Origin of the sequence: Mesorhizobium sp. M0410 (assembly GCF_040321435.1) — a bacterium.
Classification (GTDB): Bacteria; Pseudomonadota; Alphaproteobacteria; order Rhizobiales; family Rhizobiaceae; genus Mesorhizobium.
Window position 1 is genome coordinate 1 of sequence record NZ_JAMYRN010000001.1, and the last position, 57,671, is coordinate 57,671.

Sequence of the window (57,671 nt, forward strand, 5' to 3'; positions counted from 1 at the left end):
CTCGTATGCCGGCTATGAAGGCGAAGTAATGCGTGGCGCCTTCGCCGGGGTACCGCTTGGCCAACTCGAAGCGGCCCGCGCTTTCGGCATGAGCCGTTGGAAAATCTTCAGGCGCATATGGCTCCCGCAGGCGATCAGCCGGGCACTGCCGACGCTGGCGGGTGAAACTGTTCTCCAGCTGAAAGCGACACCGCTGGTGGCAACGATAACTATGGTCGACATCTATGCCGTAGCTTCGCGGGTGCGCCAGGATCTATTCATCACCTACGAACCCTTGCTGCTTCTGGCGTTGGTCTATATGTCCATCACCGGTATCCTGGTGTTCGGTTTCCGCAGGCTCGAGGCGCGGATCCCGAGCAAGCTAGGCTAAAGCTGTTAAAGTCGCGAATTCAGGGCAGCTGCCATGCAACTCAGTCTCGACCAGGCGACAGGGCTGTGCCGGATGGCCGCACTTGGCGCCGGCGCCAACGAAGAGGCGGCGCAGTCGCTGGCTGCCTCGATCGTCGCGGCCGAGGCTGAAGGACTGTCGACAGTCGGACTGTCGCACTTCATCGATTATCTCGAAGCACTGGAAGCCGGCCGTATTGACGGCAACGCCGATCCGGTGATCACCAGGCCGGCGCTCGCGGTCTATCTTTCCGATGCGCGCGGCGGCTTAGCGCATACCGGTTTCGACCGCACGATCGATGACCTCGCCAAGGCGGCGCGGCTGTTCGGCGTCGCCATCTTTTCGCAGAAGAATGCTTATACCTGCGGCGCGCTCGGCTATTTCACCGGACGGCTGGCCGCGCAGGGATTGGTGTCGTTCGCCGCCACCAACGGCCCGGCCGTGCTTGCCGGCTCGGGCTCGGTCAAGCCGGTCTACTGCACCAACCCGATGTCCTTTGCCGCACCCACCACGGACGGGGCGCCGCTGGTCATCGACCAGTCGTCGAGCGCCACTGCCTTCGTCAACATCCGCAAGGCGGCCGAGGACGGCAAGAAGATCCCCGAAGGCTGGGCACTGGACGCCAGCGGCAATCCAACCACGGACCCGGCAGCCGCCATGAAAGGCGCCATGCTTGCCTTCGGCGGCCAGCGCGGCGCCAACATCGCGCTGATGGTCGAGGTGCTGGCTGCGGGCCTGTCGGGCGCCAACTGGTCGCTCGATGCGCCATGGTTCAGCGGCGGGCCGGACAGTCCGGGGACCGGCCTGTTCGTGCTCGCCGTCGAGCCCAAGCTGCTCGATCCGAACTTCGAGAAACGGATGAAGGACCAACTCGACAGGTTGCGGCGGCGCTATGGCGTGCATGTGCCGGGGCGTGCCCGGGCAGAAGCGGCAGAGAAGGCGGCGGCGCGCGGCATAAGCGCGCCGAAAGCCGTGGTGCAACGCATTTCCGAATTCGCCGCGCGCTATTCGTCCTAAAGAAATTCGTTTGTACGATGAGCGGCAGAGGCCGGCCGATCCGGGAGCGCGAGCCTACTTCCCGCAATGATGATCGTTGATGACGTTCACCGCATTCGCGTCCGGTCCTACCCTGTTGTAGGAGCAGGGTTCGGCGGCCGTCGTGAACAGGGGGTTGTCATAGTAGCGCGGGCCACCGAACAGAATGTCGATGATGTCGCCGTTGGCGGGAACGTAGCGTTCGGGTTGCGCTTGGTGATGCCGGTTTGCCGCGAATGCCGGGGCACCAATGCTGCAGCCTGTTACGAAAGCCAGAGCGAAGATCGCAACGCGTTTTGTCGTCATCGGCAATATCCTCCATTCGGAATCAAACCATACATCTAAAATCGCCTAGCGAACAAAGGTTCCTGTTCCTAATGGAGTTGCCGTAAAGCCGGGCCTCGACGGCGTTTTCTGCCATTTCGAACGGATCCGGAAAATCATGCTTCAACAGTGCCGGGCGACCTATGGTCGCCCTTTGCCTTTGGCGCGAAACCGACTATGAAACGGCTTCAATCAAGCCATCTGGATAGCCCGCCGGAGCCAGCCATGACCGAAATCCTTCAGACCCCAAAGCTCGTCGTCGTTTTCGGCGGCTCCGGCTTTGTCGGTCGTCATGTCGTGCGGGCGCTGGCCAAGCGCGGCTACCGCATCCGGGTCGCCTGCCGCCGGCCCGATCTCGCCGGTCATTTGCAACCGCTTGGCAATGTCGGGCAGATCCAGCCGGTGCAGGCCAATGTCCGGGTGCGCTGGTCGGTCGACCGCGCCGTGCAAGGCGCCGACCATGTCGTCAATCTGGTGGCGATCGCGCATGAGGCCGGCCGGCAGAAATTTACTGCCGTCCACGAGTTCGGCGCGCGCGCTATTGCCGAAGCGGCGCGCGCCGTCGGCGCCGGCCTCACCCACATCTCGGCTCTGGGAGCGGAGCTCCACGCGCAATCGGACTACGCGCGGACCAAGGCGCTCGGCGAAAAGGCCGTTCTTGAGACGGTCCAAGACGCCGTGATCTTGCGGCCATCGATCAATTTCGGGCCGGAGGACGGTTTCTTCAACCGCTTTGCCAACATGGCCCGCTTTTCCCCAGTGCTGCCGCTGATCGGCGGCGGGCAGACGAAATTCCAGCCGGTCTATGTCGGCGACGTCGCCGAGGCGGTGGCGCACTCGGTCGACGGCAAGGTCCAGGGCGGCCGGATCTATGAACTCGGCGGGCCGCAGGTGCTTACCTTCAAGGAATGCATGCAAGAGCTGCTCGTCATCATCGAACGCAGGCGGTTTTTGCTGCCCGTGCCATGGTGGCTGGCGAACCTCCAGGCATCAATTCTCGGGCTGCTGCCCAATCCATTGTTGACCAAGGACCAGGTCCTGCTGTTGCGCCAGCACAATGTCGTGTCGGATGACGCCGTCAAGGACAACAGGACGCTTGCCGGCCTCGGTATCCAGCCGCGTTCGATCGGAACCATCCTGCCAAGCTATCTCTGGCGCTACCGCGCCGCCGGCCAGTTCCAACGCAAGTCCGCCGCATAACACGAACGGACGTCCGGTTGCCTACGGCGCGCGCCTGGTAACCTGCATCGGCAGCCCGCCTTGCGGCTGCGTCGTCAGCTTCTGCACCGGCCAGGGTCGGGTTTGCGCGGTGGTATCGAAACGATAACGCGAAAGCATGATCGCCAACGCGATGATTGCCTCCTGCATGGCAAAGCTGGCGCCGATGCAGACGCGAGGCCCGGCGCCGAACGGCAAATACTGGAAACGGTCGATCTTTTCACGATTCCCCGGATGGAAGCGTTCCGGCATGAAAGCGTCCGGCCGGTCCCACAATTTCCGATGGCGGTGGACGACCCACGGCATCACCAGCACCGCGGCACGCCGCGGTATGTAGAGGCCGTTCCAGGTTTCGGGCTCGATCGGTTCGCGGTTGATCGATGGCGCCGGCGGATAGAGCCTGAGCGCCTCTTCGAAGGCGGCACGGGTGAGCGGCATGGCGTCGAGCCATTTCGTCGGGTCGGGCTCACGCGCCAGCACCGCATCGATCTCGTGCTCGATCTTTTCGCGCTCCCACGGCGCTTCGGCAAGGCAGTAGAGCGTCCAGCCGAGCGCCCTGGCCGTAGTCTCGTGGCCAGCGCCGATGAAGGTGATGATGTTGTCCTCGACTTCGGACCGGGTTAGCCCGCCCGGTCCCTCCGCCCTCAACAGCAGCGTAAGAAAATCCTGCGGCACCGTGTCCGGAGCACGCCTCAACCGCGCCTCGCGCATCTGCACCGTGTCGGTGACGATCTTGCGGAAGTAGGCCATGGTCTTGCGGCCGCGGATGCGGGTCAGGCGCGGCAGCCAGTCGGGTGCCCGCAACAGGTCGAGTGGATCGACCCGACCCATCGTCTCGAACAGGCGGTCGATCTCCTTGGCAAAGCTGCCCGGCTCGCCTGAAATCTCACCGGAAAACAGCGTCTCGGCCAGGATGTCAAAGGTAAGCAGCGTCATGTCGTGAGCGACGTCGAACGTACCGCCGCCCTCGTAGCGCATGACGAACTCCCGCGTGCGTTTCAGCATCGGCTCGGCGAAACCGAAGATATGGCGCGGCGTGAACACTGGCGCCATCGCCTTGCGTGAACGCCTCCAAACCTCGCCCTCGGCGGTCAGCAGGCCGTCGCGCAGGATCGGCCGCAGGATCAGCTGGCGAACCGTCGCCATCTTGTAGTTCTTGGCGTTATCGACGAGCACATGGCGAATGAGACCGGGATCGTTGGCGATGACCAGCGGCCCACCGATACCGGTCACCGAAATCCAGGGCTCGTTATAGGTCGGCTCGCCCCACAGCTCGAGCGGATTGCGGTAGACGATGCGGATCATCTCCAGCGTCGAGGGCGGCGCTGTGCGCGGCTTCGGCGCCGGCGGGACGAAGGGGACGGGCTGACTGTCCATGGCTTGCTCCGCTGACACCTCAATGTAGTGGCGGGCAAGGCAGGCGTCCATGTGACTGGACGACAAGGCGAAGCATCCGCTCTCTGGAATGTGACCAGGGCACCGGAAATTGCCTGCTTGCTGTGTCCGGCTGCGTGTCTTAGGTGGCAGCACCACAGATGTCAGAAACCGGCAGGAGCCCCGCTTTGAAGCACCAGTTGAACGTCATCATCGGCAGCACGCGGCCGGGCCGCGCCGGACCGGTTTTCGCAAAGTGGCTGGAAAGCTTTGCGCGCGAACACGGCAAATTCGAGCCATTGCTCACCGATATCGCCGCCTTCAACCTGCCGGTGCTGGACGAGCCGCATCATCCGAGACTCGGCAAATACGAAAACAGCCACACGAAAGCCTGGTCGAAAGCAATCGACGCCGCCGACGCATTCGTCTTCGTAGCGCCGGAATACAATTATTTCGCCGCTCCGGCGATCGTCAACGCGGTCGACTACCTGCTCAGGGAATGGCGATACAAGCCGGCCGCCATCCTCAGCTATGGCGGTGTCTCCGGCGGCTTGCGAGCGGCGCAGGCAGTCAAACCGTTGCTGACCTCCGTCGGCGTCATGCCGATCCCGGAAGGCGTGGCGCTGCCGATGTACCAGAAGCTGCTCGACGAGACCGGCGCCTTCCTGCCCAGCGAGCAGGTGCTCGGCGGGGCCAGGACCATGCTGGACGAGTTGTTCCGCTGGAGCGAAGCGCTGAAGCCGATGCGGGTCGGCTGACAACGCGAACGGCCGCGCTTGCCGATGCCATAACTTGCTCATGCCATAAAGAGATGGAATGCTCCGGCAAACGACCGGGCCGGGGCGGTTCGATTTGCGTCTTCTGTTTGCCTTGCTGCTGATCCTCTCGACGGCCTCCGCTGCCGTGGCGGAGCGGCGCGTTGCGCTGGTCATCGCCGAGAACGACTACCGGCTGATCCGGCCGCTCGCCAATCCCGTCAACGACGGCGAGGTGATGGAAACGGTGCTGAGGAAGCTCGGCTTTGAGGTCTTCCTCGAAACCAACCGCGACCTGCGGCGCATGCGCCGGGCGCTCGACGATTTCCGCGAGGATGCCAAAGGCGCCGACGTGGTACTGGTGTTCTTTTCCGGCCACGGGGTCGAGATCGCCGGCGAGAATCGGCTCCTGCCGGTCGATGCAGACGCGTCGTCGCTCGATGCGCTGGAAAGGACCAGCCTGCCGCTGGAGCAGATCCGCACGACCGTCGCCGCCACCAGCAAGGTCGGGCTGATCGTGCTCGATGCCTGCCGCAGCGATCCGTTTGCGGCTACGGGCGGCGAAGGCCGCGGCGCAACGGCGCTTGCAAAAGAGGTCGGCGTCAAGGTCCGGCCGGGTCTTGGCCGCGTCGGGCGGGCAGAAAACATTCTGTTTGCCTTCTCGGCAGCGCCCGGCGAGACCGCCGCGGATGGGACCGGCCAGAATTCGCCGTTCACCGCGGCGTTGACGAAATATCTCGGCACCGATGGACTCGAGATCCGCTCCGTGCTGACGCTCGTGCAGCAGGAGGTCTACGACCTCTCGCGCGGCAAGCAATTGCCCTATGTCGAGAGCGGCCTGCCGCAGCTGTTCTTTGCCACGACAGCCAAGGAGAAACTGCCCGAGCGCGAACGCCTGTTGCTTGCCATGGCCGAGGTGACGCCTCAGATGCGCGGCGAGGTGGAGAAGATCGCCAGTGACGCCGACATGCCGCTGGCACCGCTCTATGGCGCGTTGATCAGTTCCGATACCGGCCACCTCTCCGCTGACAGTCTGAACGCCAGGCTGCGTGAGGCAGCCGACGCCTTCGTCAAGGTGCGGAGCGAAATGCAGACGCTTGGATCCGACGATCTGCGGGTGGCAGCGTTGCGCCGGCAGGCCGAAGAGCAGCTTTCGCTGGGAGCGTTCGATGCGGCGCGCAAAAAGCTCGCCGAGGCAGCCGAGATCGATAATGTCTCTCGCAACGCTCTGAAGGCCAATTTCGTCAGCCGCACGCTCTCCGAGGCCGCAACGCGCTATCTGTCCGGCGGGGCGGCGCGGGCCGACCTCGACTACGCCACAGCCATCAAGGACTATGAATCCGTGCTCGCGCTTTATGGCGAAGCCGGACGGGTGGTGCTGTCGCTCGACGATGCCGACCGCTTGATCCGCACGCTGGACGAGCTGGGCAAACTCTATACCACGGTTGGCAATATCGATGCGGCCGGCCGCGCCTTCGAGACGCTGCAAGCCGATCTCGAACGGCGGTCGCATCATGAAACCGATCCCAACGTGAAACGCGACTTCGCCGTCAGTCACGTCAAGCTCGGCAATGTGCGGATGGCACAAGGCAATCTGCCGACAGCGCTGCAAAACTATGAGGCGGCCAAGACCATTCTGCAGGGCCTGACCGAGGCAGAACCGGACAATCTGGAGTGGTTCGGCGACCTCGCCATGGCCGACGACAAGATCGGTAACGTACTGGCGACGCAAGGCGATCTGGCCGGCGCCGCAGAGGTCTACCAGGAAAGTCTGTCGATCAAGAAACAGCTCGCCGCCGGAGAGCCCGACCGTGCCGAACTGCAGCGCGACCTGACCATCACCTACGATGAGATCGGTCACCTTGCCCATGTCGCAGGCCAACTGGATAACGCACAGGCGGCCTATGAAGAGAGCCTGAAGGTGCGGCTGGCGCTGGCGGCGGACAAACCGGGAGACGCCGACCGGCAGCGTGACGTCTCGGTCAGCCACGATACGATAGGCGACCTGCTGCGCGAACGCGGCGACGCCGCCGGGGCGCTGGCGGCTTACAGGGAAGGCCTCGCGATCGTCAAGCAACTGGCGAAACGCGATCCGGACGACACCGAGCTGAAACGCGACCTGTCGGTCGGCAACGCCAAGATCGGCAATGCGCTGAGCGACCAGCAGAATTGGCCGGCGGCACTTTCGGCTTATCGTGAGGCACTTTCGCAGGCCAGCGCGCTCGCCGTCGGCGACCCGAACAACACCGAATGGCAGCGCGACCTGTCCGTCTGCCTCGAGAAAGTCGCCGGCGTCCTGGCGATACAGGGCGACCACAAAGGCGCGCTGAAAGCCTATCTGGACAGCTACGCGATTGCGCAGCGGCTGGCCAAGCTCGATCCGGCCAATTCCGACTGGCAGCGTGACTTGTCGATAACGCTGTCCGAAGTCGCCACCCTGCGCCTAAAGCAGCGCGACCTCAGCGGAGCCCGGCAAGCCTATCAGGACAGCCTGGCCATTCGCGAGAAACTTGCCCGGGCCGATCCGGACAACGCCACCTGGCAGCGCGACCTGGTGGTCGCCTATATCGACTACGCGCAAGTCGCTAAGGATCCGAAAGCCGTGCTTTCCAAGGCGCTCGACATGACGCTCGAGCTCGACCGAAGCGGGCGGTTGGCGCCGCGATACAAATTCATGATCAAGTTCCTGCGTCAGCGGCTGGCCAGGATCGAAGCCAAGCGCCAGTAGCCGGCCGACGCGACCGTCATTCCGTCCGGAAATGCCTGCAAACCTTGGAAAAACCGCCTTTTGCGCCTATATCTACGACATTAGAAATGCGCGATTCGAAGCCGATTTTTCGCGCTCTGCACACGGCATCAATCAGACAGGTTTTCATGAGCGAACAGACCGACATCGCCAACGGCGTTGAAGCCGAATACGGCGCCGATTCCATCAAGGTTTTGAAGGGCTTGGATGCCGTTCGCAAGCGGCCGGGCATGTATATCGGCGATACCGACGACGGCTCGGGCCTGCACCACATGGTCTATGAAGTCGTCGACAACGCCATCGACGAAGCCCTGGCCGGCCATGCCGACCTGGTCACGGTGACGCTCAATCCGGACGGATCGGTGACGGTCACCGACAATGGCCGCGGCATTCCGACCGATATCCACACCGGCGAAGGCATTTCGGCGGCCGAAGTGATCATGACGCAGCTGCATGCCGGCGGCAAGTTCGACCAGAACTCCTACAAGGTGTCGGGCGGCCTGCACGGCGTCGGCGTGTCGGTCGTCAACGCACTGTCGGCCTGGCTGAAACTGAAGATCCGCCGCAACGGCCAGATCTACGAGATGAGCTTCACGCATGGCAATGCCGACGCGCCGCTGCGCGTTACCGGCAGTTATGAACAAGACAAGCTCCCCGGCACCTATGAAGGCCGCAGCGGCAGCGAAATCACGTTTTTGCCGTCGTCCGAAACCTTCACCATGGTCGAATTCGACTACGGTACGCTGGAGCATCGGCTGCGCGAACTCGCCTTCCTGAACTCCGGCGTGCGCATCGTTTTGACCGATGCCCGCCATGCCGACATCGTGCGCCATGAATTGCACTACGATGGCGGCCTCGAAGAGTTCGTCCGATATCTCGACCGGACGAAAAAGCCGTTGCTCGACAAGCCGATATCGATCCGCGCCGAGCGCGACGGCATCACGGTCGAAGTCGCCATGTGGTGGAACGACAGCTACCACGAGAACGTGCTGGCCTTCACCAATAACATCCCGCAACGCGACGGCGGCACGCATCTGGCAGGCTTTCGCGGTGCGCTGACACGCCAGATAACCGGCTATGGCGACTCTTCGGGCCTGACCAAGAAGGAAAAGGTGGCGCTGATCGGCGACGATTGCCGTGAAGGGCTGACGGCGGTGCTGTCAGTCAAGGTTCCCGACCCGAAATTCTCCTCGCAGACCAAGGACAAGCTGGTGTCGTCCGAGGTCCGTCCGGTGGTCGAAGGGCTGGTCAACGAAGCGCTCGGCACCTGGCTGGAGGAGCACCCGACCGAGGGCAAGGCGGTCATCGAGAAGGTCATCCAGGCCGCGGCCGCGCGTGAAGCCGCGCGCAAGGCACGCGACATTACCCGCAAGAGTTCGCTCGGCGTCACCTCGCTGCCCGGCAAGCTGGCCGATTGCCAGGAGCGCGATCCGGCAAAATCGGAGATCTTCATCGTCGAGGGCGACAGCGCCGGCGGCTCGGCCAAGGGCGGCCGTTCGCGCCAGAACCAGGCCATTCTTCCGCTGCGCGGCAAGATCCTCAATGTCGAGCGCGCCCGCTTCGACCGTATGCTCGGCTCCGACATGATCGGCACGCTGATCACTGCGCTCGGCACCTCGATCGGCAAGGACGAGTTCAATGCCGACAAGCTGCGATACCACAAGATCATCCTGATGACCGACGCCGATGTCGACGGCGCCCACATCCGCACCTTGCTGCTGACCTTCTTCTTTCGCCAGATGCCGGAACTGATCGAACGCGGTCATCTCTACATCGCGCAGCCGCCGCTCTATAAGGTGACGCGCGGGAAGAGCTCGCAATACATCAAGGACGAAGCCGCCTTCGAGGAATTCCTGATCGGCTCCGGGCTGGAAGAAGCGTCGCTTGCGCTCAGCACGGGCGAGGTGCGGGCCGGGCAGGACCTGCGCAGTGCCATCGACGACGCCTTGGCTGTCCGCCAGCTCATCAACGGATTGCACACCCGCTATAACAGAGGCGTGGTCGAGCAGGCAGCGATTGCCGGCGCGCTCAACCCGGAGATCTTCACCGACCTCGGCCGCGCCAATGAGACGGCCGAGCGTGTTGCCCGCCGTCTCGACATTATCGCCGAGGACACCGAGCGCGGCTGGATCGGCCGCATGTCGACCTCGAACGAGGGCATTGGCGGCTATGTCTTCGAGCGAACGGTGCGCAGCGTCAAGGAGTTCGCACATCTCGACCTGGCGCTGATCAATTCCGCCGACGCACGCCAGCTCGACCGCTATGCGCCGCGTCTGGCGGAAATCTATGGCGAGCCGCCGGTGCTGCGCCGCAAGGATGTCTCGGAAACCATTTCGGGGCCGCTGGCACTGCTCAATGCCGTGTTTGCCACCGGCCGCAAGGGCCTCACCATGCAGCGCTACAAGGGCCTTGGCGAAATGAACGCCGAGCAGCTCTGGGAAACGACGCTCGACCCGAATGTGCGCTCGCTCTTGCAGGTCAAGGTCAATGACGCAACGGATGCGGACAGCTTGTTTTCGCGGCTGATGGGCGACGAGGTCGAGCCCAGGCGCGAATTCATCCAGGAAAACGCGCTGTCGGTCGCCAATCTGGACATCTGAGCCACGATCTCAGATACCCAGCCAGCAGGCATGAAGTGCATTGGTGCGCCTTGGCGCACCGATGCCGACTGTTGCAAGCAACAGAGATCAGCAGGACCGCCGGAACGGAAAGGCTTTCAAGGCATTGTAGTTGATCACAATCGCCGCAGGAGGCATCCATGGGACGTGGCATTTTGCTCTGGCTTCTCGGAGTCCCGATTCCGATCATTATTCTGATCATGCTGTTTGCAAGGTAGGGGGCTTCGATGCCGTCCACCCTAACGACTGCCGACGTTTCCGCACCGACGGAATCCGCTTCCCCCGCTGTCAGCTGGGGGCCAATCGTCGCCGGCGCCTTTGCTGCGTCGACGCTTACCTTCATCTTGATGCTGCTCGGCTCCGGGCTTGGGCTGAGCATGGTGTCGCCATGGTCCGGCTCGGGTGCGTCAGTCACCACTTTCGCAGTTTCCACTGCCGTCTGGCTGATCGTCGTGCAGTGGTTGTCGTCGGCGCTGGGCGGCTACCTCGCCGGACGCCTGCGCACCAAATGGGTCGGCATCCACACCGATGAAGTCTTCTTCCGCGATACCGCTCACGGTTTCCTGGCCTGGGCGCTGGCGACGTTGCTCGTCGCCGGCGTGCTCGGCACGGCGCTTTCGGCCGCAATAGGCAGCGGTGTCCAGGCTGCTTCGACTGTGGCATCGGGCGCGGCAATGGGCGCTTCGGCAGGTGCTGCCGCAAACGCTGGTGGCGCCTCGACTAACGACGCCACGTCGTATTTCGTCGATACGCTGTTTCGCCCGGCCGATCCGGCAAGGCTCGCTGCCGCCAATCCGGAGAGCGACGCCGCGGCATCGGCGCAGGCATCGCGCATTCTGATCGCGAGTGCCGCAGCAGGCGAAATATCGGCCGACGACAAGACCTATCTGTCGCGGCTGGTGGCCGCCCGCACAGGCCTGTCCGAAGCGGATGCCACCGCTCGCGTCGATGCAGTAATCGCCAGAGCGCAGGAGGCCAAGGTCAAGGCGCAGCAGGCGGCCGACACCGCCAGAAAGGCAGGCGCCACCTTCTCGCTGATTGGCGCGCTGTCGCTGGTCATCGGCGCCTTCATTGCCAGTGCGGCCGCAGCACTTGGCGGCAGGCAGCGCGACGACGAGGAAGCAATTTTCCTGACCAATCGTTGATCGGTGACTAGGCGAACTCGGTCCGCTTCGGGAAGATTACGCCCGAAGCGGACCCTTGCCTTGAAGTGCCGCCGCGGCATTGTCGTGCTCACCGCCTACAGCTCAGCTTCCAGTTTGCGGCCGAGATCGACCGCATCGCGCAGCACGGCAAGGTGCGAGCGCGGCCGTGCGCCGACCGGCGCATTGACTTCGACGCCGCTCGCCGTCAGCGACCAATAGAGCCTGTGCGTGAAGACGCGGCCAAGCGAGCCGCGCAGCTCGACCTGGATGTTTTCCACGCCGGGACCGAAGTTTTCCGTCATCCGCCCTGAGATCGGGTCGCCGGTCAGCCAGCCATTGCCCCTGTCGAAAATATTGGTCCAGCGCGTTGCGGCAAACACCGCGCCATGATGCACCGCCCGCTGCGGCTTGCCGGAATGGCTGCGCCCTTCCTGGTAGAGCATGGTCCCGCCCGCCGCCCTGTCGGCGATCGGCGGGCATGCCGAAAACAGGCGCTCGGCGATGCCGCGCCTGAATTCGGCGAGGTTGTAGGTCACCAGGAACTCGCTGTGGGTCAGCGGACTGCCGAGCGTGACGAAATCGCTGATCTTCCACGGCAGCGGATGATCGGCGTCGCCGACGCGAAGCTGCCGGTAGAGCTCCCATTGGTGGCGCCGGAATGCGGGGAGATCATTGAGGCTGTCGGGCCAGGCGGAGGCATCGGCGGCCAGCGTCGCCTTGTCGACGGCGTGGATCGCCTTCAGCCGCGCTTTGTCGCGAATGGCTTCCAGCTTTCTAGGCCTGAAATCAGCCCACAAGATCTGCAACAGATCATAGGCGATGATCGACCCGAGGCTGTGCGAGACCAGCACGATGCGATCATAGGCATCGTCCATCATGAGACGCTTCAGCAGCTTGAGGCCACGCTCGCGGACCAGCGCCCGTTTCTCGACCGTTGCCGCTTCGGCCCGCACATAGGCGGCGACGTCGCCGAAATAAGGCAAGCCAAACTGGTCCACCGACCAGATGACGAACGACGCCAGAACCGTGACAAGCACACCGGTCGTCCAGGAGATGTAGCCTTGCCAGGTCGACGTTGCGAGCGCCAGCGCCGCGCCGAGGACGACGATGGTGGCCAAAAGCGTGACGACGTAGAGTTTGCGCACATCGCGCGGAATATCGACGGGCTTGCGCCAGAGCAGGGTCGTCACCCAGGCAGCAAGGCGGCTTCGGGTCGTGCCCTGGGTGATGTCGGCCCAGTAAAGCTCGTAGAAATCGGTGCGGCGGCCATCGACATCATAGGGCGTGGTGATCCGGCGGAGTTCGTGCGAATTGGTCCGGCTGTCGGGCGTGATCCAGCTCTGGTTGATCTTCGCACCCATCGGGTCGGCCGGATCGGCGACATGGGCATAGAACGGTGCACGGGCCGGATCGTGGCTCCATACGGCCTGGACAAACTCCCTCAACGTGTCCATGGGCCGCTGCTCGCCCATGCCGTGCACGACCACTACCGCCTGGCTGCGCTTGCGTGGCGCCTTCTCTGCTGCGGTCAGATCGGCGGCCGGCGATGCAGCAGAACCAGGGTCGGGCACCAGCACCTCCACGATGACGCCGTTTGCAAGACGACGGGTCGGCATCGTAGCTTCAGAACCGGTAACAGCCAAGAAAAAGCCCGGCGCGGAGCCGAGCTGTATTCGACGATCGGCAGTGAATTGGCAACGAGGCCTTTTCAGTGATCCATGGCCTTGACGATCTCCTCGGTCATCTTCTTGGCGTCGCCGAGCAGCATCATGGTGCCGTCCTTGTAGAACAGCGTGTTGTCGATGCCGGCATAGCCGGAGCCAAGCGAGCGCTTGACGAACAGGCAAGTGCGCGCCTTGTCGACGTCGAGGATCGGCATGCCGTAGATCGGTGAGGACTTGTCGTCACGAGCCGAGGGATTGGTGACGTCGTTGGCGCCGATGACATAGGCGACGTCGGCCTGCGCGAACTCAGAGTTGATGTCCTCCAACTCGAACACTTCGTCATAAGGCACGTTGGCTTCGGCCAAGAGCACGTTCATGTGGCCGGGCATGCGGCCGGCGACGGGGTGGATGGCGTATTTGACGTCGACGCCGTTGGCCTTGAGCTTGTCGGCCATCTCGCGCAGCGCGTGCTGCGCCTGGGCGACGGCCATGCCGTAGCCCGGCACGATGATGACCTTTTGCGCATTCATCATCAGATAGGCGGCATCCTCGGCCGAGCCCTGCTTGACCGTGCGCTCGATGCCGTCGTTGGCAATGGCTGATGTCTCGCCGCCGAAGCCACCGAGGATGACCGAGATGAAGCTCCGGTTCATGCCTTTGCACATGATGTAGGACAGGATGGCGCCCGATGAACCGACCAGAGCGCCGGTGATGATCAGCGCCAGATTGCCGAGCGTGAAACCGAGTGCGGCGGCGGCCCAGCCGGAATAGGAATTCAGCATCGACACCACCACCGGCATATCGGCGCCGCCGATCGGGATGATGAGAAGGACGCCCAGCACCAGCGAGCCGGCAACGATCAGCCAGAACACCAGCTTGGACTCGGTGGTGACGAGCAGCACGATCAGCACGATCAGCGCAATGCCCAGGGCCGCGTTGATGAAGTGGCGGCCACCGATCATGATCGGCTTGCCCGACATGCGGCCGTCGAGCTTCAAGAAAGCGATGACCGAGCCGGTGAAAGTGATGGCGCCGATGGCAACGCCGAGGCTCATCTCGATCAGCGCCTGGGCATGAATATCGGCGACGGTGCCGATGCCGAAGCTTTCCGGTGCATAGATGGCGGCGGCCGCCACCATGACCGCAGCAAGACCGACCAGCGAGTGAAAGGCGGCGACCAGCTGCGGCATCGAGGTCATGGCGATGCGCCGTGCCGTGACCGCACCAACCGAGCCGCCGATGGCCAGCCCGAGCACGATCAGCGCGAAGCGGCCGGCGGAAGGGGTGGCCAGAGCCAGCGTCGTGGCGATGGCAATGCCCATGCCGATCATGCCGTACATGTTGCCCTGGCGGCTGGTGGTCGGATGCGACAGGCCGCGCAATGCCAGGATGAACAGGATGCCGGAGACCAGATAGAGGAAGGAAGCGAAGTTGGCGTTCATAGCGGCCTACTTTTCCTTCTTCTTGTACATAGCCAGCATGCGCTGGGTGACGAGGAAGCCGCCGAAGATGTTGACCGATACCAGCATCAGCGCAACGAAGCCGAAGCCGGTGGCGATGCCCGAGGCCGAGATGCCGACGGCCAGCAACGCGCCGACTACGATGACGGAGGAAATGGCGTTGGTGACGGCCATCAATGGCGTGTGCAGCGCCGGCGTCACCGACCAGACGACGTAGTAGCCGACGAAGATCGCCAGCACGAAGATTGCGAAGCGGAAGACGAAGGGATCGATGGCGCCGCCGGACAGCGCGTGAGCGGCGTCACCGGCCGCTTCGGCGCCGGGCGCGGCGGCCAGGTTCTGAACCGCGAGCCGCACGGCAGCTGTCGCCTGGTCGAGCTGGTCGAGGGCTTTCTGCAGAGTCTGATCCATCACGCGATCCCTCCGGTGGTCTTGGGCTTCCTCGAAGCGGCTGGTCTGTTCGCAGCCGGCTTCGCCGAAGCCTCGGCAACCATTGTCCTCGCCGGAATGGCCGGTGGTTCGACATGTTGGCCCTTTGGTGCATGCTGTTCAGCCCTGACGAACGCGGGATGCACGACCTTGCCGGCATCGGTCAGCATGGTTGCCTTGACCAGCTCGTCGTCGCGGTTGATGGCAAGCGTCTTCGTCGCCTTGTCGACCAGCGTCTCGAGGAAGGCATAGAGGTTCCTGGCATAGAGTAGCGAGGCCGAGGCGGCGACGCGACCGGGAACGTTGAGATGGCCGACGATCTTTACCCCGTTGGCGGTGGTCACCACCTTCCCGGGCACGGCGCCCTCGACATTGCCGCCGCGCTCGACCGCGAGGTCGACGATCACGGAGCCGGGTTTCATCGAGGCGACCATCGCCGCCGAAACCAGCTTCGGCGCCGGACGGCCGGGGATCAGCGCCGTGGTGATGACGATGTCCTGGTTGGCGATGTGCTCGGCGGTCAGCGCCGCCTGCTTGGCCTGGTACTCCTTCGACATTTCCTTGGCGTAGCCGCCGGCCGTCTCGGCCGCCTTGAACTCCTCGTCCTCGACGGCCAGGAATTTTGCGCCGAGCGAGGCGACCTGCTCCTTGGCGGCCGGGCGCACGTCGGTGGCGGTGACCACGGCGCCGAGGCGGCGCGCGGTGGCGATGGCCTGCAGACCGGCGACGCCGACGCCCATGACGAACGCCTTTGCAGCCGGCACCGTGCCAGCCGCCGTCATCATCATCGGCAACGCCCGGTCATATTCGGCAGCCGCATCGATCACCGCCTGGTAGCCGGCGAGGTTGGCCTGGCTGGATAGAACGTCCATCGATTGCGCCCGGGTGATGCGCGGCATGAACTCCATGGAGAAGGCAGTAACACCGGCCCTGGCAAGGGCTGCGACGGCAGCATCGTTGCCGTAGGGATCCATGATCGCGATGACAGCGGCGCCGGACTTGTAGCCCTTCAGCTCGGCGTCCATGGGGCGGCGCACCTTTAGCACCACGTCGGCCTTGGCAGCATCGCCGGCTTTGCCGATCGTGGCGCCCGCCTTGGCAAACTCCTCGTCGGGAATGCGCGACGCCGTGCCGGCGCCGGTTTCCACGATTACGTCGAAACCCAGCGCTGCCAGCCGCTTCAGCGTATCGGGCGAGGCCGCGACGCGAGGCTCGTTTGCGTCGATCTCACGAGGGATGAAAACCGTCTGTCCCACCGCACGATCCTTTCGGCCGGAACCCTGTTACCGCAAGACACCGACCGTCCGCGGCGGCGCCTTCGACAAAGGTTGGAGGAGTTATCGGAGAATAAAGGCGCCGATGGCCAGGATCAGCACGAACAGGATAGTCGCCGAGAAGAAGCCGCCCACAAAGAAGCCGAACGCCATGGCAAGAAGCACGGCGGCGCAAAATAGCGACCCATATTTGGCCAGCATCACAAAGCCGGCATAGGTGCGGTCGTGCTCGGCATAGTCCATCTTCGCGCCCAGTTCGACAGGACCGGTCGGCGTATGTTCAGCCATTGGAATACCCCTTCGAAGACATCTTTCAGGCACATAGCGAAAAGCCGCGTTAAGGGCAATGGCGCTATTGCCGCATCGCCGCAGCCAACAATCTCAAGCAAAACTTGAAATCGCTGCGCGGAGCGCGGCGATACCAATCCTAATGGATGGCAGGTCCGCTATTGCCGATGTCGTTAGCCGGCGAGATGCGGGAACAGACCGAGCAGGCCGACAACGATCAGATAAAGGGCGACGATATAATTGAGCAGCCGCGGGATCACCAGGATCAGCACGCCTGCAATCAGCGAGATAAGCGGGGTAAGGGCGAGCGTGGAAATGGTCATATCGGTTCCTTTGATCGGATCGCCATCGAAGCGGTGCGTGATGGATGTCGGCCATGCCGACCTACCACCAGCACCCTTGCCCAGAACGCCGAAGCGATCGGAAGGCTCCATGGGCTCGTTCAGGCGGCTTCGCGAAAATACTTGGCGGTGGGCAGGATGGTCAGCGGCGCGAGTTCGCCGGCGCCGGGCTTATCGAATAACATGCGCTGCTCCATCGGCGTCGAACGGAAGAACGGAAAGCGAGCGTAGGTTTCATTCTTGATCGCCAGGACATCGGCCTGATAAAGCAGCGCAAAACAGTTGATCACGCCGGCATAGGGCCGCGCATCACCGATCGGTCGCGCCCGATAGACGCGCTTGTAGAAAGCCGCATGGTCCTCACGGATCATGGATATGCAATAAGGCGCGCCGAAATGGAAGCACGCCATGCCGGCAAGGCGCAGCGTCACATACGGGATCTGAGGGTAAAGCCGTGACCATTCGGCGTCCACGGCAAAACGGCTCGGGTCGATAAAGACTTCGCCGGCCGCCAGACGCGGCATCAACAAGTCCTTGTATACGCTGAGCGCTGGTGATGTGGCGTTATCAGCAGACACGTCATGCAGGCGCATCGTGCTGACCAGCCGCCCCTCGATGTAGATTCCAAACGTATGGCAATTGGGCAGTTCGTCAAACTCGTCATGGACCTGACGGGACGCATTCTCGGGCACCAGATCGTTCATCCGATAGGAATTGTAGCGCAGCCTGTAAATGCTTTCGAAGTCCTCGCCGCTTTCACAGCGTCGGTACTCCGTCCGGTCAAGCAGCGCATAGACATGTTGCGCGAAGCTGGACATGGTCTCGGACGCATCTTTCCCACCAGCGCCCGCCGCATGGCCGAGCGAACTCAACTGGGCACACATGAACTCTATTCCCCGCGATTGCCGCCACCAGCCGACACTACGGACGGGTCATGAGATGTAAAGATGAAAATAAGCAGGAGGTCGTTTACCGCTCGTTAAGGTTAATAATTAATAAAATTATACTAAAATACGCGGTTTTCAGCGCGAAGTCAGCGCCGCGGCGCCTTCCTTGCCGTCTTAATATCCTTGGCGAAAGGCCAGACGGTGCTCGACATGGTCTCGATGCCGGACGCGCTGAGCGCAGATCCGAACAGAAAGCCCTGGACAAGGTCCGGCTTGACCTGCAATGCCAGGATCTTGAGCTGTTCGAAGGTCTCGACACCTTCGACGGTGACTGAAAGTCCCAGCGGTCGCGACAGGTTGACGATGCCCTTCAGCAATTCGAGCGACCGGCTGTTCTGGGTGACGTCGATCAGGAACGAGCGATCGATCTTGATCTTGTCGAGCGGCAGCTTGTGGAGATAGCTCAGGCTCGAATAGCCGGTACCAAAATCGTCGAGCGCAATGCGCACGCCGAGCCGCTTCAACTCCTCGATATATTGGCGTGTCAGCGACTTGTCGTCGAGCAGCGCCGTCTCGGTGACCTCGATCTCCAGACGTCCGGCGGAAAGACCGGATTCAGCCAGCGCGTCGCGAACCTTCTGGATGACATCACGGTTGCGGAAATCCTTGGCCGAGAGATTGACCGAGACGCTGGTCTGGGCCGGCCATTTGGCGCATTCCGTGCAGGCCGCATGCAGGACGAAGGTGCTGATGTCGGAAATAATCCCCATTTCCTCCGCCAGCGGAATAAAGATACCGGGGGAAATCGGCCCGAGATCGGGATGATCCCAGCGGCACAGCGCTTCGCAACTGGCGATACGCATCGTGCTCATCGCCACGATCGGCTGATAGACCACCCGCAATTCGTTGTTTTCCACGGCGCTGCGCAGGTCCGCCTTCATCAGCTGACGGCTGCGGAAGGCAGCATCCATGGAGGCCTCGAACAGCCGCCAACCGTTCTTGCCAAGCTCCTTGGCCTTGTAGAGTGCAAGGTCGGCTTTGACGATCATGGCGTCGACGTCGGTATCCTTGACCCGCGACAGCACCGCGCCGCCGCTGCCCTGGATGCGTAATCCGTGGCCGGCGACATCGACCTCGCCCTGTAGATTGACAAAGATCTCATCAACCTGGCCGATCAGGTGGCTTTCATCCTCGATGCGCTCGAAGAAGATCATGAACTCGTCGCCGCCGAAGCGGCTGACGGTGATGCCTGGCCCAGCGACCGCGGCCAGCCGCTCAGCAACGGCGTAGATCAATCCGTCGCCGACCGGATGGCCGAGCGTGTCATTGACGCTCTTAAAATCGTCGAGGTCGAGCACCACCAGCCCGCAGAGACGCGCGGGATCCCCTGAGGCCATGGCTTCCACCACCAACTCGTGGAAGTAGGCGCGGTTGGGCAGGCCGGTGAGACTGTCGTAGCGCGCCATGAAGCGGATCTTGTCTTCCGCCTCGACCCGGGCGGTCACATCCTCGAAAGTGACGACGCCCAGTTCCTGGCTGCCTTCGCGCGCCGAAAATTCATAGTGCTGGCCGTTGGTGAGCGAGACCAGGACCTTGCGGTCGCGGCCCTCGCGCAACGCACGCGTCAGCTGGGCTTCGATGTAACGGCAATCTTTCGGCGCCAACATGCCGCCTGCAGCGCCGCGCATCAGCAGACCGTGGATCGAGCGGCCTAGCAGCGCATCGGCCGATTTGAGCGACATCAGGTGCGCGGCTTCGGCATTGGCCACCGCCACCCGGCCGTCGGGACCAAGCATGACAAGGCCATGCGACATGGTGTTGAGCGCGCGGTTGAAACGCTGCGCGATGCGGTTCGCCTTCTTTTCCTCCGACAGGGCGGTAAACAGGACTTCGCGGACGATGTCGGCGAACCGCTTGATCGCAAACAGAAAAGGGGCCGACATCAGACCGAGGATAATGTGGTAGATATCGCCGCGCAGGATAAAGCCAAGCGATATGGGCCATGTGGTGGTAATGATAAAAATCATGACCATGCGCGGCGACCCATAATTGCGGCCGGCAATCGACGTAACCGATGCAAGAGTGACGCAGACAGAGGCTATTTCGGCATAGTTGTCGTGGCTGTCATTTGCCAGATAAATGCTAACGAAACAGAACGCGCCAAGCATGAAACCATGCATCGAACCGAAAATTATGTAATCATTTTCGCGATCATGGGCTTCTTCCCACGTCGTCGGGGAAGGAAGTCGCCCGTATTTCCGGATGTTGCGAAGGCGCAGAGTACCGACAATGATGAGCCCAGCAGCAACTAGAAGATACGCCAAGTCCATGGTCTTCCAATAGACCAGAATGACGAGGAGGGTCTGCGCAACAAGGCCGATCGACAGCGTGAACCCGTCGCGAAACAGCGTTTCCACGAACGGAATGTAAACGTCGACCGGAATCTCGTTTTTTCGTCTCAGATTCACGCCTGGATCCCAACCCTGGGGAACCCAGCAGTGTCACATTGGCCTTAAGAAAGGTTTAGAGCGGCGTTTCGAGCCCTGCCGGCATCCATTGGTGACGCCGCGGAAGCAGGGAAACTACAGTTCAGGTAAACAAGGGTGTCAGAGCGCGGAATCATTCGGCGGCTTGAAGTTGCGGCCGCAGCGGCGCCCTCGAGAGGCGGTCGAGCAGGCGCTGGCGTTCGCCGGCGGCTTTTTCGGCACTGGCCTGCTTGACGTGGCCAAAGCCGCGGATGAGCGCCGGTACCGAAACAAGCGCGGCAGCGGCCTCGATCTTGCCCGGCGCCAGCGCGCCGGCGACAAGCTCCAGGTCGGCTTCATAGAGGGCAAGAAGCTGCCGCTCCATACGCCTCTCGGCGCTGTAGCCGAACAGGTCGAAAGCGGTGCCGCGCAGCCCCCTCATCGCCGCCAGCAGGCGGAACCCGTTCATCATCCACGGGCCAAAGCTCGATTTCTTCGGCTTCCCGTCACTGCCGCGCCTGCCCATGATCGGCGGTGCGAGATGGAATTCAAGCTTGCCATAGCTCTGGAACTGCTTTGCGAGCTCTGCGGCAAAGGAGCCGTCCGTATAAAGCCGCGCCACCTCGTATTCGTCCTTGATCGCCATCAGCTTGAACAGGTTCTTCGCGGCAGCTTCGGTCACCACGGTCGAGCCGGGCACAGCATCGGTTTCGGCCTTGCGCAGCGCCGCCAGTCTGTCGGCATAGCGCCTGCCATAGGCGGCGTTCTGATAGGCGGTCAGGAAGGCGACGCGGCGGGCAATGATGTCGTCCAGCGTCTCGGCAATGGCGGCAGGCTGCGTGGCCTTGCCCGGCTGGGCGAGAGGGCCGCGCACGAAATCCGGCTGGTGGGCAGCGCGGCGGCCCCAGCGAAATGCCGCGACATTCATCGCCACCGCCTCGCCGTTGAGTTCGATCGCCTTCTCGACCGCCTCCGCCGACAGCGGCAGGCCGCCATGCTGGAAGGCGAAGCCGAGCATGAACATGTTCGCGCCAAGCGAGCTGCCGAACAGCGCGGTGGCGGTGCGGGTGGCGTCGAAGAAATGCGTCTTGTCGTCGCCTGCGGCCGTTCTTATCGCTTTCTTCAGCCGCTCGACGGGCAGCGAGAAATCGGCCGAACGGGCGAACTCGCCCGGCATGATCTCGGCGGTGTTGGCGAGGAAGATGGTATGGCCTTCGCGCACCGCGGCCAGCACCTTCTTGGCACCCGAAACGACGAGATCGCAGCCAAGCACGAGGTCGGCTTTGCCGGCCGATACCCGAATGGCGTGGATGTCGTCCGGCGTGCGGGCGATGCGGACATGGGTGAACACGGAGCCGCCCTTCTGGGCGAGGCCGGCCATGTCGATCATGCCGCAGCCCTTGCCTTCCAGGTGCGCGGCCATGCCTAGCACCGCGCCTATGGTGACGACGCCGGTGCCGCCGACACCGTCGATGATCGCCGCCCAGCCTTGTTCACCGAGCGTAAATTGCGCCGGCGCCGGCACCCCCGCGAGCGGGTCGGCCGCGCCGGCTATGCCTTCGGCTTTCCTGATTTTGGCGCCGTGAACGGTAACGAAGGAGGGGCAGAAACCGTTGACGCAAGAGAAGTCCTTGTTGCAGCTCGACTGGTCGATCTTGCGCTTGCGGCCGAATTCGGTCTCGACCGGCTGGATCGAGACGCAATTCGACTGCACGCCGCAATCGCCGCAGCCTTCGCAGACCAGCTCGTTGATGAAGATACGCTTGTCGGGATCGGGGAAGGTGCCGCGCTTGCGCCGACGGCGCTTCTCGGCAGCGCAAGTCTGGTCGTAGAGCAGCACCGAGACGCCTTTGACCGAACGCAACTCGCGCTGGATGAGATCGAGGTTGTCGCGGTGATGGATAGTGGCGCCGGCGGGAAATTCCACCTTGCCGGTATATTTGTCCGGCTCGTCGGTGACGATGGCGATGCGCTGGACGCCCTCGGCGCGCACCTGCCTGGCGATCATGTCCACCGTCAGGCCGCCCTCGTGCGGCTGCCCGCCGGTCATCGCGACGGCGTCATTGTAGAGGATCTTATAGGTGATGTTGGCGTCGGTCGACAGCGCGAAGCGGATCGCCAGCACGCCCGAATGGTTGTAGGTGCCATCGCCCAGGTTCTGGAAGATGTGCTCGCGCTTCGAGAACGGCGCCTGGCCGACCCACTGCGCGCCCTCGCCGCCCATGGCGGTGAAGCCTACGGTATTGCGGTCCATCCATAACGCCATGAAATGACAGCCGATTCCGGCGGCGGCGAGCGAGCCGTCCGGCACCTTGGTCGAGGAATTGTGTGGGCAGCCGGAGCAGAAGAACGGCGTGCGCGAGGCGATGTCTGACGTGTCGGCCAGCATCGCCTGGAACTGGCGCAATTTCGCCACCCGCGCGGCGATTTCCTCTGACGGGCCGATCGTTCGCAAAATCCTCTCGCCGAGCGCGATGGCAATGTCGTTGGGGTCGAGCGCGCCCTTGGCCGGGAACAGCCAGTCGCCGCGCTCGTCCTTCTTGCCGACGATGACCGGCTGCGTCGCGGTGCCGTAAAGGTTCTCGCGCAGTTGCACCTCGATCAGCGAGCGTTTCTCCTCGACGACGACGATGGTATCGAGGCCGCGAGCAAAGTCGGCGACGTGCTGCAGGTCGAGCGGCCACGGGCAGCCGACCTTGAACAGCCTGATGCCGATACGATTGGCGGCCGCTTCGTCGATGCCGATATCCTCCAGCGCCTGGCGAACGTCGAGATAACTCTTGCCGATGGTGACGATGCCAAGCCTGGCGCTGCTGCCGCCCGAATAGACGATCCGGTTCAGCCCATTGGCGTGGATGAAGGCGGAAGCTGCGGCGCGCTTGTATTCATGCAACCGCTCCTCCTGGCCGAGCATGTCGATCTCGTTACGGATGTTGAGGCCGCCGGGCGGCATGTCGAAGTCCGGGACGACGATATCTAGCCGGTCGAGCGCGGCATCGACCGAGGCCGTCGATTCGATGTTGTCCTTGACGCATTTGATCGCCGCCCAGGTGCCGGCAAAACGCGACATGGCAAAGCCGTAGAGGCCGTAGTCGATGATCTCCTGGACGCCGGCCGGATTGAGGATCGGCACCATGGTGTCGACGAACAGGAACTCGGTGGCATGCGCGTTGGTCGAGGATTCGGCCATGTGGTCGTCACCCATCAGGGCTAACACGCCGCCATGTTTCGACGACCCGGCGAGATTGGCGTGGCGGAACACGTCGCCGGAGCGGTCGACGCCCGGACCCTTGCCGTACCAGACCGAAAAAACGCCGTCATGGGTACCCTCGCCCAGCAATTCCGCCTGCTGCGAGCCCCAGCACGCGGTGGCGGCGAGCTCCTCGTTGAGACCGGGCTGGAAGACGATGTCCGACTGCGCGAGCTGGTTTCTGGCCTTCCACAGCTGCATGTCGAGGCCGCCGAGCGGCGAGCCACGATAGCCGGAGACGAAACCGGCGGTGTTCAGGCCAGCCCGGCGGTCGCGCTCGCGCTGCATCAGAAGCATGCGGATGACTGCCTGGGCGCCCGACAGGAAGATGCGCTCCTTTGCCAGGTCGAACTTGTCGTCGAGCGCGACGTTGTGCAGCGTCATCAGGCGTTTCCTGTGCGGAGACCGTGCCAGGAGGTGCACGGCCAACGTCGGAGTCGAGTGCCTACAGTCTTTCTTCCCTTGCCGGGGAGGTCAAACGAAATCGAAGGTGCCAGGCGGTCCGCAACAAACGATCGGTGCGCGGCCGTGTGGCGCCACGAAACGCCTGTCGGGGAGGATGGCCGAGCACGAAAACTCCGGCGGCGGTCGGTGCCGCTGGTGACGCATCATGCAGCCTTTGGGCAACTGGGCTTCGGTTCACCGGGCAGCTTGCCGTCGACATGGCCGGCCAAGTCCTTGTTGAGCTCGTAGACTGGCCCGACCACCAGGGGCCGGTCGGGCAGGACCGACTGGTCGAGCGAGGACGTCAGAGTGGTCTCGAAACTCTGCAGCAACTGGCCGCTGGAATCCTCGATGCGGATCGACACCGCATAGGGCTTGTCCTTGACAACGCAGGTGAGCGGCGGGCTGGTGAGCGTCACATGCGGCAGCTTCGGCCATATTTTCTGGGTGACGATGATCGGATCACCACCGGCCGGGTTCTGGAAGGAGACCACGGCGACCTGCCCCTCACCCACCGGCCGCAGCGGATTGAGGGTGATGACGTAGGTGGCGATACCCAGCCGGTAGTTGAACTCGAACAGCTTCCCGGAAATGGCGAACAGCTGGTCCTTGCCGGAATCACGGCAGGCGCCGAGCGCGGTCGCCGCGAACAACGCCGCGACGACGATCATCGCGCGCGAATATTTCTTAGGCATTGGTGACCTCCCTGGCCGCGGTCCGGCGGCGATAGTATCGGTTTGCCTTCTGGCGGTTGCCGCACACCGCCATATCGCACCAGAGGCGGCTGGAATTGCGGCTTTTGTCGACAAACAGCCAGCTGCAGTTCGGACATATCCTCAGCCTGGCGATGGTGTCGCTGCGCAGCAGCGACAGCGCCGAGACCGCAAGCGCCGCCTCGAAGGCGATCGGCGTTGCCGGATCGCCGAACGGTTTTCCGGGCATGCCGATTTCGGTGTGGCCATGGGCGAGGCCATCGGCGCAGGCTTCCAGGAATTCAGGCATGTCGGCGGTGTCGATCGCACCTTTCGATACCGCGCCGCGAAACAGCCGATCGGTCGTCTCGCGAATCGACAGCACCACCGGTGCGATCTTTTCAGGCGCCGGCGCTACGAGCCGCCTGCCGCCGAGCTCGGCGGCGCGAAAGCCACTCGCGGCTTCGGCAAAGCGGGCGATCTCGGCCGGATCGTCGAAACGGTCGAAAGTTTCCTCCGGATCGTTCCGCAAAACGACGGTGTTCGCCGTGTCGAGCGCCAGCATACCACCGGTGAAGCGGTGCGGAGTCCAGGATACTGTCATATCGCGAATCTAACCGATAAATCGCGTTTGACAAGTTAGATTCCGGGTGCAACGCTCGTCAGTGAGGCGATCGCCGTATCGAGAATGTCGTCGTCTCAAGCCCCGCCCCGATTGTGGGGCATGCATCGAGGGTCTTGCATGCTCTATTTCTTCCAGCAGGTTCTGAACGGGCTGCATTCGGGCGCGCTCTACGCATTGCTTGCCTTCGGCTACGTGCTGACCAACGGCATCCTGCACCGCACCAATCTTGCCTATGGCGCGCTGTTCGCCTTTTGCGGGCATACGATGATCCTCACCGCGGCGTTCGGCTATCAGGCGCTGTGGTTGACGCTGTTTGCATCGGTCGCGCTCGGCGTAGTGGCGGCATTCCTTTATGCGGCGCTGCTCAGCCATGTCCTGTCGCGAAGCATCTTCGAACCGCTGGCCGCCCGCTCGCCCAACGCCATCGTGGTGACCACGCTCGGCATATTGCTGGTCTTGTCGGAAGCCAGCCGCATCGCCGCCGATACCCATGACCTATGGTTGCCGCCAATGCTGGCCCAGACCATCGTCTTCGCGCAGAATGCCAGCTTCAAGGCGACGTTGACACTGATTCAGTTGCTCGATTGCGCCGCCGTCCTGGCGGCTATTTCGCTGGCTGCGTGGGGGTTCACACATTCCAGCTTCGGCCGAAGCTGGCGTGCCGTATCCGACGATCCAAACGCCGCTGCGATGTGCGGCGTCGATGTCCGCGCGGTGTTTCGGCGTGCGGTGCTTTTCGGCGGCCTTTGCGCGGCAATGGCTGGCGTGCTCGCCGCCTTCTACTACGGCAACATCAGCTTCGGCACAGGGTTGGTCTACGGGTTGAAAATCCTGTTCGTGACCGCAGTGGGCGGCTATCTCTCGCCTTTGCGGGCGGCACTGGGCGCCGCCGCTTTCGGCATGGCCGAATCGCTATGGGCCGGCTATTTCCCGCTCGAATGGCGGGACGGCTGGATGTACCTGTTCCTCGTCGCCATGCTTGTGCTGATCGGCTCCGGCCGCGACCAACAGAAGATCGCCTGAGCCGCATCCGACTTTGGTTGGATGAATGAACCACATGTCCCCTTGGACATGCAAAGGACGCGGCGCCATTTTGCCGGCGGCCACCTCACAACTGTGTTTATGCGGGCTGTCCGATGTTGACCCGCCGAACCACGCACTGCATACCGTTGGTCCACAGCGACGCGACGGACAGGGAACCGGCGCGCTCCGACACAAGGGAGGAATGCATGGCAGGGCTTCTCGCTCTTTCCAGAGCCATTGACCGTTTGAACGAATTCATCGGCAAATGGGTTTCGTGGCTGATCCTGCTGGCGATCCTGGTAAGCGCCGCCAACGCCGTGATCCGCAAGGTGTTCGACATGTCCTCGAACGCCTGGCTGGAATTGCAATGGTATCTGTTCGGCGCCGCCTTCATGCTGGCCGCCGCCTACACTCTGAAGCAGAACGACCATATCCGCATCGATATCGTCTACGGCATGTTCTCGCGCCGTGTGCAGCACTGGATCGACCTTTTCGGTCACGTCTTCTTCCTGATGCCGTTCGTGACGTTGATGGTCGTCTATTTCGTTCCCTATGTGTCGCTGTCGTATCGCAGCGGCGAGATGTCGAACAATTCCGGCGGGCTGATCATCTGGCCGGCGAAGGCGATTCTGCTGGCCGGCTTTTTTCTGCTCGCGCTGCAGGGCATTTCCGAGATCATCAAGAAGATCGCCATCATGCGCGGTCAGATGGACGATCCCACTCCGTTCATATCGGTGCATGAGCAGGCCGAGCTAGAAGCCAAGGCGCTCGTGGAAGAGGTGCGCTCGTGATCGAGTTCATCGCCCAGAACATGGCGCCGATCATGTTTGCCTCGCTGGTCGTCTTCCTGCTGATCGGCTACCCCGTCGCCTTCTCGCTCGCCGCCAACGGCCTGATGTTCTTCTTCATCGGCGTGCTGCTGTCGCCCTATTCGGGCGGCTCTATCAATCTCGCCTGGCCGTTGCTGCACGCGTTGCCGGATAATTTCTATGGCAGCCGGGTGATGTCGAACGATACGCTGCTGGCGATCCCGTTCTTCACCTTCATGGGCATCGTGCTCGAACGATCCGGCATGGCCGAAGACCTGCTCGACACCATCGGCCAGCTGTTCGGACCGGTCCGTGGTGGCCTTGCCTATGCCGTGATTTTCGTCGGCGCGCTGCTTGCCGCGACGACCGGCGTGGTGGCGGCCTCCGTCATTGCCATGGGTCTGATTTCGCTGCCGATCATGCTGCGCTACGGCTACGACCGGCGGCTGGCATCCGGCGTCATTGCCGCGTCCGGGACCCTCGCCCAGATCATCCCGCCGTCGCTGGTGCTGATCGTCCTGGCCGACCAGCTCGGCCGCTCGGTCGGCGATATGTACAAGGGAGCGCTGATCCCCGGGCTCATTTTGACCGGCATCTACATGCTCTACATCCTGCTCATGTCGATCTTCCGGCCGAAGTCGATGCCGGCCCTGCCGCTGGAGGCCCGCACGCTCGGCCACGGCGTGCTGTCGCTGCTGGCGGCGGTGCTGGCGGCGGTGGTGGTTTCCTATGCGGCGTATCGCTACCTTGCGCCGAACCATGGCGGCGACGCCGATATCCTCGGCGCCACTATTGGCGTCATCTTCATCTATGTCGTGGCGATCGTCGACCAGCGCCTGAAGATCAACCTGATGTCGAGGCTGGCGCAGCAGGTGATCATCGTCCTGATCCCGCCGCTGGCGCTGATCTTCCTGGTGCTGGGCACCATCTTCCTCGGCATCGCCACGCCGACGGAAGGCGGCGCCATGGGCGCCGTCGGCGCGCTGGCAATGGCCGCGATGAAGGGGCGGCTGTCGCTCGACGTGGTCAAGCAGGCGCTGGCCTCGACGACCAGGCTGTCGTCCTTCGTTCTGTTCATCCTGATCGGCGCGCGGGTGTTCTCGCTGACCTTTTACGGGGTCAATGGCCACATCTGGGTCGAGCACCTGTTGACCTCGCTGCCGGGCGGTGAAGTCGGTTTCCTGATTGGCGTCAACATCCTCGTCTTCGTGCTCGCCTTCTTCCTCGACTTTTTCGAGCTTGCCTTCATCATCGTTCCGCTTTTGGCACCGGCGGCCGACAAGCTCGGCATCGACCTGATCTGGTTCGGCGTGCTTTTAGGCGTCAACATGCAGACCTCTTTCATGCATCCGCCCTTCGGCTTCGCGCTGTTTTATCTGCGCTCGGTCGCCGCGCGCGTGCCCTATCTCGACCGGCTCACCGGCAAGCAGATCGCGCCGGTCACCACAGGGCAGATCTATTGGGGCGCAGTGCCCTTCGTCTGTATCCAGGTGATCATGATCGGCCTGACCATCGCCTTCCCGCAGATGGTGATGCACTACAAAGGCACCGTCGTCGATCCAGGCACCATCAACTACCAGGTGCCGGAAACGCCTGGCATCGGCTTGTCGCCGCTTGGCACGCCGCCGGCCAACGGCGGCACTGCCCCGGCCTCACCTTCCACACCGGATTTGTCGCAGCCGCCGAGCTTCGACGAAAAGCCGCCCGCGAAGCCGGCGGCACCGGCAATCGATCTGTCGCAACCCCCGAGTTTCAACTGAGGCGAGTTTCAACTGAGGAAGGCCCTGCAGCCATGAAGGCGGTTCGGTTGGAGCGAGTGGGCGGCCTCGCCGTGTGCGAGGTCGAGAAACCGACCGCCGGGCCAGACGAGCTGCTGGTGCGGATCGAGGCGTGCGGCGTCTGCGGCACCGACAGGCATCTTTTCCACGGTGAATTCCCGTGCACGCCGCCGGTGACGCTCGGGCATGAATTCTCCGGCATCGTCGAGGCGATCGGACCTGAGGTATCCGGCTTTTCGGTCGGCGACCGCGTCACCGGCGATCCCAATATTGCCTGCGGGCGCTGTGCGCATTGTCAGGCGGGCCGAGTCAATCTCTGCAGCAATCTGCGTGCCATCGGCATCCATCGCGACGGCGGCTTTGCCGAATATGTTGCCTTGCCACAGAAACAGGCCTTCGCCTTGCCAGGCGATCTGAAGCCTACGCATGGTGCTTTCTGCGAGCCGCTCGGTTGCTGCCTGCATGGCGTGGACCTTGCCGCGATCAAACCAGGCTCGTCAGTCGCGGTGCTCGGCGGCGGCGTGATCGGCCTGCTCACCGTTCAGCTGGCAAAGCTCGCCGGTGCGACGGCCATCATCCTGTCGACGCGTCAGGCCTCGCGGCGGGCTCTTGCCGAGCAACTTGGCGCAACGGCGACGGTCGATCCCAGCGCCTTCGATGTCACCGATGCGATCGTCGGCCGGTCGGGTTTGATGCCGGGCGGCGTCGACGTGGTGTTCGAATGCGCAGGCGTGAAAGACACTGTTGAGCAGGCGATGCGGCTGGCCAAAGCGGGCGGCACAATTGTCGTCGTCGGCGTTATGCCGCAAGGCATGAAAGCGGCGTTCGAACCGTTCGACCTGCTGTTCCGCGAGTTGAAGGTCCTGGGCTCCTTCCTCAATCCCTTTACCCATCGCCGGGCCGCCGATCTTATCGCTTCGGGGGCTATCGAGGTAGACCGGCTGATATCGCGGCAGGTCACGCTTGAAGAGTCAGCTGCAGTGATCGCCAATCCGCCTGCGCCAGGCGAGGTCAAGGTTCTGGTGGTGCCCGGCTGATCGCAAACGGAATGCGCTGCGGCGCCAGCGTCCCGAAGGAACGCCGGCGCCGCAGAGCAGCAAGGTTCAGAGCCTGCTATTGCGCTGCTGGACCATCATGAAGGTGTCGTAGTTGTACTCGGCCACCTGCGCCCAGAGATAATGCTCCTTGCGGAACGCCTTGATCGAGTCCCAGATCTTCTTGAACGGCGCGTTCGAGGCTTCCATCTCGGCATAGACCTCGTTGGCCTTTTCGAAGCAGGCGGCCATGATCTCCTGGCTGAACGGACTCAACTTGGCGCCGCCGGCAACCAGCCGCTTCACCGCCGCCGGGTTGAGGTAGTCGTATTTCTGCAGCATGTTGGCATCGGCCGCTTGGGCGGCAGTGTGCACCAGCGACTTGTAAGCCGGCGAAAGTTCGTCGTATTTCGCCTTGTTGAACATCAGATGGACGGTCGGTCCACCTTCCCACCAGCCGGGATAGTAGTAATAGGGCGCAACCTTGTAGAAGCCGAGCTTCTCGTCATCATAAGGGCCAACCCATTCGGCGGCATCGATCGTGCCCTTTTCCAGCGCCGGATAAATGTCGCCACCGGCGATCTGCTGCGGAACCACGCCGAGCCTTTGCACCACTTTGCCGGCAAAACCGCCGATGCGCATCTTGAGGCCGGAAAGGTCGGCAACCGTTTTGATCTCCTTGCGAAACCAGCCGCCCATCTGCACGCCGGTATTGCCGCCCGGCAGCCCGAACAGACCCTGCGTCGCCAGGAACTCGTTGAACAGATCGATGCCCCCGCCATGATAGTGCCAGGCGTTGATGCCGCGCGCGTTGAGCGAAAACGGAACCGCCGCTCCCAGCGCCCAGGTCGGGTCCTTGCCCCAGTAATAGTATGCCACAGTATGGCAGGCCTCGACCGTGCCGGCTGTGGTGGCATCGGCGGCCTGCAGGCCGGGAACGAGTTCGCCGGAGGCGAAGACCTGGACCTGGAAGTTGCCGTCGGTCGCCTCCGAAAGCATCTTGGAAAACACTTCGGCACCGCCGTAGATCGTATCGAGCGACTTCGGGAAGGAAGACGCCAGCCGCCAGGTTACTTTCGGATTGGACTGGGCGATGGCCGGCGCAGCAAGTGTCGCGGCAGCGGCCGCAGCGCCGAAACCGGTGGTGCCGGCCTTGCGGATGAACGAACGACGATCCATGAAGTTCCTCCCGTTTGGATCAACTGACCGACGTTCGGGACGCTTCGGCGCCCGCATCGGCTTCGAGCCGACAATACACAGGCAAGGAGTCGAGTCCAGCGCGGCAGCACGGTTTGAGTGGCGCATTTCGGAGAAATTCACGGCGTTGGGCCAGATCTTGCAACTATAGTCTAACGTCGATTAACTGGCCTACGCGACACGCCGAAACTTGCCATGGAAATGCGCCTTCGGATCGCCTATTTTGCAGGCAGATAATTCGTTGCACCCGATGGGATCCGGACCAAATGCACCAGCCGCTCGTCGCCATATCGACCGACGTCCGCCAGTTCGACAATTACACCTGGCATGCCGCGCCGCAGCAATATCTTGAAGCGGCGCTTTCAGGGGCAGGCGTGTTCCCGCTGCTGGTACCGTCCTTCGGCGACCGGCTCGACTTCGATGAACTGCTTTCCGCCGTCGACGGCGTCATGGTCACCGGTTCGAAGTCCAACGTTCATCCCTCGCTCTACGGCGGTGACGCCAGTGAAGCCAATGGTCCCTACGACCCCGCCCGCGACGCCACCACGCTGCCGCTGATCCGCAGGGCGGTGGAGCGCGGAGTACCGCTGCTCGCGATCTGCCGCGGCATCCAGGAGATGAATGTGGCGCTGGGTGGCACGCTGGCCACTGAAATCCAGGAACGCGCCGGTTCGCTCGATCATCGTGCGCCTGCAAGCGACAATCAGGACGAACGCTTCGCCATCCGCCAGAGCGTGTCGATAAAACCCGGCAGCTGCCTGGCCGGGGTCTTCGGCGCCGGCGACATCATGGTCAATTCGGTGCATCGCCAGGCTGTCGACCGGCTTGGCCCAAAGCTGCAGGTCGAAGCGGTCGCCGCCGACGGCACTGTCGAGGCGGTCTCGGTGCGCGATGCACGCGCTTTCGCCGTCGGCGTCCAGTGGCATCCCGAATACTGGGTCAAATCGGACAGCATCTCGGTAAAGATATTTCGCGCTTTCGGTGACGCCGTGCGGCTGCATCAGGCGGCGAAATCGGGTGCGCGCGCCGCGGCGGAATAGGGCTCGTCAGTTGCCGGCCGACGCCAGGGTCAGCAGCGGCAGCACCGGCGCGTAGGATTCGTAACCGTCGCCATCGGCGACCGAGAACATGACGATCGGATCGTTGCCGTTGGCGCTGAATGTGACCGTGCCGTCATCCTGCTCTCGCCAGAACTTCGCCTGCTCGACACCGGGCAACACCCGGCGGCAATTCGCGGCGACCGTCAACAGCGACAGGCCTTGCGAAATCTCGGCGCCACGGGTGACCGCACAAGACGCCTCGTCACCATGGGCTACCAGCCTGTAGGTGCTGGACGAAGGTGCTGGCTCACTGGCTGCGCGGCTTTGACCGCTACCGGCGTAAAACAGCTGGACGCTGCCTAACAGCGCAGCAATCGCCATCAATGCGGGAAGCGTTTTCATCCTGTTTCTCCGCGCATTTCAAGCGCGCCGTGTTCGATGTCATCAGGAGGAGGCGCGCTTCATCTTGCTGCCATGTGCTGTCAAGGGGACATACACTAGCCAAGGAGGCAGAATGATTCCGAAGGGTTAAGCTGAAGTTAACAATAGGGCGGTCACGGCCTCGCCTTGACGTTTGCCGTCTCCGGCACCGGCGTCAGCGCCTTGCGCTGCGAAAACCACGAGACCAGATTGTCGACGCACAGGTCCGCCATGGCGCGGCGGGTGTGCTGCGAGGCCGAGCCGACATGAGGCAAAAGCGAGGTGTTGGGCGCGGCAAGCAACGCCGCAGGCACGTTCGGCTCGTCGGCAAAAACGTCTAGCCCGGCAGCGGCGATGCTGCCGCTGGCAAGTGCGGCGGCAAGAGTTGGTTCGTCGACCGTGCTGCCCCTGCCGATATTGACGAAGACGCCGTTCGGCCCCAGAGCCGAGAGGATTTCGGCATTGACGGCCTTGTCCGTCGAGGCCCCGCCGGGCGCCACCGAGATCAGCGTGTCGACCGCCTCGGCGAGACCTTTCAGCGTCGGGTGATAGTCATAGGGCAGGCCTTCGACGCGGCGCCGGTTGTGATAGGCGATGGGCAGTCCGAAAGCATCGAGCCGGCGGGCAATGGCGAGTCCGATGCGGCCCATGCCGAAGATGCCGACACGGCGACCGCGCAAAGTCAGCCGGCTCAGTGGATAGTTGCCGTTGCGCAGCCAACTTCCGTCGCGCAGCCACGCCTCGGCGCGCGGCAGTTCGCGGATGGTATTGATCAACAGGCCGAGCGCCGTATCGGCGACCTCTTCGGTCAGCACATCCGGTGTGTTGGTGACCATGATGCCGCGCCGTGCGGCGTGGTGGACATCGACCGAATCATAGCCGACGCCGAAATTGGCGATAATCTCGAGCTTTGGCAGCGCGTCCATCAACGCGGCGCTTATGCCGCCAAAGGCGGCTATGCCGCGCACCGTAAGGCGCATCTCGTCGGTGACCAGCGACGGATCGGCGCGTTCGATCCGGACGCGGCTGAACGCCCCGTCGATGCGGCCGACCGCATGGTCGTTGAACTGGCCCGGCACCAGAATGGTAACAGCTTGCTGGTCGGTTTTTGTCATGCACGTTCCACCGGTTTGCCGGTCGACTGGCGCACATGCAGTTCCGGCTTGATCAGTTCCTGCGACGGCCGCACCGTCTGTCCGTTGAGTTTGTCGAGCAGCGCGCTGGCAGCGCGGCGGCCAACCTCACGCTGGCCGTTCCAGACCGTGGTTAGCGCCGGCGTCGCGATCGCCGCCTCCTCGAGGTCGTCATAGCCAGTGACCGAAATGTCGATGCCCGGCACCAGACCAGCGCGGGCAATGCCGTTCATCAGGCCGATGGCGACGAGGTCGTTCCAGCAGCAGGCCGCGGTCGGCCTGTCCTTTAGCGCCAGGAACTGCCCGGCAGCCTCGAAGCCGGCCTGCTTGGTGCGCGGGCCGGCGATGCGCCAGGACGGCCTGACCTCAAGCCCCGCCGCCTCCATGGCGTTGACATATCCCTGATAGCGGTCGCGGCCGGTCGACGTCTGATCGGTACCGCCGATCATTGCGATGCGCTTGTGGCCAAGCGAGATCAGATGGTTGGTGGCAAGCCCGGTGCCATAGGCATCGTCGCCGCGAAACACCGGCACGTCGGCACCTTCGACGGTGCGTGCAATCAGCACTGCCGGGAGACCGTTCTCCTCGGCCATGATTATGTCTTCGGGCGGCGTGCCGATGGCCGGCGACATGATGACCCCGTCAGCGCCGAGCTGCAGAAGCGTGTCGATGAAAGTGCGTTGTTTCTCGAGCTGGTCGTAGTGGTTCGACAGGATGAAGGTTTGCCGGCTGCGGTCGAGCTCGCTCTCTATCGAACGCAATATCTCGGCAAAGAACGGGTTCATGATGTCGTGGACGACAACGCCGACTATGCCCGAGCGCGAGGTGCGCAGGCTGGCGGCGCGGCGGTTGTAGATATAGCCGATGGCGCGGGCATGTTCCTTGATGCGGTCGCGGGTGCCGCCGGCGACCAGCGGGCTGTCGCGCAAGGCCAGCGAGACCGTGGCCGTGGACACGCCGAGCGCATCCGCGATGGTCGAAAGCTTGATCTTCTGTGCCAGCGCCCTGCGCTCCCGAAGCAATTTAAACTGTTTAAAGGCCGGCTCTTATGCCATCGATTCCGAGCAAATCAAAGTTTTTTTGCCAGCGCTTCCGCCTCCGCGTCCAGCGTCGCGCGGTTACGCAAACGAAGCCGGTGCTCACGGTGAACGATGTAGAGGCCGCTGGCGACGATGACTGTGGCACCGACCAGCGTCCAGCCATCGGGAAACTGGTTGAAGACGATCAGGCCGGAGATGATCATCCAGATCATCTGCGAATAGGGATAGGGAGCCAGGGCCGTGGTGGTGGCAAGGCGATAGGCCTGCACAAGAAGCCAATGACCGATGGCGCCGAAGACGCCAAGCATCAGCAATATGAACCAGTGCCAGCCATCCTGCGGCAGCGAAGGCGAAAACGGCAGTGTCGGCAAAAGCAGCACGGCCGGCGCCAGCGCCGAAAACAGGATGAGGCTTTCGGAGGTTTCCGTAGCCGACATGCGGCGCGTCATGATGACGTAGAAACTGTTCGACAGCATCGAGCCGAGCGCAAAGAGATGGCCGACGCCAAAAAGGCCGACGCCCGGCCGGGTGATGACGAGGACGCCGATAAAGCCGCTCATGATCGCCAGCCAGCGCCGCCAGCCGGCCCATTCGCCGAGCAACGGACCGGCAAGCGCGGTGATCACCATCGGGCCGAAGAAGTAGATCGAGGTGGTTTCCGCCAGTTGCAGCGTCCGCAGCGCCAGAATGTTGAACATCGTCGATCCGAACAGGAGCAGACCGCGCGTGATGTGCGCCGGCAGGTTGGCGGGACGAAAGCGCAGCGGCTCACGCCATCCGCGCAGAAAAACGCCGACGATCAGCACATGGACCGCGAAGCGGGTCCACGCGACGATCAGCGCCGAGACGCCGGCCAGGACAAGGTACTTGCTGCTGGTGTCGAGGAAGGTGAAAAACACATAGACGGAAAGCATGCACAGGATCGCCGCCGGCGATGTCGCGCTTTCGTCATGTCTTGGGGAAGCATTCAATTTCAGGCCGGACGGGAAGCAAGGCAGTCCTTCACCCATGCGGGAATTGTCGCCTGCGGGCAAGCCAAAAGAGGCTGGCACAACGACAGGCTAAGGTTTTGTTGCTGGTGGCCGACGAGTCAAGCGTGCATGCGGGCACCCTTGGTGATCCTGTCGACGAGTTTCTTTTCGGCGCGAAGCGCGATGCCGACCACCTTGGCGTCCTCCGGCGCAAACTCGGCAAAGACGGCACGGTTGGCCAGATCATAACCAGTCGAAAACATTTCCTCGACATAGAGCGATACCGTCACACCACGCTCCAGCGCCCGCCGCTGGATCGCGCCGAGCGTCTGGCCGTCCGCCGAAAGCACGATGACCGGCTGGATCGACAGCGGGTTGTAGATGTTGCCGGCGCGATCACGGTAGGGGTCGCCGATAATGTCGGGAAATTGCGCGACGATGCCGCTGGTCAGAAAGGCGGTGACATTGAGCTTTTGCCAGACGGGAAGATCATCCTTGAGCACGATTGCAAATTTCGTATCGAACATGCGACAGTTTCCAATCCGAAAGGGGCCAATCCGAGGCTGCGAGAAAAGCGATGCCGCACGGTCTAGACGGGGAAGCCTTTCAGGGTCTTGGACGTTTGTGCGTGGATGCAGCCGAAAACTGCATCGTACCGGCACCCCGTGCTGCCGGCATGGAACGCATCGAGGCCCGGTTCCACGGCAACGCCTTCGATCTCCATCGCCACGACACCTATGCGATCGGGGTGACGCTTTATGGCGTGCAGCGCTTCCGCTATCGCGGCCAAATGCATCAGAGCTTGCCTGGCCAGATCATTATCCTTCATCCCGACGAACTGCACGATGGCGGTGCCGGTACCGAAGACGGCTTGCGATACAGAATGCTCTATTTGGAGCCGTCTCTGATGCTCGATTGTCTCGGCGGCGGATCACTGCCGTTCGTCAGGAATGCCGTTGTGACAGACCGCGATCTCCGCGCGACGCTGCTTTCGGCGCTCGGGCCGCTGGATCAGCAACTGGACGAGCTGTTTGTCGTCGATTTCATGACGCAGCTTATGCAAAGCCTGGCCCGGCACGCCGGTCAGCCGGCGAAACCGGTAGCGAAAACGGCGTGGCGCGCCGCCAGCCTGGCGCGCGACTATCTGGAGGAAAATCTCGCGCGGATTGTACGTTCAGACGAATTGGAGGCGATAACCGGATTGGATCGTTATGCCCTGTCGCGGCATTTTCGCGCGACCTTCTCGACCAGCCCGCACCGGTTCCTGTTGATGCGCCGGCTTCAGCGAGCCCGTCGGATGATCGAAGCCGACGAGCCGCTGGCGCAAATCGCCATCGCCGCCGGCTTCAGTGATCAAAGCCATTTCAATCGGCATTTCAAGAAGGCGTTCGGCGTCACACCGGGACGTTGGTCGGCACTGACGCGGCGGCCGTCAGCGGCGAACGCGTGAGCTATTCAAGCATCTTTTCTTCTATATCCAGGTCGTCATCCGGGAGCACCATTTCGCCGTTCGACAGGTTCGCCTCGACGCGGGCAAGCAGCTTGAACAGCGCTTTCTGATCCTTCTTGTCGAGACCCTTCAATGCCTGCTTTTCGGTCTTCTTCACCGATTTCTCGATGGCGTGGATGATTTCGCGGCCGGTGTCGGTGAGGAAAATATGCGCCTGGCGGGCATCGGCGGAGGAGGCGCGCTTTTCCAGAAAACCCTGTGCCTGCAGCCGGTTGATGGTCTTGGTGATGGTCGGCGGACGCACGCCGAGGCGGCCGGCAAGGTTGCCGGGCGTCTGCCCGTCCTCGCGGTCGAGCGCCAGCATGATCTGGTCCTGGCCGGCATAGAAACCATGCGCCAGAAGCCGGGCGGCGAGCGCCGTGCGCGCCAGCCGCGCCGCCGAATGCAGCCGGCTCATTGTTGCAGTCTTGTCCGCCTTGGCCATGCTCATCCCTCCTCGGCCGAACCGGAGCGGACAGCATAGAAGCAGGCCGCCGGTTGGCAATGACCATCGAAAACATTCCGGCTCGGAAAATAGCTTTGCCGGCAAGCATCGCGGTGTTCGCCGTGGCTAATGCCAGATGTTTATTTCAGTTAGATGACAAACGACTTTCTGGAAGGGCTGGATGGGACATGACGAGGCGTTCTCAACCGGCCTTCACCGCGACCACCATCAAGGCCTGAAAGGCGTCCGCCATTTCCCGCAGCGCTGCCTGCGACAGCAGCCCGGCCTGCCGCGCAATGCCGTCCCGCGCGTTCGATGTATCGCGTTTGCCCGGGCGATCTTTATAGGGCGCGACGGTGGCGAATATCTGCTCGCTGAGGCTGTCGGGGAAGAACATCTGGCCGGTCATTACCGAGCGGTCGTCAGGGAAAATCTTGAAATGGATGTGGGTGGTGCGGCCGCGATACCAGCCGGGATAGATGGTGGCGAAAGAAGCGATGCCGCTTTCATCGGTTCTCTGCCAGCCCCGCAGAAAACTCTGGCCGGACGTGTCGATATCCTGCCCGTCGCCCTGTCCGGGATAACCGGAATAGGCGCCCTGGGCGTCGCAATGCCAGATGTCGACGCGTGCGCCGGGAAGCGGCCGGCAGGCGGCGTCGACGATTTGCAGCCGCACATTGAGGGCGATGCCCTTCTTGCCCTCGGTGATATCGGCGCGTTCGAGCTTCGGGTCGAAATAGAACGGCCCTTCGGCGACCTCGGGCGTGATGGCGCAGACGCCGGCACCGGCTTCGAACAAAGCAAGCCCGGCATAGGGCGAAACCTTCCCGGCCCTTGCACCGGCGGGCAGGAATATGCCGCCAGCGGTAACCGCAACGAGACGGAGCGCCTGCCGACGGCTTAGTGGCAAGGACTTGTCGGACATCTGGCGTCTCTTCAATGCGAACAGCCCTCGTGAATGACCCTTTGCCTGTCTAAGCCCACCGCCAACCCGCGCCAATGAAAGTTCGGCAATGTGAGGAAAGTTCGGCAATACCAGCCTCTCTTTGGTCCACCGGTTTGGCTCGTGCAAAAGCCGAGCACACATCCTATATGGAGCCGACAATCCCTATTCGAGGCACAATATGAGCGACGCACAGACGCAGATCCCCGTAACCGTCCTCACCGGCTATCTTGGCGCCGGCAAGACGACACTGCTCAACCGCATCCTTTCGGAAAACCATGGCAAGCGCTACGCGGTCATCGTCAATGAATTCGGCGAGATCGGCATCGACAACGAGCTGATCGTGGAATCCGACGAGGAAATCTACGAGATGAACAATGGCTGCGTCTGCTGCACCGTGCGCGGCGACCTGATCCGCGTCGTCGAAGGCCTGATGCGCCGGCCCGGCCGCTTCGACGCCATCGTCGTCGAGACCACAGGCCTCGCCGATCCCGTGCCGGTAGCACAAACCTTCTTCATGGACGACGACGTGCGTTCCAAGACCAGGCTCGATGCGGTGGTGGCGCTGGTCGACGCCAAGCACTTGCCGCTGCGCCTCAAGGATTCCCGCGAGGCCGAGGACCAGATCGCCTTTGCCGACGTCGTCGTGCTCAACAAGACCGATCTCGTCACCCCCGAAGAGCTGAGCAAGGTTGAGGCAACGATCCGCGCCATCAACCCGGCGGCACGCATCCATCGCACCACGCGCGCCAGCGTGGCGCTGTCCGAGGTGCTGGATCGCGGTGCGTTCGACCTGTCCCGAGCGCTGGAGAACGATCCGCACTTCCTCGAGGCGCATGACGATCACGACCATCATGATCATGATCATGACCACCACCACCATGATCACGACGGCCATGATCACCACGATCATGACGGCCATCATCATGCGCACCCTTCCGACATCCATGACGTGACCGTGCAGTCGGTGTCGCTGCGCGGTGGCGAGATGGACCCGAAAAAGTTCTTCCCGTGGATCGAGAAGGTCACCCAGATGGAAGGCCCGAACATCCTGCGGCTGAAAGGGATCATCGCGCTGAAAGGCGATGACGAGCGCTATGTCATCCAGGGCGTGCACATGATCATCGAGGGCGACCACCAGCGCGCCTGGAAGGACGGCGAGAAACACGAGAGCCGGCTGGTGTTCATCGGACGCGAACTCGATGCCGAGCGGCTGAAGACAAGCTTCGAGGCCTGCCAGGCCGCTTGATTTAGCTACCTTCTTCCTTTTCCCCCTTGTGGGAGGAGGGGCAGCCGCAACGCTGGCGCTCTCTACTCACGACGATCCGAAGCACGGGTTGAGACGGGCAGCTCAACCCCTTAAGGGTGAGGCAGCAGAAACCTCGGACGGAATTATCTCTCATGCCCACAGTCGCCCCGCTCGATCTCGAAGGCCACTGCCTCGCCGCCGTGTTCCTCGGCGACGTGCCGCACTTTGCGCTGGCTGACGGCACAATCCATCGGCTTGACCACGGCCACAAGACGGTGCAGGCCAATGACGGGATGCTCGCCGCCTTCCATGATGCGGCGAACGACCGGCTGATCACCGGTGGTGAGGACGGCAGGATCTTTGGCGTGACCGCTGGCGGCAATACCGCGGAATTGGCGACCGCAGGCAAAAAATGGATCACCAGCGTCGCCGCCGGGCCGCAAGGCGCTGTTGCCTATGCTTCGGGCAAGATTGCCTATGTGCGCTTTGCCGACGGCAAAACCAGGGAATTCTCGCATCCGCGCTCGGTCGAGGGGCTGGCCTTCTCGCCCAAGGGCATGCGCTTCGGCGTTGCCCGCTACAATGGCGCGACGCTGCATTTCCCGGCCGCCGACGGCAAGCCGGTCGAACTCGAATGGGCCGGTGCACACACCGGCATCACCTTCTCGCCGGACGGCGGCTTCGTCGTCACCACCATGCAGGAAAACGCGCTGCATGGCTGGAAGCTCGCCGACGGCAAGCACATGCGGATGTCCGGCTACCCCGGCAAGGTCAAAAGCCTGTCGTGGAGCGCCAAGGGCAAATGGCTGGCGAGTTCCGGCGCGCCGGCGGCGATCGTCTGGCCGTTTTCGGGCAAGGACGGGCCGATGGGCAAGGCGCCGCTGGAACTCGGCACGCGCGGCAATGCGATGGTCACCTCCGTCGCCTGTCACCCGAGCCAGGACGTCGTTGCTGTCGGCTATGATGACGGCATGGTGATGGCGGTGCGTTTCGCCGACGCCAGGGAAGTGCTTTTGCGCCGGCCGGGCAAGGGCGCCGTCACCTCGATGATGTGGGACAGGCAAGAGCGCCGCGTCGTCTTCGGCAGTGCTGCCGGCGACTGCGGCGTCATCGATATTGCGGCGTAGCCTGTTACTTACTCGGCTCCGCAAGATACTTTGCCGGTCAATTCATCCGGTTTGCCGTCCTTTTCGGCATCAGCCGTAACATCATAGATTGAGAGCAAATAGCGGCCGTCATAGACGCCTTCGTCGCTGGCCTTGGTCAGGATCGCCAGTTCGACATAGCCGTAGGCATTTTCGACCTGCCGTTCGTGGTAGACGAGCAGCCGCAATTCCTTGTTGTCGAGCCAATATTGCGTGAGGTTCTGATCCCCGAACACCGTCTTGCGCAGACTGTCGGCAGCCGGCCTGCCCAGAATTTCGAGCTCGCCGCTAAAATTGAAGGTCGGCCCGCCCATGCCTCTGGTGACCCCGGCACCGACCTGAAATTTGACGGCTGCATCCTCGGCGGAACACCAGATGCCGCCCGACGCCAGAGCCGCACCAACCGACGACAGCAGCGTTGCTGCGCAGACGATCGCCCGCACCATCTTGTCCCCTCCGGCCGAAGTAGCATTGGCGCCCGAAGGCGACTCGCGGTCAAGCGCCTGTTTCCATTTAAATACCGCTGACCCAACACAGGGCAGCCGCCCGGCCAATTGCGGTGGCGGATGCCGATTGTCTAAACTGCGACTGAGAGGGGCCGCCATGAACGTCATCGACCATGCAAAGACTTCCATCGGCGGCATCGGCCTGGCCCGGATCGCCGAGTTGTACGAGACCGAGGCAGAAGTCTTCCGCCGGGCGCGGCCGAAATCGATGGCCATAATCGGCAATGGCTTGCCCGGCTTCTTCGGCGGCGTGCCGATGCACTGGATGAACGACTGGCCGACGCCTTTCCCGATTCTGGTCGACAGCGCCAGGGGCGCCACGATCACCGACATCGACGGCAACCGACTGGACGATTTCTGTCTTGGCGACACCGGCTCGATGTTCGGCCATTCGCCGCCGCCGGTCGCCCGCGCCATCCGCCGGCAGGCCGGACGCGGCCTGACCTATATGCTGCCCAGCGAAGACGCACTGGCCATCGGGCCGCTGCTGAAACAGCGGTTCGGCCTGCCTTTCTGGCAGATCGCAACGACGGCGACCGACGCCAACCGCTTTGCGTTACGCGTTGCCCGCGCCGTCACCAGCCGCGAGAAGATTCTGGTCTTCAACGGCTGCTATCACGGCTCGGTCGACGAGACTATGGTGCGGCTGATCGACGGCAGACCGGTCAACCGGCCGGGATTGGCCGGCGAGTTCCGCGACCTGACACGGGCAACTGATGTCGTCGAGTTCAACGATCTGCCGGCGCTCGACGCGGCACTCCGGGGCAACGATGTCGCCTGCGTCATCACCGAGCCGGTGCTGACCAACTCCTGCATGGTGCTGCCCGAAGCCGGCTTTCATGATGGCTTGCGGCGTCTTACTCGTGCGACCGGCACGCTGCTGCTAATCGACGAGACGCATACCATCTCGACCGGTCCCGGCGGCTATACGAGAAAATTCGGGCTGGAGCCTGATCTGTTCGTGCTCGGCAAGCCGATCGCCGGCGGCGTGCCGGCCAGTGTGTGGGGGATGAGCGAGGACGTCGCGACCCGCTATGCCGCCTATAACAGGGTGAAGGAACCGGGCTATTCAGGCATGGGGACGACACTGTCGGGCAATCCGCTGCAATTCGCGGCGATGCGCGCCGCATTGGAAGAGGTGATGACCGACGAGGCCTACGGCCATATGGATCATCTGGCGCGGCGGCTCGACGCCGGACTGACCGCCGTCATCGACCGCTACCGGCTGCCCTGGCATGTCTCACGTGTCGGCGCCCGCGTCGAGTTCATCTGCGCGCCCGGCCCGCTGAGGAATGGCGGCCAAGCGGAAGCAGCCCATGCGCCCGAACTCGAAGCGGCGATGCATGTCGCGCTGGCCAATCGCGGCGTGTTGATCGCGCCCTTCCACAACATGATGCTGATCTCCCCGGCCACGAGTGCGGCCCAGGTGAACCGGCTGATGACCGCCTTCGCGGCGGTTGCGGCCAGGCTCACGGCGTGAGACAAGCTTGCGACATGAGAGAAGCACGCAAGCCAGATTTGAGTTCCATAGTGACGTCACCTTCGGGTTCCACGCCGGCAGAGGCGCGAGCCTTTCTCGAGGCCCATCCCGAGATCGAAGCCTTCGATATCGTGCTGACCGACGCCAACGGTGTCGGGCGCGGCAAGATCGTGCGCCGGCACGAACTGACGAGCATCTTCGAGAACGGCCGGCACATGCCAATCTCGATCCTCGGCCTCGATATCACCGGCGAGGACGTGCACGAGACCGGGCTGATCTGGAGGACTGGCGACGGCGATCTCCGGGCATGGCCGATCCCTGGCACGCTGGTGCCGCTGTTCGGCACGCAGCCGCCGCGCGGCCAGGTGCTGATGGCGATGTACCATCTCGACGGTCAGCCGATGTCGTCCGACCCGCGGCTGGCGCTCGCCCGCCAGGTGGATATCCTTGCGGCCAAGGGCCTGCATCCGGCCGGCGCCTTCGAGCTCGAATTCTTCCTGCTCGCCAACGAGCGCGATGCCGAAGGCAAGGTGCAGCCGGCGCACGCGGTGCTCGACGGACGCCGCTCGGCCAAGACGGAGGTCTATTCCGTCGACCATCTGCACGGCATGGAGCCACTGTTTTCCGACATCTATGCTGCAGCCAAGGTGCAAGGCATCCCGGCCGAGACGGTCATTTCCGAATATGCGCCGGGCCAGTACGAATTGACGCTCAACTACCGCAAGGATGTGATGCGGGCGGCTGACGATCTCGTCATGCTCAAGCGTCTGGTGCGGGCGCAGGCGCGCCGTCATGGTGTCACCGCTTGCTTCATGGCCAAGCCGATCGAGAAATATGCCGGCTCGGGCATGCATTTTCATGTCTCGCTGCTGGACGATGCCGGCAAGAATGTCTTTGCCGAAACCGGCGGTGAAAGCTGGTCGCTGCCGCTGCTGCGCGGCCTCGGCGGACTGATCCAGACGATGGCGGAATCGATGCTGGTCTTTGCGCCGCACGCCAACTCGTGGCGGCGCTTCGTCTCGCAATCCTATGCGCCGGTGGCGCCGACCTGGGGCGTCAACAACCGTTCGGTGGCACTGCGTGTGCCGGCCGGCGACGCAAAAAATCGGCGCATCGAGCACCGGCCGTCGGGCGTCGACGCGAATCCTTACCTTGTGGCAGCAACGGTGCTGGCAGGCATCGTCAAAGGCCTTGACGAAGGCCTCGATCCCGGTCCCGAAACCACCGGCAATGGCTACGAATCGGCCGTCACGCGCACGACGATGCCGGTCGACTGGCGTGCCGCGATCGAGGCGGCAAGGGCGTCGAGTTTCCTCAAGGGCGCATTGGGCGAAGACCTGCACCGGACGTTCGTGGCGATCAAGCAATCGGAATATCTGCGCGTGGCGCGCACGGTCAGCGAACTGGATTATCACCTCTATCTGCACGAGGTGTAGGGCATCACATCGTCGGCCATCCGCCGTCGAAGGCCCATGCGGAATAATTTCAGCGGAACCTTCGGCGGGCTTTGCTCATTGCGTGTCTGATTGCAGGAGCGAACAAGGCCGCCTTAGTCATGATCGCCAGGATGCAGCCAACCCCGACGCCGCACGATGCCAAGGTGCAGGCAAGAAGCTTGCCTCCAAGCAAGTCTCCGGAAACGACAGAAATCGACGCCAGAACGATTCCTGAACTGCGCGAAACGGCCAAGATCTGCCGCCGCTGTCCGCTATGGCACGACGCCACGCAGACGGTGTTCGGTGAAGGCCCTGATATAGCCAAGGTGATCTTCGTCGGCGAACAGCCGGGCGACCAGGAGGATCTGGCGGGCAAGCCTTTCGTCGGTCCGGCCGGCAAGGTGTTCGACGCGATCCTGGACGATGCGGGCGTCGATCGGCTGAAAGTCTACGTCACCAACGCGGTCAAGCATTTCAAGTTCGAGCCGCGCGGCAAGCGGCGCATCCACTCGAAGCCCAATGCCGGCGAGGTGCAGGCTTGCCGCTGGTGGCTCGACAAGGAGATCGATCTGATCAAGCCCAATCTGGCGGTAGCGCTCGGCGCGACGGCGGCGCAGGCGCTGCTCGGCAAGGTGGTGCCGATCATGAAGATGCGCGGGGCGGTGGTGGAGCGCGACGATGGCTTGCGTGTCTTCGTCACCATCCACCCGTCCTTCATCCTGCGCATTCGCGAGCCGGCGGATAAGCAGGCAGAACGCGACCGGTTCCTGCAGGATATGAGAGCGGTGAAAAAGCTGATGGCCGCCTGAGCTATTTGATCAATATCGCCCGGAAATCGTTGACGTTTGTGCCGGTCGGACCGGATACGAAAAGGTCGTCTACGGCATTGAATGCCGTCCAGGCGTTGTTGCCGGCAAGCATGGCCTTGGCATCGACGCCCGCCTTACGCATCCGCGACACCGTCGAGCCGTCGGCGAAGGCGCCGGCATTGTCTTCCGAACCGTCTATGCCGTCGGTGTCGGCGGCCAGTGCGTGCACGCCGACCATGCCGCTGATGCCAATGGCGAAGGCGAGCAGGAATTCCGAGTTGCGGCCGCCTTTGCCTTTCGCGCGCAAGGTCACCGTTGTCTCGCCGCCGGACAGGATCAGAACCGGCTTTGCAAACGGCCGGTTGCGCGTCGCCACTTCGCGCGCGATCGCGGCGTGGACGCCGCCGACCTCACGCGCTTCGCCCTCGATGGAATCGGAGAGAATGATCGCCTGAATGCCTTGGCGCTTCGCTTCGGCCGCTGCGGCTTCCAGCGAGACGCCGGCGGAAGCGATCAGATGCACCTCGTTGCGGATAAAACGCGGGTCGTCCGGTCGTGGCGCATCGGCCGCCGGCGAATTGATATGCGCCATGACCGAAGCCGGCAGGTTCATGCCATAGGCAGCGATCGACGCCAATGCGTCCTTACGACTGCCTATATCCGGTACGGTCGGACCAGAAGCGACCAGAGCCGGATCGTCGCCCGGAATGTCAGAAACAACCAGCGAGACCACCTTGGCCGGATATGCGGCGGCCGCCAGCCTGCCGCCCTTGATCGTGGAAAGATGTTTGCGGATGGTGTTCATCGCGGCGATCGGCGCGCCGGAGGCGAGCAGCGCCTCGCTGACGGCGATCTCGTCGGCCAGCGTCAGGCCTTCGGCAGGTGACGGCAGCAGCGCCGAGCCGCCGCCCGAAATGAGCGCCACGACGAGGTCGTCCGCAGTCAGTCCCTGGACTTTTTCGAGCAGCCGCCGGGAAGCTGCGAGCCCCGCGGCATCCGGCACCGGATGCGCCGCCTCGATGATCTCGATGCGCCGGCAGGCCGCGCCATAGCCGTAGCGGGTGACGACCAGCCCTTCGATCGGCCCGTCCCACACCTTCTCGAAAGCCGCCGCCATCTGCGCCGAGCCTTTTCCTGCACCGATGACGATCGTGCGGCCCTTGGGCCTTGCCGGCAGATGATCCTTGATCGTCCTCTGGGGATCGGCGGCGGCAACGGCGGCGTTGAAGATCGAAATGAGAAAGGATTTGGGGTCTACCTCTGTCATTTTGCTTCCGCCGGCAATGCCAGCTCGCGCGCGTCGATGCGGAGATGCTCACACAGCGCATCGACGACCACGCCATGGTCCTCACGCTCCGGCAGGCCGGAGACGGCGATCACGCCAATGACGCCGGCGCCCTTGACAGAGATGGGAAAGCCGCCGCCGGCCAGCACGTAGTCGGCAGTATCCAATCCCTCGCCTGGCTTGAAGCTGCGGTCGGGGCGCTGCTGCTCCAGCACCATGCGGTAGGTGCTTTTCAGGAACCGCCGCACCACGTTGATCTTGCGCCGCGCCCAATCCGGATTGGAAGCGTTCGAGCCGGGCATTGCCGCATAGAACAGCGGCCGGTCGAAGGTTCTGATATCGACGATGATCGGCAGGTTTTCCTTGAGAGCCCGGTCGCGGATCGCCGAGCCGATCTCGAAAGCTACGGCTTCATCGAAGGCCGAAAAGACAAGCGTGGCTTCCTGTTTCGTGATCAGAGCGATGTCGTCCGCAACGGCCATGTCGTTCCCCTGTCAACTTCGCCGCACGCTTTGCAGGATGGCTGCCGCACGGTCAAGCCGGTCGCATGCGACAGCTAAACCGCCATGTCCGTCTTGGCCGCGCGGCCGGCGACATAGACCTCGCGCACGGCGCGGTCGTCGCCGAGCGTCTGCAGCAGAAACAATTCCTCGGCGAGCGTGTCCGCCGTCTCCACCCGCAGCCGCATCGCCGGCGTGGCGCGGGCGTCGAGCACGACGATATCTGCGTCGCTGCCTTCCTCCAGGGTGCCGATCTTTTCCGCAAGCGACAGCGCCTCGGCATTGCCGCGGGTCAATTGCCAGAACGACTGGAACGGATTGAGCTTCTCGCCGTTCAGCGCGATCACCTTGTAGCCCTCGTCCATGGTGCGCAGCATCGAATAGTTGGTGCCACCGCCGACATCGGTGGCGGCGGCGATGCGAAGCGGCTTCTCGCGGCGGCGAAAGCGCTGATAATCGAAAAGGCCCGAGCCGAGAAACAGGTTGGAGGTCGGGCAGAACACCGCCACCGAGCCGCTATCGGAAAGCGCGTCCGCCTCGCGTTCCGAGAGATGGATGCAATGGCCGAACATGCTTCTGCGGCCGAGCAGCCCGTAATGCTCATAGACATCGGTATAGTCGCGCGCCTGCGGATGAAGCTGCTGCGTGAAGGCGATCTCGGCATGGTTTTCCGACAAATGCGTCTGCATGTGCAGATCAGGATATTCGCGGCAGAGCGCGCCCGCCATCTCCAATTGCTCGGGCGACGAGGTGATGGCGAAGCGCGGGGTGATGGCATAGTGCTGGCGCCCCTTGCCGTGCCATTCCTCGATCAACGCCTTGCTGTCGTCATAACCCGATTGCGGCGTGTCGAGCACGCCTTCCGGCGCGTTGCGGTCCATCATCACCTTGCCGGCGATGTTGAGCATGTTGCGGTCATGCGACTCGGCAAAGAACGCTTCGGCAGATTCCTTGTGCACCGAGCAATAGGCTGCGACAGTCGTCGTGCCGTGGCGCAACACTTCATCCAGGAACAGCCTGGCGATACGGCGGCCATGCTGGGCGTTCTGGAATTTGGCCTCTTCCGGAAAGGTGTAGGTGTTCAGCCAGTCGAGCAGCTCGGCGCCGAAGGAAGCGATGACCTGCATCTGCGGAAAATGTGCATGCGCATCGATGAACCCGGGCAGCAGCAGATGTGGCCTATGGTCGATCTTTTTTGTTCCCTCGCCCGCCTTTTTCTCGACTTCGGCATAGGCGCCAGCGGCAACGATCCTTCCGTCGCGCATCAGCAGGCCGCCATCTTGCTCGTAGCGCCAGGCGGAATGGTCGTCGATAGTTTCTGGCCAGCGCAAAAACGACAGCGTGCGGCCGCGCAGGAGCGTGCTGGTCATGCTATTTCCCCGCGCCTTCGAACCAGGCTACCAGCAGTGCCCGTTCCTTGTCGGTGATCTGGGTGACGTTGGCGGGCGGCATGGCGTGGCTGCGTCCGGCCTGCAGGTAGATCTCGCCGGCGTGCTCGGCGATGCCGGCATCGGTATCGAGCATCACGCCCTTAGGCGCGTGGTAAATGCCCTCGTAGGACGGCTCCGCCGCATGGCACATCGAACAGCGGCCAAGCACCGTATCACGCACGGCGGGAAAATGCGCCGAGGCGACGTAGACCTGTGCCGCCGAGGACGTTTTGACCTCGCCGGTCAGCAGCTTCGGTGCCGTCGACAGCCAGATGATGACGACGAACAGGACGGCGGCGGCCAGCCAGGTCCAGGTCGGATTGCCTTTGCGCGCATGCCTGGTGTTGAAATAGTGCCGGATCAGCACGCCGATGATGAACACCAGCGAGGCAATGACCCAGTTGAACTCTGTGCCGAACGCCAGCGGATAATGGTTCGACAGCATCAGGAACAAAACCGGCAGCGTCAGGTAGTTGTTGTGCAGCGAGCGCTGTTTGGCGATCTTGCCGTATTTCGGATCGGGCTTACGGCCGGCGATCAGGTCGGCGACGACGATCTTCTGGTTGGGGATGATGACCATGAAAACGTTGGCCGACATGATCGTCGCGGTGATGGCGCCGAGATGCAGGAAAGCGGCGCGGCCGGTGAACAGGTGGGTCAGGCCCCAGGCGATGAACACCAGCACGCCGTAGAGCACCAGCATCAGGCCGGTGTCGCTGTTGCCAAGCGGCGAACGGCACAAGAGATCGTAAACCACCCAGCCGACGCCGATCGTCGCCAGCGACAGCAAGATGCCTGCAGGCACCGACATGGCAAGCACATTCGGATCGATCAGGAACAGGTCCGCCCCGGCATAGTAGACGATGCACAGCATGGCGAAGCCCGACAGCCAGGTGGCGTAGGATTCCCATTTGAACCAGGTCAGGTGCTCGGGCATTTCGGCCGGCGCCACCAGGTATTTCTGCACGTGGTAGAAGCCGCCGCCATGCACCTGCCATTCCTCGCCGAAGGCTCCGGCAGGCATGCCCGGACGCTGGCGCAGCCCGAGGTCGAGCGCGACGAAATAAAAGGACGATCCAATCCAGGCGATACCGGTGACGACGTGCAGCCAGCGCACGGCGAAACTCAGCCAATCCCAGAATATCGCGAAATCCATCATGAAAAATCGTCCCTGCCGATCGGCTGACTTTACGGGTTGGAGCGCAAACGGAAAGGGCCGAGACGCACGATGACTTTCAAAAAAAATTGGAAAATACTAGGCTGATCATACGCAGCTACATGAGAGCCACGAAAGCCGCATGGCCTATCTCGATAACATCGCCGTTTTCGTCCGTGTCGTCGAGCTCGGCAATTTGTCGGCGGCTGGGCGCGACATGCGCATTTCGCCGGCGGTCGCTTCCAACCGGATCAAGGAGCTCGAGAAGCATCTTGGGGTCAGGCTGTTCAACCGCACAACGCGGCAATTGATGCCGACCGAGCACGGCACGGTGTTCTACTCCGGCGCCAAGCAGGTACTGGATGCGGTCACCGAGGCGGAAGCGGCAGTCAGCGCGTTATCCGGCCAGCCGCGCGGCACGATAAAGGTGACAGCTCCGCTCGGCCTCGGGCGGCGGCTGGTGGCATCGGGCATTCCGGATTTCCACGACAGGTACCCCGATATCGAGGTGCGGCTCCGGCTTTCCGACCACAATGTCGACATCATGAAAGAAGGCATCGACGTTGCGTTCCGGCTGGGCATCATCGAGGATTCCAGCCTGAGAATGCGCGGCATTATGGAATGCGAGCGCGTGCTGGTGGCGGCCCCACAATATCTGGAGGCGCGCGGCGAACCGAGAGAGCCGCAGGAACTGATCGGCAAGAAGCACGATTGCCTGATGCTGCGCTATTCCGGCGCGCGCGAATATGTCTGGACGCTGCAGACGCCGAACGGGCCGCAAAAGTTCGAGGTGCACGGCCCCTACGATACCGATGATGGCGACGTGCTGACCGGCTGGGCGCTGTCCGGCCGCGGCATCATCAACAAACCGCGCTTCGAGGTCGAGCCGTTTATCCGCGACCAGCGGCTGAAGGTGATCCTGAGCAACACGCCGCCGACGCCGGTGCAGTTTGCCGCCGTCTATCCACACAAAAAGCTGCAGGATCCGAAGGTGCGGCTGCTGCTCGATTTCATGGCCGAGCGCTGCCAGCGGCTGATCCGGGATATTCTGGCCGGCAAATGATCGCCGGCTGGCCGGTTGCTTTCCGTCCGGCCGACGAGATAATTCCCAAGGAATCTCGCTCAACAGGGAAAAGCGATGGCCGACGGCGCCACAATGTGTCTCGCCGTTTCACTGTCTCCGGAAGCCGCCCCTTCCCATCCGCCCGGCGCCGGCCCGGACTTCAGTCTGCTGGCGCGGTTCGTGCAAGAAGCCGAAGCGGCCGGCCTGGACATGGTGTTGCGCGGCGATTCCGCGCCGGTTGCAAGTGGGCCGAACCGGCAAATGCGCTTCGAAGCGACGACCTTGCTGGCAGCGCTGGCTACGGTGACAAGCAGGATCGGCCTCGTCGCGGCAGCGTCGACGGTCGCCCACCAGCCCTACAATCTCGCGCGTCGTTTCGCCTCGCTCGATATTATCAGCCATGGTCGCGCCGGCTGGAACGCGAGCATGACGCCCGACCCGCGCGAGGCGGCCAATTTCAGCCGGCCGGAAGGGTTTTTCGGCGACGATCTCCGCCTGCGCGCAGAGGAATTCATCGGCATCGTGCAAGGTTTATGGAAAGGCTGGGACGCAGACGCGCTGCTGTTCGACAAAGTTGGCGGCCGCTTCTTCGATCCCGAGAAGATGCACCTTCTCGACCACAAGGGCGAATATTTTTCCGTGCGCGGGCCGCTCAACGTGGCGCGGTCGCCGCAGGACACGCCGGTGCTGGTCATGTCCGGCCTGTCCGAACCCGCCATGGATATCGCCGCCCGCACCGCCGATGTCGTCCTGCTGGATGAGCCATCGATCGAGCCGGCCAAGTCGGGCGATCTGAAGCGCCGTGCGCTTACTTTCGGGCGCAGGCCGGAGGCGCTGAAAGTGCTGATGAACGTTACCGGCAGCGCCGAAATAACCGCCGCGCCGGACCGGTTTGCGGACAGGCTCGAAGAGTGCTTTCGCTCGAAAGCCTGCGACGGTTTCAACGTCGCCATGCCGTTCACATCGGCGCTCGACGATTTCGTCGGTCTCGTGCTGCCGGAGCTTCGCCGCCGCGGCCTTGTCCGGTCCGGCTACAGCACGACGACACTGCGCGCCCATCTCGGGCTTGCAGGGGAGGATCGGCAATGAGCGCCCCTCGGGGCCAGATGAAGCTCGGCGCCTTCCTGTGGGCGACAGGCCACCACATCGCCGCCTGGCGCCATCCGCAAGCGCATGTCACGGCCGGTATCGACATCCATCATTACATCCAGCTGGCGCGGACGGCGGAAGCGGCAAAGTTCGACATGATCTTCTGCGAGGACGCCGCCGGCGTGCGCGAAGCCAATGTCAACATCGCCAGCCAAACGTCGCGCTCGATCGGCTTCGAGCCGATCAGCCTGCTTGCGGCGCTCGCGGTGCAGACGGAGCGCATCGGCCTCGTCTCAACGGCGTCGACGAGCTATAACGAGCCTTACGGGCTTGCGCGAACCTTCCTGTCGCTCGACCATCTGAGCGGCGGCCGAGCCGGCTGGAACCTTGTCACTTCGGCCAGCCAGATCGAGGCCGCCAATTTCGGCTCGACCGGACTGCGCCCACATGCGGACCGCTACGAACGCGCGCGCGAATTCGCTGCCGTGGTTGCTGGCCTTTGGCAAGGCCAGGGTGGACACGAAGGCAGAAGTTTTTCGGCGCGTGACCCGCTCGATCTGCCGCGCTCGCCACAAGGTGCACCGGTTATGGTCCAGGCGGGAGCGTCGGATGAGGGCCGCGATCTCGCCGCCCGGACCGCCGATGTGGTGTTCACTGCGGCGCAAACATTCGAGGAGGCAAAGGCCTTCTACGACGACCTCAAGGGACGGCTGGCTGCCCATGGGCGCGAGCCGGAGGACGTCAAGATCATGCCCGGCGTCGCGCCGGTCGTCGCGGCAAGCGAAGCGGAAGCCCGGGCAAAACATGATGAGCTGCAGGAGCTGATACCGGACGATGTCGGTGTCGCGCTGCTTTCCAGCTATCTCAGCATATCCGATCTCGCGCGCTATCCCATCGACGGACCGCTGCCCGAACTGCCGGCCAGCGAAGGCATGCAGAGCCGGCAGGCGCTCGTCATCGAGCAATCACGCCGCGACAAGCTGTCCATTCGCCAGCTTGCCCGTCATTTCGCCGGCGCGCGCGGCCATTGGCGGGTCGTCGGAACGCCCGCCCAGATCGCCGACGAGCTCGAGGCACGCTTCGAGGGCGGCGCGGCAGACGGTTTCAACGTCATGCCATCCTATTTTCCCGGCCAACTCGATGCCTTTGCCACACTAGTCGTGCCGGAGCTGCAGCGGCGCGGGCTGTTCCGTACGGATTATGAAGGCAGCACGCTGCGCGACCATCTGGGCTTGAAAAGGCCGGCGTAAACGACGAGCGGAACGAAAGTCGGAGATCGCCGTTTTGGCATGCTGTGCCGCGCGGCGATGAGGGCGTCTGCGCGCATGTTCGATTGACCTTCCACAAACTTCGCCCTTTTTCAAACCAAGCGGACGCAACCGCCACAGGAGCCGATCATGGATGCCATCGCCACCCGCAACGACCTGCAATCCAATGCCAAGAAAGAGTGTATCGATCTTCTCAATGCCCGCCTTGCCGACGCCATCGATCTGGCCTTGATCACCAAGCAGGCGCACTGGAACGTCAAGGGACCGCAATTCATCGCCATCCCATTGCCGAGCGCGCCGTACAACTCGGCGGGACGGCGCTCGGCACATCGCAAGAGGTGTCGAAGGCGACTATGCTCGAGGCCTATCCGACCGACATCCACAAGACCCGGGATCATCTGGCGGCGCTGATCGACCGCTATGCCGCAACCGCCAAGCGGGCACGCGCGGCGATCGACGAGGCGGCTGGCGCGGGCGATGCCGACACCGCCGACATCTTCACCGCCTATTCACGCTCGCTCGACAAATTGCTGTGGTTCCTTGAGGCGCACACGCAGGAGAAGGAATAGCCAAAACGTCAGCCGGCCATCGCCTTGCGGTGAGGGGCTTTGGATTGAGCGGACGGTGCCGCCGCATGGCCGGCCAACGCCGTCATAATCTCGGCTACGGCGAGTGCGGCGATCACCTGCGGGCGCTTGTCCTTAACGGCATCGCCGCCGATCGGCGAGACGAGGCGGGCAAATTCCGCCTCGCTTCCTTCCGCCGATTTCAGGAACCAGTTCCGGAGCGTCGCCTTCTTGGTTCTGGAGCCGATCATGCCGACATAGGCGGCATCCCGGCGTTTCAGAGCCTCGGCGACGATCAGGAAGTCCAGCGCGTGGTCATGGGTGAGGACGACGAAGGCCGATCCAGCCGGGGCTTCGCGCACCATCGCCTCAGGCATCGGCGTCAGCTTGGTTTCGACTGCTTCCGGCATGCCTTTGAGCGCCTCGGCTCGTGTCTCGACAGCGACGATATGCACCGGCAGCAAGGCCATCGCCGAGGCCAGCGCTTGGCCGACATGGCCGCCGCCGAGGATGTAGACATGCGGTAGCTGCGCTTCCTCGGCTTCCGCCGCCGCAACCAGCTTGGCTTCAAGCGCGGGGTCGACCAGCTGGATCAGCAGCTCGACCCTGCCGCCGCAGCACTGCCCGATCTCCGGGCCGAGCGCGATGTCGAGGGTATCCCTCCCCCTTGAGGGGAGGGTGGCGGCGAAGCCGCCGGGTGGGGTCGCTGCGGCAGTGCTCGACGCACCGGCGGTGCCTTCTGAGACGACCCCCTCTGGCCGCTCCGCGGCCATCTCCCCCTCAAGGGGGGAGAAAAGCATCTGCCGCGCTTTGTCGATCGCCATGTATTCGAGCTGGCCGCCGCCGATCGTGCCGAAAGTGGCCGATCCTGAGACGAGCATGAAGGCACCCGTCTCGCGCGGCGTCGAACCTTTTGTCCCGGCCACCTCAACTAAGGCGACCCGGCGGGCGCCGGCAAGAAAGGCTTTCAGGCTCTGCACTTTCGCGTTCATAATTTCGTGTTCCCTATCGGGAAATATAGAGTTTTTCGGCCTGAATTGCACGTTTCCGGGATTCAAGTGCCGGTCCTGGCTTCCCGCTTCAGCCGTTCGATCGCCATCAGCACACGCTCCGGCGTGGCCGGCGGGTCGAGGCGTGGGCAGATCTTGTGGCCGGCAACGCTCGCCACTGCGTCCGACAGCGCATGCAGCACCGACATTGCGAGCGGAAAGGGCGGCTCGCCGACCGCCTTGGAGCGGTACACCGTCGGCTCGCCTGCTTGCGCCCAGTCGGCCAAAGTCACATTAAAGATCTTCGGCCGGTCCGACGCGAGCGGGATCTTGTAGGTCGATGGCGCATGGGTGCGCAGCCGCCCCTTGTCGTCCCACCACAGTTCCTCCGTTGTAAGCCAGCCCATGCCCTGGACGAAGCCGCCCTCGATCTGGCCGAGGTCGATGGCGCGGTTCAGCGAGCGGCCGGTTTCGTGCAGAATGTCGGTGCGCTCGACGATATATTCGCCGGTCAGCGTGTCGACAGAGACTTCCGAGCACGCGGCGCCATAGGCGAAATAGTAGAAGGGACGGCCCTCGCCCTTGTCGCGGTCCCAATGGATTTTCGGCGTCTTGTAGAAACCCGCCGCCGAAAGCTGGATGCGCGCCATATAGGCCTGCCTGACGAGATCGGCGAAGGCGATCTCCTGGTTGCCGATGCGCACGCGGTTGGGCAGGAACAGCACCTGGTCGCGCGGCACCTGGTATCTCTCGACGGCAAAATTGGTCAACCGGTCCTTGATCTGGCGGGCGGCATTCTGCGCCGCCATGCCGTTGAGATCGGAGCCGGAAGACGCGGCGGTGGCCGAGGTATTCGGCACCTTGCCGGTCGTCGTCGCGGTGATCTTGACCTGATCGAGGTCGATCTGGAACTCTTCCGCCACAACCTGCGCCACCTTGACATAGAGGCCCTGCCCCATCTCGGTGCCGCCGTGGTTCAGATGCACCGAACCATCGGTATAGACATGCACCAGCGCGCCGGCCTGGTTGTAATGGGTGGCGGTGAACGAGATGCCGAACTTGACCGGCGTCAGCGCCAGTCCGCGCTTGATGAAGCGGCTGTTGGCATTGAAAGCATCGATAGTGCGGCGGCGCCTCGCATAGTTGGAACTCGCCTCCAGCTCGGCGACTATGCGGTGGATGATGTTGTCCTCGACCGTCTGGTGGTAGGGCGTGATGTTGCGGTCTGAGGTGCCGTAGAAATTCTTCTTGCGGATTTCGAGCGGGTCCTTGCCGACGGCAAACGCGACTTCGTCGATGACGCGCTCGGCGCCGACCATGCCTTGCGGGCCGCCGAAGCCGCGAAAGGCGGTGTTGGATACCGTATTGGTGTAGAGCGGCGCCGACTGCGCGTGCACCGCCGGCCAGAAATACGTGTTGTCGCAATGGAACAGCGCGCGGTCGGTGACCGGGCCGGAGAGGTCGGCCGAGAAGCCGCAGCGCGCCGCGAACACGAAATCTACGCCCAGAATATTGCCCTCATCGTCGAAGCCGACCTCGTAGTCGACGAGGAAATCGTGGCGTTTGCCGGTGGCGATCATGTCGTCGTCGCGGTCGGGCCGGATTTTTACGGCCCGATGATGTTTCTTCGCGGCGATAGCGGCCAATGCCGCAAACTGATTGCCTTGCGTTTCCTTACCGCCGAAAGCGCCGCCCATCCGGCGGATTTCCACCGTCACCGCGTGGCTCGGAACACCGAGCGCATGGCTGACCATGTGCTGGATTTCGCTCGGGTGCTGGGTCGAGGAATAGATGGTGACGTCGTGGTCCTCGCCAGGGATGGCCAAGGCGATATGGCCTTCGAGATAGAAATGCTCCTGGCCGCCAATGCGCATTTTTCCCTTCAGCCGGCGCGGCGCCGCATTGATCGCAGCCGCTGCGTCACCGCGCTTCAGCGTCAGCGGCGGCGTGACCAGCTTGTCTTTCCCGGGATTGAGCTCGCCGATATCGGCGACGAACGGCAATTCCTCGTATTCGACCTTGGCCAGCCTTGTCGCGCGGCGCGCCTGCTCGCGGGTTTCAGCGATGACACAGAAGATCGGCTGACCGAAAAATTGCACCTTGCCGTCGGCCAGCACCGGCTCGTCGTGACGGCCGGTCGGCGAAATGTCGTTCTCGCCTGGCACGTCGCTCGCGGTCAGCACATCGACGACGCCGGGTGCGGCGCGTACCGCCGAAAGATCCATGCTGGTGATGGTGGCATGCGTCGCCGTCGAAAGCCCAAGGCAGCCGTGCAGCGTGCCGGCCGGTTCCGGCATGTCGTCGATGTAAACGGCCGTGCCACTGACATGCTTGTGCGCGGAATCATGGCGCTGGTCAGTGGCGACGCCGCCGGCGATTTTTTGCGCCTTCAGGTTTGGCGTGGCGTGCTTGTTCATCATGCCGCCTCGTGCCGTGATACCTGGATCGGCGCCCGGGTGCCGGTGGTTTCGGCAAAGAAGCGCAGCAGCAGGTTGCGTGCCGCCAGCGCCCGGTATTCGGCGCTTGCCCGCATGTCGGTCAGCGGGGTGAAATCGCCGGCGTACGCGGCCATCGCCGCCTCGACCGTCGCTTCCGTCCAGGGCCTGCCCAGCAATGCCTTTTCGACGCCAAAGGCGCGCTTCGGCGTTGCCGCCATGCCGCCATAGGCGATGCGCACATCCGCCACCGTGCCATCCTCGGCGAGCTTCAGGAAAAACGCGCCCAGCGCTGCTGTGATGTCTTCGTCGCGGCGCTTGGTGATCTTGTAGACTGCAAATTTCGTCTCGCCGGCCGGCACCGGGACATGCACGGCCTCGACGAATTCGCCGGGCTGCCGGTCCTGTCGGCCATAAGCGATGAAGAAATCCTCCAGCGGGATCGTCCGCCGCTTGTCGCCGCGGCGCAGCGTCAGGCGGGCACCGAGTGCGATCAGCGGCGGCGGCGTGTCGCCGATCGG

Annotated in this window: 50 protein-coding genes and 1 pseudogene (1 of these 51 running past the window's edge); 22 read left to right on the plus strand and 29 right to left on the minus strand. The window is 63.2% G+C overall.

All coding sequences use genetic code 11. The features are described from left to right. Positions 1–370 (plus strand): ABC transporter permease subunit (locus NKI63_RS00005; protein WP_352480102.1); only part of this gene is annotated, 370 nt, incomplete at its 5' end. A gap of 33 nt (positions 371–403) precedes the next feature. Next, positions 404–1,405 carry an Ldh family oxidoreductase gene (locus NKI63_RS00010; protein WP_352686637.1) on the plus strand — a complete coding sequence of 334 codons (1,002 nt, stop codon included), beginning with the start codon at positions 404–406 and terminating at the stop codon, positions 1,403–1,405. A 54-nt stretch (positions 1,406–1,459) separates the two neighbouring features. Here NKI63_RS00010 and NKI63_RS00015 read toward each other — a convergent pair whose 3' ends face one another. Beyond that, positions 1,460–1,729, minus strand: coding sequence for a hypothetical protein (locus tag NKI63_RS00015; protein ID WP_352505873.1), 270 nt, complete (start codon positions 1,727–1,729; stop codon positions 1,460–1,462). A gap of 243 nt (positions 1,730–1,972) precedes the next feature. Between NKI63_RS00015 and NKI63_RS00020 the strand changes: the two genes are divergently transcribed. Continuing rightward, a complete protein-coding gene (locus NKI63_RS00020; RefSeq protein WP_352505874.1) occupies positions 1,973–2,947 on the plus strand; it encodes a complex I NDUFA9 subunit family protein in 975 nt (324 codons plus the stop codon). A gap of 21 nt (positions 2,948–2,968) precedes the next feature. Here NKI63_RS00020 and NKI63_RS00025 read toward each other — a convergent pair whose 3' ends face one another. After that, positions 2,969–4,342: a cytochrome P450 gene (locus NKI63_RS00025; protein WP_352505875.1), complete on the minus strand. Its 1,374-nt coding sequence runs from the start codon at positions 4,340–4,342 to the stop codon at positions 2,969–2,971. 185 nt (positions 4,343–4,527) lie between these two features. On the opposite strand from NKI63_RS00025, the gene NKI63_RS00030 reads away from it, so the two are divergent. From NKI63_RS00030 to NKI63_RS00045, 4 genes are all read left to right on the plus strand, one after another. Further along, a complete protein-coding gene (locus NKI63_RS00030; protein ID WP_352505876.1) occupies positions 4,528–5,097 on the plus strand; it encodes an NADPH-dependent FMN reductase in 570 nt (189 codons plus the stop codon). A gap of 58 nt (positions 5,098–5,155) precedes the next feature. Next, positions 5,156–7,822: a caspase family protein gene (locus tag NKI63_RS00035; RefSeq protein ID WP_352751862.1), complete on the plus strand. Its 2,667-nt coding sequence runs from the start codon at positions 5,156–5,158 to the stop codon at positions 7,820–7,822. A 146-nt stretch (positions 7,823–7,968) separates the two neighbouring features. Next, positions 7,969–10,440: a DNA topoisomerase (ATP-hydrolyzing) subunit B gene (gene gyrB / locus NKI63_RS00040; protein WP_352505878.1), complete on the plus strand. Its 2,472-nt coding sequence runs from the start codon at positions 7,969–7,971 to the stop codon at positions 10,438–10,440. 245 nt (positions 10,441–10,685) lie between these two features. Continuing rightward, positions 10,686–11,603: a hypothetical protein gene (locus NKI63_RS00045; protein WP_352480094.1), complete on the plus strand. Its 918-nt coding sequence runs from the start codon at positions 10,686–10,688 to the stop codon at positions 11,601–11,603. A 95-nt stretch (positions 11,604–11,698) separates the two neighbouring features. Here the strand turns inward: NKI63_RS00045 and NKI63_RS00050 are convergent, their stop codons facing one another. From NKI63_RS00050 to NKI63_RS00100, 11 genes are all read right to left on the minus strand, one after another. After that, positions 11,699–13,219, minus strand: coding sequence for a hypothetical protein (locus NKI63_RS00050; protein WP_352505879.1), 1,521 nt, complete (start codon positions 13,217–13,219; stop codon positions 11,699–11,701). Between the two features lie 92 nt (positions 13,220–13,311). Then, positions 13,312–14,709, minus strand: a complete 1,398-nt coding sequence (locus NKI63_RS00055) for an NAD(P)(+) transhydrogenase (Re/Si-specific) subunit beta (RefSeq protein ID WP_352700885.1) — start codon at positions 14,707–14,709, stop codon at positions 13,312–13,314. Positions 14,710–14,715: 6 nt separating this feature from the next. Then, a complete protein-coding gene (locus NKI63_RS00060) occupies positions 14,716–15,138 on the minus strand; it encodes a proton-translocating transhydrogenase family protein (RefSeq protein ID WP_502900425.1) in 423 nt (140 codons plus the stop codon). After that, the gene (locus NKI63_RS00065; protein ID WP_352820144.1) at positions 15,138–16,412 is read right to left on the minus strand and encodes a Re/Si-specific NAD(P)(+) transhydrogenase subunit alpha; all 1,275 of its coding nucleotides are present in this window, start codon (positions 16,410–16,412) and stop codon (positions 15,138–15,140) included. Before NKI63_RS00065 ends, NKI63_RS00060 begins: the two co-directional genes overlap by 1 nt. Positions 16,413–16,493: 81 nt before the next feature. Continuing rightward, on the minus strand, positions 16,494–16,718 hold the full coding sequence (locus NKI63_RS00070) for an aa3-type cytochrome c oxidase subunit IV (RefSeq protein ID WP_254816044.1): 225 nt from the start codon (positions 16,716–16,718) through the stop codon (positions 16,494–16,496). Positions 16,719–16,891: 173 nt separating this feature from the next. Beyond that, positions 16,892–17,041 carry a DUF3096 domain-containing protein gene (locus NKI63_RS00075; RefSeq protein WP_352480107.1) on the minus strand — a complete coding sequence of 50 codons (150 nt, stop codon included), beginning with the start codon at positions 17,039–17,041 and terminating at the stop codon, positions 16,892–16,894. Between the two features lie 119 nt (positions 17,042–17,160). Then, a complete protein-coding gene (locus NKI63_RS00080; protein ID WP_352751860.1) occupies positions 17,161–17,943 on the minus strand; it encodes an N-acyl amino acid synthase FeeM domain-containing protein in 783 nt (260 codons plus the stop codon). 149 nt (positions 17,944–18,092) lie between these two features. Continuing rightward, on the minus strand, positions 18,093–20,414 hold the full coding sequence (locus NKI63_RS00085) for a putative bifunctional diguanylate cyclase/phosphodiesterase (protein WP_352751858.1): 2,322 nt from the start codon (positions 20,412–20,414) through the stop codon (positions 18,093–18,095). 151 nt (positions 20,415–20,565) lie between these two features. Beyond that, positions 20,566–24,045, minus strand: coding sequence for an indolepyruvate ferredoxin oxidoreductase family protein (locus tag NKI63_RS00090; protein WP_352820147.1), 3,480 nt, complete (start codon positions 24,043–24,045; stop codon positions 20,566–20,568). Positions 24,046–24,269: 224 nt separating this feature from the next. Beyond that, complete coding sequence (locus NKI63_RS00095) at positions 24,270–24,800, minus strand: hypothetical protein (protein ID WP_352700888.1); 531 nt, start codon at positions 24,798–24,800, stop codon at positions 24,270–24,272. Further along, a complete protein-coding gene (locus tag NKI63_RS00100) occupies positions 24,793–25,401 on the minus strand; it encodes a CGNR zinc finger domain-containing protein (protein WP_254816039.1) in 609 nt (202 codons plus the stop codon). Before NKI63_RS00100 ends, NKI63_RS00095 begins: the two co-directional genes overlap by 8 nt. A 138-nt stretch (positions 25,402–25,539) precedes the next feature. On the opposite strand from NKI63_RS00100, the gene NKI63_RS00105 reads away from it, so the two are divergent. The 4 genes from NKI63_RS00105 (at position 25,540) to NKI63_RS00120 (ending at position 30,069) form a co-directional block, all read left to right on the plus strand. Further along, on the plus strand, positions 25,540–26,445 hold the full coding sequence (locus NKI63_RS00105; protein ID WP_352820150.1) for a branched-chain amino acid ABC transporter permease: 906 nt from the start codon (positions 25,540–25,542) through the stop codon (positions 26,443–26,445). A gap of 206 nt (positions 26,446–26,651) precedes the next feature. Beyond that, complete coding sequence (locus tag NKI63_RS00110; RefSeq protein WP_352700890.1) at positions 26,652–27,236, plus strand: TRAP transporter small permease subunit; 585 nt, start codon at positions 26,652–26,654, stop codon at positions 27,234–27,236. Continuing rightward, on the plus strand, positions 27,236–29,014 hold the full coding sequence (locus tag NKI63_RS00115) for a TRAP transporter large permease (RefSeq protein ID WP_352506052.1): 1,779 nt from the start codon (positions 27,236–27,238) through the stop codon (positions 29,012–29,014). Before NKI63_RS00110 ends, NKI63_RS00115 begins: the two co-directional genes overlap by 1 nt. 32 nt (positions 29,015–29,046) lie before the next feature. Further along, on the plus strand, positions 29,047–30,069 hold the full coding sequence (locus tag NKI63_RS00120; RefSeq protein ID WP_352820151.1) for a zinc-dependent alcohol dehydrogenase family protein: 1,023 nt from the start codon (positions 29,047–29,049) through the stop codon (positions 30,067–30,069). A 66-nt stretch (positions 30,070–30,135) separates the two neighbouring features. Here the strand turns inward: NKI63_RS00120 and NKI63_RS00125 are convergent, their stop codons facing one another. Continuing rightward, positions 30,136–31,245: a TRAP transporter substrate-binding protein gene (locus NKI63_RS00125; protein WP_254816035.1), complete on the minus strand. Its 1,110-nt coding sequence runs from the start codon at positions 31,243–31,245 to the stop codon at positions 30,136–30,138. Positions 31,246–31,529: 284 nt separating this feature from the next. Here NKI63_RS00125 and NKI63_RS00130 point away from each other — a divergent pair, with 284 nt between their 5' ends. Beyond that, positions 31,530–32,303, plus strand: a complete 774-nt coding sequence (locus NKI63_RS00130) for a gamma-glutamyl-gamma-aminobutyrate hydrolase family protein (RefSeq protein ID WP_352480083.1) — start codon at positions 31,530–31,532, stop codon at positions 32,301–32,303. Between the two features lie 6 nt (positions 32,304–32,309). Here the strand turns inward: NKI63_RS00130 and NKI63_RS00135 are convergent, their stop codons facing one another. The 5 genes from NKI63_RS00135 to NKI63_RS00155 all read right to left on the minus strand — a co-directional run bounded on the left by NKI63_RS00135 (position 32,310) and on the right by NKI63_RS00155 (position 36,394). Next, positions 32,310–32,705, minus strand: coding sequence for a hypothetical protein (locus tag NKI63_RS00135; RefSeq protein WP_352480082.1), 396 nt, complete (start codon positions 32,703–32,705; stop codon positions 32,310–32,312). Between the two features lie 152 nt (positions 32,706–32,857). After that, the gene (locus NKI63_RS00140) at positions 32,858–33,838 is read right to left on the minus strand and encodes a 2-hydroxyacid dehydrogenase (RefSeq protein WP_352505888.1); all 981 of its coding nucleotides are present in this window, start codon (positions 33,836–33,838) and stop codon (positions 32,858–32,860) included. Further along, positions 33,835–34,857 (minus strand): LacI family DNA-binding transcriptional regulator, encoded by a 1,023-nt coding sequence (locus NKI63_RS00145; RefSeq protein WP_023676245.1) that lies wholly within the window; start codon positions 34,855–34,857, stop codon positions 33,835–33,837. The genes NKI63_RS00140 and NKI63_RS00145 overlap by 4 nt, the downstream gene beginning before the upstream one ends. Positions 34,858–34,925: 68 nt before the next feature. Next, the gene (locus tag NKI63_RS00150) at positions 34,926–35,810 is read right to left on the minus strand and encodes a DMT family transporter (protein ID WP_352505889.1); all 885 of its coding nucleotides are present in this window, start codon (positions 35,808–35,810) and stop codon (positions 34,926–34,928) included. A 176-nt stretch (positions 35,811–35,986) separates the two neighbouring features. Further along, positions 35,987–36,394: a DUF2000 family protein gene (locus tag NKI63_RS00155; RefSeq protein WP_352505890.1), complete on the minus strand. Its 408-nt coding sequence runs from the start codon at positions 36,392–36,394 to the stop codon at positions 35,987–35,989. Positions 36,395–36,444: 50 nt separating this feature from the next. Here NKI63_RS00155 and NKI63_RS00160 point away from each other — a divergent pair, with 50 nt between their 5' ends. Next, entirely contained in the window at positions 36,445–37,317 is an 873-nt protein-coding gene (locus NKI63_RS00160; protein WP_352686621.1) for an AraC family transcriptional regulator, read from the plus strand. 1 nt (position 37,318) lies between these two features. Here NKI63_RS00160 and NKI63_RS00165 read toward each other — a convergent pair whose 3' ends face one another. Next, positions 37,319–37,801, minus strand: coding sequence for a MarR family winged helix-turn-helix transcriptional regulator (locus NKI63_RS00165; RefSeq protein WP_352686618.1), 483 nt, complete (start codon positions 37,799–37,801; stop codon positions 37,319–37,321). Positions 37,802–38,003: 202 nt separating this feature from the next. Beyond that, complete coding sequence (locus NKI63_RS00170) at positions 38,004–38,726, minus strand: intradiol ring-cleavage dioxygenase (protein ID WP_352686615.1); 723 nt, start codon at positions 38,724–38,726, stop codon at positions 38,004–38,006. A 199-nt stretch (positions 38,727–38,925) separates the two neighbouring features. Between NKI63_RS00170 and NKI63_RS00175 the strand changes: the two genes are divergently transcribed. Next, positions 38,926–39,993 carry a CobW family GTP-binding protein gene (locus NKI63_RS00175; protein ID WP_352650084.1) on the plus strand — a complete coding sequence of 356 codons (1,068 nt, stop codon included), beginning with the start codon at positions 38,926–38,928 and terminating at the stop codon, positions 39,991–39,993. A gap of 152 nt (positions 39,994–40,145) precedes the next feature. Continuing rightward, positions 40,146–41,120, plus strand: a complete 975-nt coding sequence (locus tag NKI63_RS00180) for a WD40 repeat domain-containing protein (RefSeq protein ID WP_352686612.1) — start codon at positions 40,146–40,148, stop codon at positions 41,118–41,120. Between the two features lie 8 nt (positions 41,121–41,128). On the opposite strand, the gene NKI63_RS00185 is transcribed toward NKI63_RS00180, so the two are convergent. Next, positions 41,129–41,584, minus strand: coding sequence for a hypothetical protein (locus NKI63_RS00185; protein ID WP_302893581.1), 456 nt, complete (start codon positions 41,582–41,584; stop codon positions 41,129–41,131). 157 nt (positions 41,585–41,741) lie between these two features. Here NKI63_RS00185 and NKI63_RS00190 point away from each other — a divergent pair, with 157 nt between their 5' ends. From NKI63_RS00190 to NKI63_RS00200, 3 genes are all read left to right on the plus strand, one after another. After that, on the plus strand, positions 41,742–43,124 hold the full coding sequence (locus tag NKI63_RS00190; protein WP_352686609.1) for an aspartate aminotransferase family protein: 1,383 nt from the start codon (positions 41,742–41,744) through the stop codon (positions 43,122–43,124). Positions 43,125–43,138: 14 nt separating this feature from the next. Further along, positions 43,139–44,560, plus strand: coding sequence for a glutamine synthetase family protein (locus tag NKI63_RS00195; RefSeq protein WP_352686607.1), 1,422 nt, complete (start codon positions 43,139–43,141; stop codon positions 44,558–44,560). Between the two features lie 86 nt (positions 44,561–44,646). Further along, positions 44,647–45,369, plus strand: coding sequence for a UdgX family uracil-DNA binding protein (locus tag NKI63_RS00200; RefSeq protein ID WP_352686676.1), 723 nt, complete (start codon positions 44,647–44,649; stop codon positions 45,367–45,369). Position 45,370: 1 nt separating this feature from the next. On the opposite strand, the gene NKI63_RS00205 is transcribed toward NKI63_RS00200, so the two are convergent. From NKI63_RS00205 to NKI63_RS00220, 4 genes are all read right to left on the minus strand, one after another. Continuing rightward, the gene (locus tag NKI63_RS00205) at positions 45,371–46,636 is read right to left on the minus strand and encodes a glycerate kinase type-2 family protein (protein ID WP_352686604.1); all 1,266 of its coding nucleotides are present in this window, start codon (positions 46,634–46,636) and stop codon (positions 45,371–45,373) included. Then, positions 46,633–47,136, minus strand: coding sequence for a heme-degrading domain-containing protein (locus tag NKI63_RS00210; RefSeq protein ID WP_352505898.1), 504 nt, complete (start codon positions 47,134–47,136; stop codon positions 46,633–46,635). Before NKI63_RS00210 ends, NKI63_RS00205 begins: the two co-directional genes overlap by 4 nt. Positions 47,137–47,210: 74 nt before the next feature. Beyond that, positions 47,211–48,524, minus strand: coding sequence for a guanine deaminase (guaD, locus tag NKI63_RS00215; RefSeq protein WP_352505899.1), 1,314 nt, complete (start codon positions 48,522–48,524; stop codon positions 47,211–47,213). Position 48,525: 1 nt separating this feature from the next. Beyond that, positions 48,526–49,743, minus strand: a complete 1,218-nt coding sequence (locus NKI63_RS00220) for a urate hydroxylase PuuD (RefSeq protein WP_352505900.1) — start codon at positions 49,741–49,743, stop codon at positions 48,526–48,528. A gap of 139 nt (positions 49,744–49,882) precedes the next feature. Between NKI63_RS00220 and NKI63_RS00225 the strand changes: the two genes are divergently transcribed. The 4 genes and pseudogenes from NKI63_RS00225 to dps all read left to right on the plus strand — a co-directional run bounded on the left by NKI63_RS00225 (position 49,883) and on the right by dps (position 53,729). Beyond that, positions 49,883–50,803, plus strand: coding sequence for a LysR family transcriptional regulator (locus tag NKI63_RS00225; RefSeq protein ID WP_254816018.1), 921 nt, complete (start codon positions 49,883–49,885; stop codon positions 50,801–50,803). A 75-nt stretch (positions 50,804–50,878) separates the two neighbouring features. Continuing rightward, positions 50,879–51,892 (plus strand): LLM class flavin-dependent oxidoreductase, encoded by a 1,014-nt coding sequence (locus NKI63_RS00230; protein WP_352505901.1) that lies wholly within the window; start codon positions 50,879–50,881, stop codon positions 51,890–51,892. Beyond that, on the plus strand, positions 51,889–53,142 hold the full coding sequence (locus NKI63_RS00235) for an LLM class flavin-dependent oxidoreductase (protein WP_352505902.1): 1,254 nt from the start codon (positions 51,889–51,891) through the stop codon (positions 53,140–53,142). The genes NKI63_RS00230 and NKI63_RS00235 overlap by 4 nt, the downstream gene beginning before the upstream one ends. Before the next feature lie 147 nt (positions 53,143–53,289). Continuing rightward, positions 53,290–53,729, plus strand: a pseudogene (gene dps, locus NKI63_RS00240) (DNA starvation/stationary phase protection protein Dps). Positions 53,730–53,737: 8 nt separating this feature from the next. Here the strand turns inward: dps and xdhC are convergent. From xdhC to xdhA, 3 genes are all read right to left on the minus strand, one after another. Beyond that, positions 53,738–54,718 (minus strand): xanthine dehydrogenase accessory protein XdhC, encoded by a 981-nt coding sequence (gene xdhC, locus NKI63_RS00245; protein ID WP_352820155.1) that lies wholly within the window; start codon positions 54,716–54,718, stop codon positions 53,738–53,740. Positions 54,719–54,780: 62 nt separating this feature from the next. Then, positions 54,781–57,132: a xanthine dehydrogenase molybdopterin binding subunit gene (gene xdhB / locus NKI63_RS00250; RefSeq protein ID WP_352505904.1), complete on the minus strand. Its 2,352-nt coding sequence runs from the start codon at positions 57,130–57,132 to the stop codon at positions 54,781–54,783. Continuing rightward, positions 57,132–57,671 carry the 3' portion of a xanthine dehydrogenase small subunit gene (xdhA, locus tag NKI63_RS00255; RefSeq protein WP_352505905.1) on the minus strand. 942 nt of this gene lie beyond the right edge of the window, so 540 of the gene's 1,482 nt are visible here — the last part of the coding sequence; its start codon lies beyond the right edge, outside the window; the stop codon is at positions 57,132–57,134. Before xdhA ends, xdhB begins: the two co-directional genes overlap by 1 nt.

Excerpts from the sequence above, each read along its gene's own strand:
- NKI63_RS00190 (WP_352686609.1), top strand. The coding sequence starts at position 41,742 with ATGAACGTCATCGACCATGCAAAGACTTCCATCGGCGGCATCGGCCTG.
- NKI63_RS00095 (WP_352700888.1), bottom strand. The coding sequence starts at position 24,800 with ATGCCTAAGAAATATTCGCGCGCGATGATCGTCGTCGCGGCGTTGTTC.
- NKI63_RS00185 (WP_302893581.1), bottom strand. The coding sequence starts at position 41,584 with ATGGTGCGGGCGATCGTCTGCGCAGCAACGCTGCTGTCGTCGGTTGGT.
- NKI63_RS00010 (WP_352686637.1), top strand. The coding sequence starts at position 404 with ATGCAACTCAGTCTCGACCAGGCGACAGGGCTGTGCCGGATGGCCGCA.
- NKI63_RS00130 (WP_352480083.1), top strand. The coding sequence starts at position 31,530 with ATGCACCAGCCGCTCGTCGCCATATCGACCGACGTCCGCCAGTTCGAC.
- NKI63_RS00100 (WP_254816039.1), bottom strand. The coding sequence starts at position 25,401 with ATGACAGTATCCTGGACTCCGCACCGCTTCACCGGTGGTATGCTGGCG.
- NKI63_RS00120 (WP_352820151.1), top strand. The coding sequence starts at position 29,047 with ATGAAGGCGGTTCGGTTGGAGCGAGTGGGCGGCCTCGCCGTGTGCGAG.
- NKI63_RS00035 (WP_352751862.1), top strand. The coding sequence starts at position 5,156 with ATGCTCCGGCAAACGACCGGGCCGGGGCGGTTCGATTTGCGTCTTCTG.
- NKI63_RS00180 (WP_352686612.1), top strand. The coding sequence starts at position 40,146 with ATGCCCACAGTCGCCCCGCTCGATCTCGAAGGCCACTGCCTCGCCGCC.
- guaD (WP_352505899.1), bottom strand. The coding sequence starts at position 48,524 with ATGACCAGCACGCTCCTGCGCGGCCGCACGCTGTCGTTTTTGCGCTGG.
- NKI63_RS00165 (WP_352686618.1), bottom strand. The coding sequence starts at position 37,801 with ATGGCCAAGGCGGACAAGACTGCAACAATGAGCCGGCTGCATTCGGCG.
- NKI63_RS00220 (WP_352505900.1), bottom strand. The coding sequence starts at position 49,743 with ATGATGGATTTCGCGATATTCTGGGATTGGCTGAGTTTCGCCGTGCGC.
- NKI63_RS00195 (WP_352686607.1), top strand. The coding sequence starts at position 43,139 with ATGAGAGAAGCACGCAAGCCAGATTTGAGTTCCATAGTGACGTCACCT.
- NKI63_RS00135 (WP_352480082.1), bottom strand. The coding sequence starts at position 32,705 with ATGAAAACGCTTCCCGCATTGATGGCGATTGCTGCGCTGTTAGGCAGC.
- NKI63_RS00160 (WP_352686621.1), top strand. The coding sequence starts at position 36,445 with ATGCCGCACGGTCTAGACGGGGAAGCCTTTCAGGGTCTTGGACGTTTG.
- NKI63_RS00055 (WP_352700885.1), bottom strand. The coding sequence starts at position 14,709 with ATGAACGCCAACTTCGCTTCCTTCCTCTATCTGGTCTCCGGCATCCTG.
- NKI63_RS00070 (WP_254816044.1), bottom strand. The coding sequence starts at position 16,718 with ATGGCTGAACATACGCCGACCGGTCCTGTCGAACTGGGCGCGAAGATG.
- NKI63_RS00170 (WP_352686615.1), bottom strand. The coding sequence starts at position 38,726 with ATGTCCGACAAGTCCTTGCCACTAAGCCGTCGGCAGGCGCTCCGTCTC.
- NKI63_RS00205 (WP_352686604.1), bottom strand. The coding sequence starts at position 46,636 with ATGACAGAGGTAGACCCCAAATCCTTTCTCATTTCGATCTTCAACGCC.
- NKI63_RS00155 (WP_352505890.1), bottom strand. The coding sequence starts at position 36,394 with ATGTTCGATACGAAATTTGCAATCGTGCTCAAGGATGATCTTCCCGTC.
- NKI63_RS00235 (WP_352505902.1), top strand. The coding sequence starts at position 51,889 with ATGAGCGCCCCTCGGGGCCAGATGAAGCTCGGCGCCTTCCTGTGGGCG.
- NKI63_RS00050 (WP_352505879.1), bottom strand. The coding sequence starts at position 13,219 with ATGCCGACCCGTCGTCTTGCAAACGGCGTCATCGTGGAGGTGCTGGTG.
- xdhB (WP_352505904.1), bottom strand. The coding sequence starts at position 57,132 with ATGAACAAGCACGCCACGCCAAACCTGAAGGCGCAAAAAATCGCCGGC.
- NKI63_RS00125 (WP_254816035.1), bottom strand. The coding sequence starts at position 31,245 with ATGGATCGTCGTTCGTTCATCCGCAAGGCCGGCACCACCGGTTTCGGC.
- NKI63_RS00090 (WP_352820147.1), bottom strand. The coding sequence starts at position 24,045 with ATGACGCTGCACAACGTCGCGCTCGACGACAAGTTCGACCTGGCAAAG.
- NKI63_RS00140 (WP_352505888.1), bottom strand. The coding sequence starts at position 33,838 with ATGACAAAAACCGACCAGCAAGCTGTTACCATTCTGGTGCCGGGCCAG.
- NKI63_RS00150 (WP_352505889.1), bottom strand. The coding sequence starts at position 35,810 with ATGCTTTCCGTCTATGTGTTTTTCACCTTCCTCGACACCAGCAGCAAG.
- NKI63_RS00045 (WP_352480094.1), top strand. The coding sequence starts at position 10,686 with ATGCCGTCCACCCTAACGACTGCCGACGTTTCCGCACCGACGGAATCC.
- xdhC (WP_352820155.1), bottom strand. The coding sequence starts at position 54,718 with ATGAACGCGAAAGTGCAGAGCCTGAAAGCCTTTCTTGCCGGCGCCCGC.
- NKI63_RS00025 (WP_352505875.1), bottom strand. The coding sequence starts at position 4,342 with ATGGACAGTCAGCCCGTCCCCTTCGTCCCGCCGGCGCCGAAGCCGCGC.
- NKI63_RS00230 (WP_352505901.1), top strand. The coding sequence starts at position 50,879 with ATGGCCGACGGCGCCACAATGTGTCTCGCCGTTTCACTGTCTCCGGAA.
- NKI63_RS00110 (WP_352700890.1), top strand. The coding sequence starts at position 26,652 with ATGGCAGGGCTTCTCGCTCTTTCCAGAGCCATTGACCGTTTGAACGAA.
- NKI63_RS00020 (WP_352505874.1), top strand. The coding sequence starts at position 1,973 with ATGACCGAAATCCTTCAGACCCCAAAGCTCGTCGTCGTTTTCGGCGGC.
- gyrB (WP_352505878.1), top strand. The coding sequence starts at position 7,969 with ATGAGCGAACAGACCGACATCGCCAACGGCGTTGAAGCCGAATACGGC.
- NKI63_RS00105 (WP_352820150.1), top strand. The coding sequence starts at position 25,540 with ATGCTCTATTTCTTCCAGCAGGTTCTGAACGGGCTGCATTCGGGCGCG.
- NKI63_RS00210 (WP_352505898.1), bottom strand. The coding sequence starts at position 47,136 with ATGGCCGTTGCGGACGACATCGCTCTGATCACGAAACAGGAAGCCACG.
- NKI63_RS00080 (WP_352751860.1), bottom strand. The coding sequence starts at position 17,943 with ATGTGTGCCCAGTTGAGTTCGCTCGGCCATGCGGCGGGCGCTGGTGGG.
- NKI63_RS00225 (WP_254816018.1), top strand. The coding sequence starts at position 49,883 with ATGGCCTATCTCGATAACATCGCCGTTTTCGTCCGTGTCGTCGAGCTC.
- NKI63_RS00060 (WP_502900425.1), bottom strand. The coding sequence starts at position 15,138 with ATGGATCAGACTCTGCAGAAAGCCCTCGACCAGCTCGACCAGGCGACA.
- NKI63_RS00175 (WP_352650084.1), top strand. The coding sequence starts at position 38,926 with ATGAGCGACGCACAGACGCAGATCCCCGTAACCGTCCTCACCGGCTAT.
- NKI63_RS00015 (WP_352505873.1), bottom strand. The coding sequence starts at position 1,729 with ATGACGACAAAACGCGTTGCGATCTTCGCTCTGGCTTTCGTAACAGGC.
- NKI63_RS00075 (WP_352480107.1), bottom strand. The coding sequence starts at position 17,041 with ATGACCATTTCCACGCTCGCCCTTACCCCGCTTATCTCGCTGATTGCA.